Raw genomic sequence first — 57,671 nt, forward strand, 5'->3', positions numbered from 1 at the left:
AGTAACGCCATTTCCGGCTATTTTCTTCCCTTTGAATTCCCCATTATAAATCATACTGCTGCCGCAAGAAGGACTGTTTTCTTTAAGCACTACCATCGTAGCTGATACCTCTTGGGCTTTTGCAAGCGTAATATAAGCACCCTCTAAATACATATCTGTAACATCTGTACCTGATCGATCCACTACTTTAGCCGTCCCTGCCAGCACATCCTCGCCATTCCCACCAATGATTTCGGCTGGTTCTCTAGGCGTTGAGAATCCCCCCAGCAACTCTGGACACACAGCAATCGCTTGATTCTCATTCAAAAGCTTCTGAATTTTCTCATCCAAACAATCCGTACCATTATATCTCACCTTCATGCCAGCTAGACAAGAGCTTACCAAAATCACCAATGAGCACCTCTTTCTTCATTCATTCCGCTTCGTTTATAATAAGAAATATTCCGAGCATAACATGATGAAATTAAGCTGTAAACGGAGTGAACTTCTAATCTACTGACTGGGGAGTGTAAATAATGTGCGGACGCTATACAATAACCGTCACTATGGAAGAGTTGATGGTCAGATATTTTGCGAATGATTCAACCATTATCCACTATGCCCCTAAATATAACGCCGCGCCCATGCAGCAAATTCCGGCAGTCATTCATACAGGTTCCAGCAATAAGCTCGGGGAGCTGCGTTGGGGCCTGGTTCCTTCATGGGCAAAGGATGACAAAATCGGCAATAAAATGATCAATGCCCGGGCAGAATCGCTGCTGGAGAAACCTTCTTTCAAGCGCTTAGTAAGCTCACGCCGCTGCATCATCCCATCTGACGGCTTCTACGAATGGAAGGTGCAGGGCAGCAGCAAACAACCCATGCGGATCATGATGCGCGATGGAGGTATTTTCTCTATGGCCGGATTATATGATATTTGGATGGACCCTGAGGGTAATAAACTAAGTACCTGCACGATTATAACGACTACTCCGAACGAGCTTATGGCTGAAATCCATAATCGCATGCCGGTTATTTTGAAGCCTGAGGATGAGACAGAATGGCTGGATCGGGGCAATCAGGACACCACTTCTCTAATAAAGCTCCTGAAACCGTATGATCAACAACTAATGCGAGCCTATCCAGTTTCCACGGCTGTCGGAAATGTTCGGAATGATGCAAAGGAATTAATTGAAGAGGCACAGAAATAGAAGGATAATTTATAACGTAAGCATATAAAATCTTATATTAAAAAACATCTTAACCCTGCGGCATAACCGCAGAGTTAAGACCATCGACGCTCGATCTTAGACCGGCGTCTCATCAATTGATGAGACATCTGGAGAAATCTATCCGCATACAGCCCGGAGGAAAGATTGTTTCGAATATGCCATTCGCCATTCATCCTAATTCTGTCCCGCAGTGCTGGATCATGCATTAAAGATAAAGCAGCATTCACAGCTTCATCCAGCTGCCCTCTTGTGTATATTTTTCCAGTATGATTATTAATGACAAGTCTCCGAATGCCATCCGAATCCGTAGTAAGAACGGGACAACGACACAACATCGCCTCGGCTACTGCGTACCCAAACCCCTCGAGAATAGAGGTTGAACATAACAGTCCACCCGAGTCACCAATAATGCTCATATAATCTGCCATTTGCCCGTGAGGAACATTGGAATGCGAAATCAAACGTGAGGAAATCCCTGTCTCGGCTACAAATTGTTCGAAGCTCTCTTTTTGCTCCGGCTCAAACAAAGTATCGTCCTGAAAAATCCATAAATAAAGCTCGGGATGGATCGCCAGCAGCCGTTGTCCGATTTGTAGAAATTCTCTCCAGTTCTTATTCGTTTGAATTCGTCCCACCCAGCCGAGGATGGGAAAGCTTTTTGCGGGATAATTGGTATATCCAAACTGATCGCAATCGATCGGATTGTCAAAGCAATATTGACTAACAGATGGAAATCCACCTTTAAAAAGCGTCTGCAAATGAGTGGTTTCTGGATAGAGCAGTGCATCGGTTAGCTTGTGAATCCGCTCATTAAAATTACTAATAACTTGCTCCGCTTCATCTAAGGTCCCCAATCCCTGCACCTCAAAAACAAGCGGCCCCTTGTAACCAAACCCTCTAAACCTCTCCGCTAAGTAAATATCCGTACACACTACAATCAAGTCAAAAGCTTCCCGAGTGAGCAGTCCCCTGATCTCGTCATCATTATTGGTAATATAGGTTTGAATATTAGGGATATTTTGCTGCCCTTTTCCAGGGTGTGTGTACAACAAATGACACTCTACACCGCGATCATGTAATGCTTGGCAGCGCACTCGGTTCAGGGTCTGCATGCCGCCGCTCGGGTTGAAGAAGGTGAACAAAATCTTCATTACGATCACTCATTCACATATTATTTTAGGAAAAATAGATCTTCAACAAATCATACAAGTCTGTGCTTCGAAACAGCTCATTATAGTAGTGATTTTTAGTCGATGGGACATGTCTATGCCGGAATCCAATCAAGCTATGATCATCTGTATAATAATTGGAGATCGTGTCTCCACCGGTAGTAATCAAAGCCTCCAGCATATATTCAATATCGAGTGCTCCAATGAAAATCTTGGGACCTAGAACTATCGTGTAGGGAGTGGCCAAGTGCTCTAGCGCTCCACAAATCGCGTGCGACTCCACAACTCCTGGCATGTAAACAAACTCTGTTGCAGGATGAGGGATTGAACCTATTAGAACAGATGGTTGACCCGTAAGGGATAAATCCAGCACCCGACACTCATAATTGCTATACGTCTGTTCATACAAATTCTCTATCCTCGCTATTTCCTCCGCACCAGCATTTACTACAGGAAATAAAACGGTAATCATAGGACGAATCCCTCTACGGAATCGCGCCTGATGGCGGGTCAAGTGGTACGTATATCTCCATCTCCGATGATTTTCAGTGGAATGTAACTGTGCAGATACACTAAAGGTAGAGTCCACGCGATAATTCACCAGCTCCACGGGGATAAAGCGAATATCACAATGTTCAGCAAGTCTCAGCCAGTAATCATAATCCTCCACCGGCTCCATTCCGTACCCCCCAACAAGCTTCGCAACCTGCGATTTGTACATGAAAGAAACACCAATAAGCGAGTAATCCAGCAATCTCTCTTTGGGCTGTGACTGGTAATTTCGCTGAGTAGCTAGCTGATGCTCGTTATGAAGTAGGTTTCCCTCGTTATCTATACTTTGAAAAGAACTGTACACGATTCCTAGCTCCTGCGGCCCCTTCACTAGTGCACCTCGAAGGATTTCGAGAAAACGGGGTTCATAAACATTATCGCTGGAGACCCAGCTCAAATACTGAATACTGGGTTCGCTAAATAAAAGATCAAAGCCCGTATTCAGCGCATGTGCAATACCCCTGTTCTGTACATAAGAGATAATAGTTACCCTTGGATCCTCGGCAATTATTGATCTCACAAGCGGTTCCATATCTGGCGCACCATCAATTACAATGATCAGTCGAAATTCGGTGAAGGTTTGGCGCAGAACAGACTCCAGAGCTTGCCGGAGGAATTCCGGCTTTTGGGTATACAAAGGCATAACTACTCCTACATCCGCCATGATTTTTACCTCTCTCTACATTGGAGTATAAAATTAGTATATTTAAATTCCACCTTTGTGCCTGTGTGAATGCCTCTAAGAGCTTTTATTGCGCCTAAAAAAAAGAAGCAGCCACCCAATTCTCATCGGTGGCTGCTTCTTGATTTCCCAAAAATACTGTTATACAGGTAAAGAAAGTGCAGTAATCTCCGTTAATTCAGATTGAAGCACTCTTTGTTCTGTAACAAGATTTCCGAACTCGTCCAATCCGTACATGGAGCACACCACATTAGCCAATGGATAAGGACTACTTACCTGAACCTCGTAAGCGACATTCCCTGCAATGAAGAACTCTCTGATATCAGAACTCATTGCTGGAACATAATAACCTGTGACATAAAGCGGTGTTAGTGCAAGCGTTGAATACGGAACGCCGAAAACTTCGACGATCATCATTGCACTCGCGTTACTTGTGTTGCGAACGCTGACCACTACATTACTTGCTGCAGTACCAGTAGCTCTCGTATTAGTAATAAGACCTGTTGTAAAAGCCATTTCCATCACTCCTCCCCTCATTTTCTATCAATTTATTCAGGATTAATTTGTAAGTTGCGAGGCAAGAGGAAGGGGAGATTCATGGAATAATAGCATACCTCTCATATTTCCAATTTCCGCGATTTTTCTGATTCCCTTGTCCAAACACAATGAATCTCAATTCATATATATATAGCAAACTAATAAAGAGGTGAAGCTCATGGCAACAACAACAGGCATCATTACGAACACAGGGACTACCCCAGCATCCAACGTGGTCATTAATATCGATAATGACAACCTTAGTTTTTCATCTAACGTAGTCTATCACGTTTACGTATGGAATACCTTGGTTAGTAAAGGTTTAGTCTACTCCAACTCATTAAATGTTAATGCGAACACCAGCCAGTTTCTCAGTTTTAATATCGCAGGCAATTCAGCTTATGAAGTCCAATTTCTCGTAACTGGAAACGCACCGGCAGACACGATTATCACGGTGTTCGGAACGGATTCGTCAGGAAACGTCATCCCCCATCAAAGAGTGCTGCAATCCGAACTTACTTTCATAGCTCAGCTGAACCCGTAAGTACCGAAAACTCTATGACGAAAGGAGCTTTGCATGGTTAATATTCAACTTTCGCCGAGCACAAGCACTCAATTCGAGCCCACCATCGCGGTAAATTGGCTTAATCCTTCGGTTATGGTCGCCGTAGCTGTAGATCTTCGAACAGGCCCTCCCAATATAGGTTTGTACAAATCTATTGACGCAGGTGCCACTTGGACAACAACGTTATTACCGTTACCGACAGGATTTGCAGGCATCGAAGCACCACATATTGATTATATTTTTCCGACCACGTTCGTAGTATTGGCTCACGCCTTCGATTCAGATGGTCTCAGCGGGTCGATCGTTTCCTATACCTCTGTCGACAACGCCTCTTCATTCGGACCGCCAGTCATCGTGAATCAAGGGTTTGGACAGTTTGTGAATGATGACCAGGTGGTCGTTGTCACCGACAAGGCTGGATCAAGTCCCTTTTTTGGAAATGTATATACTGGTTATACGCATGATTACAACACACAATTCATACCAGGAAATACGATATTCTTCAATCGTTCCCTAGATAGCGGTAATACTTATTTCAGTCCTGCCCTGCTGTCTTCGGTCGAAGAATTTGAAGAATTCCCCGGTATAGCAATTACATTAAACGGGATTGTTGTCGTGGGATGGATCAATCAGCCTCCCGGTAATACTGATCTTAAAATTCGCACATCCCCAGACGGCGGGGTCAGTTTCACCCCTGAAACCATGGTCGCCAGCGTTGTAGTCCCACCAGATCCATTGCCGGGATATACATTTAGATGTCTGACATACCCTTCCCTCGCAGCGGATATTTCTAATGCACCGACGACGCAAGGTAATGTCTATGCTGTATGGCAAGATTTTCGAGAAGGTTATTCCGATATTTTTCTTGCTACTTCCACCAATTTCGGTGTGGATTGGGGTACACCAATCTCCATTACGGGCAGTCCAGCGGGCTCCCAAAACTTTTTCCCAGCCATCACCGTGTCCCCTGCGGATGGCGCAATATTCGTTACCTATTACACTAATCGAGTCAATCCCCTCAACCTTGATGTTTATCTAGCTACATCTAGAGATGGGGGGATGACGTTTACAAACACCCGTATAACGACAACTTCCTTTGACGTCACCGGCATTCCCCTAATTGGGGACTACATCGGCAATGCCATTGTCCCCCAAACAGGCCGTCTAGTGAGCGTATGGACGGACACGCGGACCGGTACTGAGAACATCTGGTTTGGTGATAATCAATAAGCTATTAATAAACTTCTGATGATTAATTAAAAGGATGCCGAACGAATATAGGGCATCCTTTTTTTTGCGTAACGAGAGTAACCTGGACCTTTCTCCCGGTAATCGAGATGACAAGCTTCATTGACTACTCTGAATGTGATTTTCCCATTAAAAAAGCCCCCAAAAAGGGGGCTTAAACATCGATAATGCTATAACTTTAAGTTTTTTATTCCAAATACATTAACTATATATAGAACATATAGTTGTCAGCCAAGCTCTCTTCTTTATAATTAATCAAGTCATGAAGAGTCGTGGAATCTAGTACGTCGGCGATGCTATCGCGAATACGCAGCCATAAATCGCGTTTTGCTGCATCATCTTCTTCAGTAAAATCTACTGGAGAAATTGGGCCCTCTAGCACACGAATGATGTCACCCGCTGTGATAGCACTAGCCTCACGTGATAAAATGTATCCACCGTATGCACCACGAATACTTTTTACCAGTCCTGCGTTACGCAGAGGAGCAATTAGCTGCTCCAGATAGTGTTCAGAAAGTCCATTTTTCTCAGCGATACTCTTAAGTGAGGTCGGTCCTTCACCAAATTTCAGTGCAAGCTCCATCATAATTGTTAGTCCGTAACGTCCTTTGGTTGATATTTTCAAAGGGGCACCTCTTTCGGTTTAGTGTCTAGTTATTGTATACTATTGATTCGGTAAGTCATGCGTTTGTCATATCAAGGTATTCCGATGATTACTCTTAGTTTATGTTATCATATTCGAAGTCACAAATGAAATGGCAAACGAAACATTTTGCAAGAATGTTCACCCCTGGTGGACATTTTTCTATTCTCAGCCTCTTATTTTAGGCTTTACAGTAGACAGGTATGTTATAATACATTTTGAGCCGGGTGTTCCATGAATGACCGGTATTTTGGGTACAGAAATGGTGATTACGATGACAAAAGCAAAACAAGACACCCGTGTCGTCGTCGGCATGTCCGGAGGGGTCGATTCCTCCGTCACGGCGCTTCTGCTCAAGCAGCAGGGCTATGACGTCATCGGCATCTTTATGAAAAATTGGGACGATACCGACGAATTCGGAGTATGTACAGCCGAAAGCGATGCAGAGGATGTTCGCCGCGTATGCGAGCAGATTGATATTCCTTACTATACCGTTAATTTCGAGAAGGAATACTTCGACAAAGTATTTTCGTATTTCCTCGATGAATATAAGGCCGGCCGGACGCCGAATCCAGACGTCATGTGCAACCGAGAGATCAAGTTCGGAGAGTTCCTGAACAAAGCCCTTCAGCTTGGCGCCGATTATGTAGCGACTGGACATTATGCGCGTGTTATAGAAGAAGATGGTGTGTACAAGCTACTCCGCGGTGTAGACAACAATAAAGACCAGACCTATTTCTTGAATGCGCTGGGACAGTATCAACTCTCTAAAGCAATGTTCCCGATTGGTCATCTTCCGAAACCGGAAGTCCGGAGAATTGCCGAAGAAGCCGGACTCTATACTGCCAAGAAAAAAGATAGCACAGGCGTTTGCTTCATCGGTGAGCGTAACTTCCGCGAATTCCTCAGCCAGTATCTTCCAGCACAATCGGGTGATATGGTAGATATAACAACTGGAGAAATCAAAGGCCGCCACGATGGACTTATGTACTATACATTGGGTCAACGCCAAGGCCTTGGCATTGGTGGCTCCGGTAACGGTGAACCTTGGTTTGTAGCCGAAAAAGACCTTAGCCGCAACATTCTTTATGTAGTTCAAGGAGACAAGCACCACAGCCTGTACTCCACTAGTCTGATTGCCTCCGGTGTAAACTGGATTAACGGGCAAGAGCTAGGTCTTGAGCCGCTAAAATGCACCGCCAAATTCCGCTATCGCCAGCCTGATCAGGGCGTGACCCTTACAGCACGGGAAGACGGAACGATAAACGTAGACTTTGATGTTCCACAAAAAGCGATAACACCTGGCCAAGCCGTTGTCTTTTATCTCGGTGAGCAATGTCTCGGTGGCGGAACGATAGAATATGCCGAGAAGGTTGTTCCTTCAGCGCAAGCTTAAGTGTAGTCTATAACTCACAACATTAACTCTAATATACGAAAACACAAGAAATAGCTGTAGTATGTACTGTTATATTACATTCTTAGCTCTAACATTTAGGTTTTAGTTGCATGAAATACAACTAACCGACTTTGAAGCGAATAATAACCAAATGAACGCTTCAAATAGAAATAAACAAACAGCAGTTCAGGAAACTCTCCCTGAACTGCTGTTCTGTGTTGTTTCTATTTACTGAGCTACTGCAGCTTTATCTGCAGATACTGCGATGTCGTTATAGTAGAGCCCTGTGCCATCACCAATCGCATAATTCAGGACACGGTTGTTAACTGGGACTACTACTGCACGATAAAGTGTTGGGAATACTGGAATTTCGTTTACCATGAGCTGTTGCCACTCTTTATAGATCTCTTTACGTTTGTCTACATCAAATGCAGCCTCGGAAACCCCTTCGGCGAGCAAACGATCATTCTCTGCACTTGCATAACGAGGGAAGTTATAGATTGCATCTTTACCGTATAGACCTGTTGGGTCGACGTCAATCCCTACACCCCAAGCGCCTTGATACACATCAACGGTAGGATCATCCTCACCATTTTGACCAATACGATCATAGAAGGTATTAAACTCTACCATTTCCAAAGTTACATTCAAGCCAATTGCTTTCCAAGATTGTACATAATATTGAGCCAGCGGTTCAGCAATGTCTCCACCAGTCATCGAAATGAAATTAATCTTCAGCTCGCTGCCATCTGGATTCGTTCTAAATTCACCATTAAGCTTATAACCTGCATCATCCAAAATTTTCTTGGCGGCTTCTTGATCGTAAGCTACACCCGGATTAGTAGCATCATGGAATTCCGGATGGGAAGGTGGAATTAAAGTTGTCGCATTCCAGCGAAGACCATTATAGAATTTCTTACCCACTGTATCATTGTCTACAGCAGCCCACATGGCTTTACGCAGGTTCACATCCGCCATTTTAGCTTTAGGATCGGTAGCAACGACTTTTTTCTCTGCATCCCATTTCCCCAGCTTAAATCCAATATACGTATAAGCACGGTCTATCGCACCCAGGAATTCAACGTTTGACATCTTTGCATTATCCGGGAATTGATCAACAGGGAAGGAATCCACTAAATCAACTCCACCAGATTTCAACTCCTGTACAATCGTTGTAGGGTTGATAACCTTCAGAATTACCTTATCCAGTTTAGGAGCTCCACGCCAGTAATCGTCATTCTTAACGAATACTACAGATTCACCAGGAACAATACTTTCCACTTTGAAAGCTCCAAAGCCAATCGGCTTTTGACGTAATTCAGGAGAAGAGGAAATTTTCGCAACATCCATGCCACCAAAGATATGTTTGGCTAACGGATAAATCCAAACCCCACCTGTTAACAGAGAAGGTGTAGATTTCAGATAAGTAATTTGCAGTTTCTTATCACCCAGCACCTTAATTCCAGAAATGGTCTTGGCCTTACCGGAGTGGTAATCATCCATACCTTCAATATTTGTAAAGTCAGAACCATAACGTGGTCCATCATATTTCGGATTACCAATAACCTCATGCGCGAACAACCAATCTTCTGCTGTTACTGGCTTGCCGTCCTGCCAGTTCACATTGTCGCGAATCGTAAAGGTAAAGGTACGTCCATCCTCCGAGACTTCATACGTTGCTGCACCATCATTTGTATATACATAATCTTTATCCCATGTTAACAAACCTTCATCAAACCAATTCAACACTTGTGCATCCGGATCTCCGGAATAGAAGTTCCAGTTCAAAGTACCTTCAAATGGACTGTCGGAAACGAGACCAAAAGTAATCGAGCCTCCATCAATAGCTTCACCTTGATTTGTCTTAATGTTACTGAAATCTTTAATGTTATAAAGTCCGTCTTCTGCTTCAGGTGCTGCCGTCGCTTCTGCGGTTTCCGCAGGAGCACTGGCACTTGGTGCTGCTGTTGACTCAGCCGCTCCGTTGTTGTTCTTGGAGCCACAGGCTGCAAGGGCGAACAACATTACAAACATTAATGAAACTAGTAGTGCCTTTGAACGGATGGGTTTTCTCATTTAATCATTTCCTCCCTTATTATCCTTTTCTTTGTCTTGCGTCGGTCGCACGTTTGAGCGCTTGACCCACATTATTTATACTCAACATCAACACCAAGATCAGCAGTGATGCGGGTAACCAGATCCACCATCTGAACTCAAGTGTCTGCGGATTTCTCGCATAGCTCACTAGAGTGCCCAGACTGGGTGTACTTTCCGGAAAACCAAAACCTAGAAAGGATAGGCCTGATTCCAATCCAATATTAGCTGCCAAATTCAAAGTCATCGTGACGATAATGATTGAGCTTAAGTTTGGCAGCACTTGTGAGAACATAATTTTAAGATTGGAGGAACCTAATGTCTTTGATGCCTGAACGTAATCGAGTTCCTTCTCTTGTAGCGTTTTGGAACGTATTAACCTGGCAATCCCCATCCATAGAAAGGCAGTCATGATAAAGGAGAAAGTTAACGTATTGTATTTAGGAACTGCACTTACAAAAGCTATAACAATCATTAGAAAGGGTAGAATCATGAAGAAATCTACAACACGCATCGAAATATTATCTATCGTTCCCCCAAAGTATCCAGAGAACAAACCTACTAGAATCCCAATGATTCCCGTAAAAAAAGTAACCATAAAAGCAATCGACATGGAATTTCGTGTGCCTATAATTAATTGACCGAATACATCCCGCCCTCCATAATCGGTCCCAAGCCAATGTACAGCCGAAGGCTTCTCATACAGTGCGAACAAGTCAACCGTAACAATCTCTTTTTGATCTAAAAATAAGGAAATCCCATAAACGGCGGCAATAATCGTAAATAGGAAAATCAGTGAGACCAAAGCCAGTTTATCCCGCACGATCTCACGCCAAACAATCCTGAAGCCTGATGGACTTTTATCTGTTTCCTGCAGCAGAGCTAACTCTGCGCTTGTCTTTGCCATTTTATTCACCTCAAAGTGTTCATCTTCTTATTTAATCCGGATACGCGGATCTACGATACTTAAGATAATATCTGATAACAACGCACCGACGATGGCAGCAATCCCATATAGAAGAACGAGAGCCGTTACTACGCTGAAATCCCGAATTGTTATCGAACTGAGGAACAACATACCCATACCCGGATAACTAAAGATGCTTTCAACGAACACCGTTCCGCCGATCAGTCCAGTAATCTCATATCCGAAAAATGCAGCAATTGGCAGTAAGGAATTTCTCAATATATGTCGATTGTAGACGCGCGACTCTGAAGCACCTTTTGCTCTTGCGGTGAGGATGAAATCCTTTTGTTTCGTATCAATAATCTCATTCCGCAGGTATTGTACTGTCCCCACCGTTGCAATCAGCGCCATTGATAACGCGGGCAGTAGCAGATGATAGAATTTACTCCAGAAGTGGCTTAGCGTACCCGGAACTTCTCCAGGACTAACACTGCCGCTAGTAGGAAACCAATGAAGATGAAATCCGAAGAGCCATACCATTAAGAGAGCGAAAATAAACAATGGTGCGGCAAAGCCAATATAGGTGTATCCAGTAATGAGGCGATCCAGCCATGAATCGTTATAACGACCACTAGTAATACCAAGTGGAATAGCAATAAGGTATGTAAGGATCAGCGTGACAATCGCCAGCCAAAGTGTATTCATGAGGCGTTGACCGATAAGCTCTGATACAGGCATTTTGAAACGGAAGGATTGACCAAAATCACCTTGAATCGCTTTAGTGATCCAATCCCAGTACTGGATGTACCACGGATCATTTAAGCCTAGTTTTTCTCTCATCGCATCGATGGCCGCAGGATCAATATTTGGATCAAGCATCCCTGATAACGCATCTCCCGGCATCGCCTTCGCCATTAGAAAAACAAGAATACTTAATAGAAATATTTGAGGAATCATAATAAGAATTCTACGAACAATAATCTTCCACATATTCTCAACCTTTCTCAGGCAAGGCTACCAGATGAGTCTCGGAAATGGATTTCAATGGATAAGGCATGCCTTGTTCATCAAAATAATTCCGGTGCGCTTGTTCATATTCCAGACTTACTGATTTTCTAAACTCCGTCTGCTTCTCTCTTTGCTTAGGATCAATATCAGGAATGGCAGCAATTAGACGTTTGGTATAAATATGACGAGGATTGTCAAAAATATCTTTAGCAGTCCCTTGCTCCACATGACGTCCTTTATACATAATCCCAATGTGATCACACATATGCCTAATGATTCCGAGATCATGACTGATGAACAGAAACGTAAGATTCAGTTCTTTTTGAATATCCTGCATAAAATTGAGCACCTGTGCCTGTACGGAAACATCCAGCGCAGAGACAGGTTCATCCGCAATAATCAACTTCGGTTTGAGCGCAATAGCTCTTGCAATACCGATCCGCTGCCGTTGACCGCCTGAGAATTCATGCGGATATTTAAGAATATTTTCAGGGCTTAATCCAACCTGCAAAAGCAATTCCTGCACACGTCTTTTTTCTTCGCCCGGAGACATCTTTTCGAAATTACGTAAGGGTTCAGCAATAATATCCAGCACACGTTTCTTAGGATTCAAGGAAGAGTACGGATCCTGAAAGATCATCTGAATGTCCTTGCGGATATTTTTTTGCTTACGTACACCCTTTGAAGCCAAATCCTGTCCTTCAAAAATCACACTACCTCTAGTAATAGAATTGAGTCCAATGATTCCACGACCAGTAGTCGTCTTACCTGATCCGGATTCACCAACCAAACCGTAAGTTTTGCCTGCTTCAATAGTAAAACTAACATTATCAACTGCCTTGACTACGCCAATTTCTCTTCGAAAAACGCCGCCGTGGATTGGAAAATGAACTGCTAAATTTTTAACCTCAAGAAGTCCCATTGTAGATTGCCTCCTCGTTAGTATCCGGGAAATGAAAGTTATTATGGCAGGTGCAGCGAACAAAATGCCCTGGGGCTACTTCATGCAGCTGCGGATTTTCCTCATGCTCCCATTCCGGAATCCAAGGTGTTCGGGCCGCGAAACGGCATCCTCTACGCGGAAGATTCTGTAATGGTGGGACAATTCCCTGAATCACATGAAGTCTAGACTTCTCTTCTTTAACGGTTGGAATGGAGTTCAACAAGGATCTTGTATACGGATGCTTTGGATTAGACGTTAACGTATAAATATCTGCGATTTCTACGATTTGCCCGGCGTACATTACCGCAACCCGGTCAGCCATTTCACTGACAACCCCTAGATCATGGGTAATTAAAATAATGCCTGCTTGCATATCGTTTTTTAATTTTTTTATAAGTTCAAGAATTTGCAATTGGATGGTTACATCTAGTGCCGTAGTCGGCTCATCGGCGATCAAAAGCTTGGGGCCGTTGGCAATCGCAATAGCAATCACAACCCTCTGCCTCATTCCACCAGATAATTCGTGGGGATACTGCTGATATGTATGTTCGGGACGGGAGATTCCAACCTTGGTCAAAAGATCAATGACCTTCTCTTTTCTTTGCTTCTTCGAAAGCTTGGAATCATGTAGGATGAGTACTTCTTCAATCTGTGAACCGATAATCATGAGTGGATTTAATGCGGATAAAGGATCTTGAAAAATCATAGACATTTCTTGACCGCGCAGCTTGTTGAGTGCAGCAGGAGACATAGTAACGATATCCTGACCTTTGTATTTGATTTGTCCGTCTATTTTGGCCCTTGTGTGCAATCCCATAATTGAAAAGGCGAGCGCACTTTTTCCTGAGCCGGATTCTCCAACAATGGCAAGAATCTCATTTTTGCGAACGGACAGGGTAACATCGTCTACTGCAGCATAATAGTCATCTACGATTCTGAACGATGTGGACAAATTCTTAATTTCTAGTAATTCTTCGCTCAAATTAATCCCCCTAACGGCAAAAGTTTCAAAATTTACCCAATGAAATATTATGTAAATTTTGATATAACAGCATTCTTTTCATGAAACATATCAAACATAGACTGTTATGATTATTAACACCATTAAGAATAGTACAAGTACTTCCATCGGAATTAAAACTTGTTTCTCCGTAACTTTGTAGTTCATTTTAATTAACTTATGGTAAATTATCAATCTTTTCCTATAAAAAAAATTCGTTCATGTGATTAAAAGTAACGCAGACAACAAAAAAACGGCTCTAGGCCGCCTTTTTTTGGAATAAATATTTTTTGTGTTACATTAAATTTATTTGCTTATTAGCATTAAAATGGAAGATACTACAGTCACTGGTGGATTATTGTTCTCGTCGGAGTCGTTGGTTATGACGGATTTTAATTTCATTCCCTTGCTCGGTCGCTTGATAAAAGACACGCTGAGAAATCTCCTTAGGCAGATACTCCTGCTTCACATAATGCCCCGGAAAATTGTGCGGATATTGATACCCTTCATGCCCTAGAGCAGTAGCACCTTTATAGTGTGTATCACGTAAATGTAGCGGTACCTCGGCGGATTTAATCTCATCCATACTCGCCATTGCATTTGAAATAGCAGTATAGACGGCATTAGACTTCGGACTCTCCACCGCGAAAAGAATGGCTTGCGCAATGTTCAGCTTCGCTTCTGGCCAACCGTTATTTCTATAGGCTTCAAGCGCACTCACCGCTTGGACCATAGCCTGGGGATTAGCTAAGCCGATATCCTCACTGCTCGCTGCAATTAGTCGACGAATAAAAGTCATCGGGTCCATCCCCAATTTCTCTACCGCATACAGAAACCAGAACAAGGCAGCATCACTAGAACCTCGAATGCTTTTGTGAAAAGCAGATAGAACATCATACTGCGTCGATTCATCTGCCTTCACAATGGGGCGCCGAATCGACTCTTCCGCCACCTCCAACGTGATATGCACACTCCCGTCTACCTCTGGAGCAGTAGTTAACGCTGCAAGTTCCAGAGCATTTAAAGCCCGCCTGATATCTCCATTAGCCATGGTAGCAATATGCAGTAATGCTTCTTCATCGACCTGAAGCTCCATGAATCCAAGCCCTCTATCCTTGTCTGCTAAAGCTCTGCGCATCGCGACCAGACTGTGTTCACTCGTTAGCGCCTCTAGCTGAAACAAGGTAGAACGGCTCATAAGTGCTCCGTTAACGTAATGGAACGGGTTCTCCGTAGTTGCGCCAATAAATGTAATGGTACCTTTTTCTACTGCTGGCAATAGCGCATCCTGACGTGAACTGTTAAACCGATGTACCTCGTCCAGAAAAAGAATCGTCTTAGAACCGTAAAGTGTTTTATTATTTTGAGCTCGTTCAATGACCTCCCGCACATCCTTCACAGAAGCCTCCACCGCATTCAGGCGTACGAATTCACCTTGTGTGTGATGAGAAATGATATGAGCTAATGTTGTTTTGCCACATCCAGGAGGTCCATAGAGCAAAATCGAAGAGACCTGGTCTGCCTCGATCGCTCTTCGCAACAGCTTTCCCCGGCCTATGATATGTTCTTGACCAATATATTCATCCAGATTCTCCGGTCTCATTCGGTCCGCAAGCAACCTTCCGCTCCCGTTGTCCTCTCCCATAGAAAATAAATCCATAACTCCACTTCCTTGCTATATTCTTATAAAAGCCAATGTACATCTCCCATTATCATACCATAGACTTATTTTTCACAAAAAAAATAAAAAGAGCATGATCTCGTCTTAGAAAGGCGGGAGCCATGCTCTTTTTTCAAAATATACGAAAGTATAGGTTCCACGCTATACTTTATCCTTATTATTTCTCACATAAACGCTTACCGTCCTTATAGGGACGCCAAAGGCGTTTATGCTTGAACTGTACGCTAGCAATTTATTGCCAGCCGCATTTTTGATATGATTTTTCGAATGCTCTCTTCCGACAGATGATACTTCTTCTGAAGCTCTGCTACGGAATCGCCTTTTCGATGACAACTGAAAATTTCCTCATTGCGGTTTGCTATCTCTTTCCTCGAACCGCTGTTCTCGCCCCATCTAACCCGCTCTTCCGTTTTCTTCGGGATGTAGAGCAGTTCACCTTGGATGTATCCCTGAAGCTCTTTGAGCAAGCCAGGGGGGAGCACATCCTTCCCATTTACATAACTCAACTTGCATTTCCTCCTTCAACAGGTGTGTTCCTATGCGTCCGTCAACTACTGATAAAGTAATTTCCACGTCACCTGCCTCCTTTCTTCTCCTCATATTTGGAAAAATCCGTAATTTCATTATATAAAAACCTCTTGGTAGCGTCTACATTCTAATTCACATTTCGTAATCCTAATGAATAATCGGTACATATATCTCATGTTTTGAAATAAGGAGGCCTTACGGCCTCCTCGCTTTAAGCGGGTTTCCGTCTTAGACGGAAACCACCTCGTATACTGAAATCATTTCACTCAGCCTCCTTCCAGAAGTGTTCTTGCCCGGCCGGACACTTATTATTAAGCCATACCCGTAGGGGAGTTACAAGTTCAAAAACAGTTATAACTGTTCTCCACCAGTCTTAGTTCCCCTCAGAATCGCTTTCAACCGCCGTTTGCACATAGGAAGGCATTTCCCCATTATGGAGTAACCACAGCTCGTGAAGCGCTCGTGTACAACCTACATACATCAGCTTCGCATCCCATGCTGTCGCTCCGTAATGGTCTTGATCGGCATCTGCTAAGATGACCGCATCAAATTCCAAACCTTTAGATAAATACACAGGTAGTACCGATAATCCACCCTGATATTGAGTCATACTACCGTCGATCAGATGAATATCTTCAAAATGCTGCTCTAGTTCAGCGTACAGCTCTGTGGCTTCACGTAGACTACGTGTCAGCACAGCCACCGTACGATATTCCCTTCCAGACAGGGACTTCAGTGCCGATTGTATAGTGCTCAAACGAGCATTTCCTTCAGCTTCCCGTTCTCCGACTATTTCTCCGTAGGCGATCATCCGAACAGGGTCACCACTACGAAAGACAGGAACAGCCAACAACGAACTTTCTACTCCCGAGGATAGAATTCCATTAGCGAAGTCTATAATTTCCATGGTTGAACGATAGCTGCGTGTCAACGCATGGTAAGCCGTGTTCTCAGGGGCAAATAAGGTCTGCATCTCTTCCCATGCGTGTACGCCTTTATAAGCGTGTATACCCTGCGACAGATCGCCTAGAATGGTAAAGGAATGTCCACGCACGTATAAATCCAGTACGGCAATTTGGAAGGGGGAGAAATCCTGGGCTTCATCGATCACCACATGATCAAAACGAGCGCCGCCTTCGTTCCCATTCAAAAGATAATAAATATATAACAGAGGTGGTAAATCCTCTTCACGTATAATCCCTTTTTTCAGCTCTTTTGCCGTTTCCTTCAGCACAGCTGCTGGAATATTCTCAGGTGGATCCACCGGCCAATCTTCCGGGACTTTAGCCGCACGAAAGATTTGCTTGTAGATCGTCAGCGGATCATACTTAGGCCATTTTGCACTGTATGCTTTTTCTCGTGCAGCACCTTTTTTCTTGCGATCCTTCATAGCTGCAGCTGACGGACTTTTCTTCAGCTCCATCTCAATCCAGCGATGTATCCGTGCCATTACACGTTCCTTACGCTTCGCTGGCGGATAAGGGGCGTACTCCTCATTATGCCAGCGCAAGATCATGGAGCGGCGCAGTACAGCACCTTCCCATGGGATAAAATCACCCTCAGGTACCGAGCTGCTTTCCAATAGCTTGATGCTGGACTCTATTATTCCCATCAACACCGTAGAACCCTTGAAGCGTCCAGGTGTCTCTTCTGTAATCACAGGCATGCCGCCCGGAGTTTCGAACCAACGGTTCATCGTCTCCGTAGCATCTTGCTCTGGAAGCTCCAGACCTAGTACATTTGCAGCCCAATCCGGGAAGGTGCTCTGGGCAATATTTCCTACACCAAGTTCAGGCAGTACATCCGAAATATAATCCAGAAACATTCGGTTCGGTGCAAAAATAATCATTTTTTCTGCAGAGACCTGATCTTTGTATTGATACAGCAGAAAGGCTAAACGGTGTAGTGCAACTGTAGTTTTACCACTTCCCGCTACGCCCTGTATGATCAATACTGTATTTTTGGCGGCACGGATAATCTTGTCCTGTTCCTCCTGAATGGTCGATACGATATCGCGGAGACGATTATCTTTGTTCTCACCCAGGCGATAGACGAGAAACTCATCTGACACCACAGGTGCGTCACTCTCCCGGTTGTACGTATCTGCGACCCGCTCCAGAATCTGCTTCCGGATCACCACGTTGCGCTTGAGGTATACCAGTCCTTCTATCAGCCCCTCAGGAGCTTCATAGGAGGCAGGCTCCGTACCACCGGTAAACGAATAGAACAGGCTTGCTACCGGTGCGCGCCAGTCGATGACTAGCGGACGGTCGCTTACCTGCTCGCGGTCTACGCCGATTTTGCCTATATAGAGTGCCTTCCGCTGCTTCTCATCATTGCCCTGAAAATCAAGCCGTCCGAAATAAGGCTCCTGCCGAAGCTTGGCAAGATCTTTGCGCTTCTGATCACGGTTCGCTTCTAACACCTGTTCCGTATAATCGTGTCCCGTGTACACCGGAGTCTGGTTAAGTTTCTCCAGTAAGGTGTCAATCTCAGTAAGCGCTTGATTCAGCCTGTCTTCTTCCTCTTGATAGGCACTTTGAAAGTTGTCTTCCAATTTCAGTTACCTCCTAAAAGTTTATCGAGCTTAAATTTTCATTCTCCTCATTCCCTCTTCTCACGCAAAAAGGATACCCATTGTAGCATAATCAGCACTAAAATACCAAATCTTTCAAGCGAACATATGACTACAGCACAGCTTGCAAAATAAAGTTAGCTACAAATAAGCCGGCAATCCCATACAGCGCAGGAGGTACTTCCTTGCCTTTGCCCACCGCAAGCTTCACGATCGGATAAGTAATAAATCCAAAAGCCATACCATCTACGATGCTATAGGTGAATGGAATCATGACCATGATTAGGAAAGAAGGAAAGAGCTCTGTTAAATCTCCCAAGTCCATTTCACGTACATTCTGTACCATAAGCCCACCGATTACAATCAAGATCGGAGCGATAGCACTGTCTGGAATGTAGGAGAGCAGAGGGAGGAACAGGAATGTCGCCCCGAACAGCAGTCCTGCCACGAGTGAGGTCAGTCCCGAACGTCCACCTGCAGCAATACCTGCATTAGATTCCGCAGCGGCTACTACAGGACTGCTTCCGAAGAGACCTGCAGCGATATTGGCAATAGAGAGTGCTCGTAAGCTACTCTTGAAGCGCTCAGGACGCCCTGCCATCATAGTCTGTGAGGCGACTAGCCCAATATTTTCAAATACAACAATTAAGAGCAGTAAGAAAACAGCAATCCAGAACACAAGGCTCACTATGCCGCTCCAGTCCATTCCCAGAAATAAGCTTTCATAACCCGTAAATACATGACCGGATGCCTGCTTCTCAGGCGCGTGAGCCGCTCCCAGCAAGTAGGCTAGACCTGTACCAACCAGCATACTGATAAGCAAACCACCGTTGGTCCCGCGGATAAACAGTACTAAAGCGAGTAACAAGGTTACACAGGAAGTGATAACTGCTGGATCGCTAAAATGTCCTATAGCAACAAACGTGGTCTGATGCGCAATCACAATCCCGCTTTTTTGCAGTCCTATAAAGGTCAGAAAAAGCCCTATCCCGACTGTAATGGCATGCTGTAGGTTTTGAGGAATCGCCTCACTTAGAATACGATAAAGCGATGTGAAGGCCACGATAGCGAATAACACACCGGTTATTACAACTACAGTAAGTGCCTCTCTCCAACCTAAATTCATTGAATGTACAAGTGTGTATGTGAAAAATGCGTTTATCCCCATCCCTGGTACCACGATGATTGGTGTCTTCCCACCGAAGGCCATCAGTAGACAGCCTGTAATGGCAGTCAATAGTGTAGCCACCATTGCTGGTCTAAGCGGCATACCCGCGTCATGAAGTATGGTCGCATTCACCATTACAATGTATACCGAAGCAAAATACGAAAGGATCCCTGCAGCCCACTCCCGTTTCCAGTCATTCTCAGGTGCAAGCCCTACACTATTTCGCCAAAAATTTGATTTCATGTACAAAAACCTCCACTGATATTAAGTTCCGCAGGCGGATATTACCCGGATAATAAGGCTTATAATCAACGGTTCATCCCGGTTCAATTATTATGCCTATTTGTGGTCTGCATCTTGCAGACCCGCCTGTTAACCACAACAAAAGGGCGTACGCAACTGGATTTCAGCTGGTCGCCCTTTTGGTCCATTTTACTACTACTATCGCTATAATTGAAACAGCTTCAGCTCAGCGATTCACTTACACGCTGACGCCTCCAGCCTCAAGCAAATCACGCACGGCAACACTGACCATGATCAGGCCTGCTACCGGCGGAACGAAGGCGTTACTAGCTGGTGGTTGTTTCGCTTTACGTCGATCCGGCGCATTCTCCGGAACGATCTTATCCGTAACATCCTGACGTGGCTTCATTGGCGGCTCCGTAGAGAAAACCACTTTCACGCCTTTCTTAATTCCTTCCTTACGCAGCTTCTGACGAATGACACGCGCAATAGGGTCATAAGTTGTCTTGGAAATGTCCGCTACCTGGAATCTTGTAGGATCCATTTTGTTGGCAGCGCCCATGCTTGAGATCATTGGAATTCCACGGGACAGACATTCTTTGATTATGTGAACCTTATAAATAATCGTATCCGAAGCATCAAGTACATAATCAGGTTTTAATTTGAACAATTCCTCATAGGTTTCTTCCGTATAGAACATGTTGAGCGCAATCGCTTCGCATTCCGGATTGATCAGCTTCACACGGTCTACCATCAGTTCAGCCTTCTTCTGCCCAACCGTAGTTGTGAGTGCATGAATCTGGCGGTTTACATTGGTGATGTCTACAGTGTCCTTATCTATCAGAATCAGTCTGCCGATGCCGGTACGCGCCAAAGCCTCAACTGCTATACCGCCAACACCGCCGATGCCAAGCACCGCTACCGTGCTGTTCTTCATTATTTCCAGACCTTCCGGTCCGATCGCCAGTTCCGTGCGTGAGAACTGATGTAGCATGAGGTTCAGCCTCCTTCAAAAGCTTTGGCGAAGCAGAAATCTGCCTCGCCCGCTTCGATTAGTTAATTATTCTTTTTCTTTCTTCGGTTTAAGTGCCAGCTTAATGTGCAACTGCTCCAATTGTGAACCATCAACTGGCGAAGGTGCATCCATAAGTAGATCTGTTGCACTTGCCGTTTTCGGGAATGCGATGGTTTCACGCAGATTTGTACGACCGGACAGCAGCATAACTAGACGATCTAAACCGAAAGCGATACCACCGTGTGGAGGTGTACCATATTCGAACGCATCCATCAGGTAGCCGAACTTCTCATAAGCAACCTCTTTCGTAAATCCAAGGGCTTCGAACATTTTCTCCTGTACTTCGCGTTTGTAAATCCGCATGGAGCCTCCGCCTACTTCATAACCGTTCAGAACGATGTCATAAGCTTGTGCACGGATCGCACCTGGATCTGTGTCAAATAGATGCAGATCCTCTTCACGTGGACGAGTGAACGGATGGTGTTCTGCTACATAACGTTTCTGATCTTCGTCATATCCAAGGAGTGGGAAGTCTGTAACCCAAGCGAACTTGAACACGTTATCGTCAATCAGACCGAGCTGACGTCCAATTTTAACACGAAGGGCGCCTAGAACGTCTGCTACAACCTTTTTATTATCAGCGGAGAAGAGGAGAAGGTCGCCTTCTTCAGCGCCTGTACGTTCCTTCACAGCCGCAATTTCTTCTTCGGAGAAGAATTTCACAATCGGCCCTTTGAATTCGCCGTCTTTCACTTGAATCCATGCCAAGCCTTTCGCGCCATAGCGAGCAGCATAAGGTCCAAGGTCATCGATTTCTTTACGAGTCCAAGTGCCACAGCCTTTAGCATTTAGACATTTCACTTCGCCGCCTTTTTCGATTACAGAAGCGAATACCTTAACACCGCTAGTAGCAACAATATCGTTCATTTCTACAAGCTCTAATCCAAAACGGAGATCAGGTTTGTCAGAACCGTATTTGCCCATAGCATCAGCATAAGTCAACCGTTGGAACGGAAGCTCAATATCTGCTCCTACAGTTTCCTTGAACAGACGCTGCATCAGCTTCTCCATCATACCAAGCAATTCATCTTGTGACAGGAATGAAGTCTCAATGTCGACTTGAGTGAATTCAGGCTGACGGTCAGCACGCAAATCTTCATCACGGAAACAACGAGCAATTTGGTAATAGCGCTCAACGCCGCCGACCATCAACAATTGCTTGTAGATTTGTGGAGATTGCGGCAATGCGAAGAATTCGCCTTCATGCACACGGCTTGGTACCAGATAATCACGCGCGCCTTCCGGTGAGCTCTTAGTTAGGATCGGTGTTTCTACGTCGATGAACCCTTCACTGTCAAGGAAATCGCGGAAGATCTTAGAAGCTTTCGAGCGAAGCAGCAAGGTTCTTTGCATCTCTGGACGACGAAGATCCAAATAGCGATATTTGAGACGCAGTGACTCGTCTACTTCCACACCATCTTCGATGAAGAACGGAGGTGTCTTAGCTGCGTTCAGCACTTCAATGTCCGTAATTTGCACTTCAATTTCACCTGTTGGCAGGTTGCGGTTAATGGTTTCCTCATCACGTTTAACAACTTTACCTTTAACAGCCAGGACGTATTCACTACGAACCTTATCAGCAATTTGTAAGGCTTCGCCAGAGTAGTCTGGGTTAAATACAACTTGTACAATACCGCTTCTGTCACGCAGATCAATAAATAATACGCCCCCAAGGTCACGGCGAGTCTGCACCCATCCGTTCAAGGTTACCGTCTGTCCAATATGTTCTGGTGTTAATTGTCCACACTGATGACTTCTTTGCATAATTTATCATTCCCCTTCATGGTTAAAAATACATTTTTAATCTTTCTCTATACAGTCACCATAAGACGTTAGTCAGATGGTCTAAACCAGTGCCTGACCCAGCTCATCCAGCTTCACGGTGCGTTGCTCCCCTGTATTCATCGACTTCACGGTAATTACACCATTCTTCAGCTCATCTTCGCCAAGAATCGCAGTATAACGTGCCGACATACGGTCTGCGGATTTCATCTGTGCCTTCATTTTCCGGCCCAGGTAGTCACGTTCTGCTGAGAACCCTTGGCTGCGCAGAATATATAGCTGCTTAGAGATTTCGATATCAGCTTCCTCACCGAGAGCTACGAAGTACACATCCAGTGGCTTCGCCGTCTCCAGCTCTACCTTCTGATCCTCCAAAATGAGGAGAATTCGTTCAAGTCCAATCCCAAAACCAATACCCGGTTGATCCGGTCCACCAATTTCTTCAACCAAACCGTTGTAACGGCCTCCGCCGCCCACGGTATCAATCGAACCAATACCTGCTGCTTTATATTCAAACGCTGTATGCGTGTAATAATCCAGTCCTCTTACAAGTCGAGGGTTAATGGTGAATTCCACACCCATGATATCAAGGTGCATCTTCACCTTTTCAAAATGAGTCGTGCACTCTTCGTCCAGACTATCCAAAATGGAAGGCGCATCTGTAAATTTATCTTGATCTACCTTACAATCCAGCACGCGAAGCGGATTACGCTCAATACGACGCTGACAGTCACTGCAAAGGGTATCCTTCATTGGTCTTAAGAAACCCAATAGCTTCTCCCGATAAGCTGCACGGCTAGGTGCGTTACCGACAGAATTGATTTCCACTCTTACATCCTTAAGGCCAAGATCCTTATAGAATTGATAGCCTAAGGAGACTACTTCCGCATCAATAGCCGGATCCACAGCTCCAAAAGCCTCAATACCAAACTGATGGAATTGACGATATCTACCTGCCTGTGGACGCTCATAACGGAACATAGGTCCGATATAATACAGCTTACTTACATCAGGTTCACCGTAAAGCTTGTTCTGAACATAAGCTCTAACGACACCAGCCGTTCCTTCTGGACGCAGCGCCAGATCACGATCGCCTTTATCCTTGAACGTGTACATCTCGCCTTCTACAATATCCGTTGTTTCGCCTACTCCACGCTCGAATAACCCCGTATACTCGAACATCGGTGTACGGATTTCACGGTAATTGAAACGACGGCATAAATCTCTAGCCTTCCCCTCAATATACTGCCATTTCTCCACAGCTCCCGGAAGCACATCCTGCGTTCCTGTAGGTTTCTCAAATCTTTCTTTAGCCACAGTCTATCCCTCCTAAAAAATACCCCTCTAAATCTGCTCTCTTCATCACTTCATCATGCTAAACAAAACAAAAAATCCCCCGCCCTGTTTATAAAAAACAGGGACGAGGGATTATCATAACCAATAATACACCCGTGGTACCACCCACATTCCGGATCAGAACCATTCTGAATCCGCTCAAAGCGGTTAACGCCCGCCTACGCATAACGGCTACTGATAGCGGCAATATACATTGCCCACTTTCGCCGTACGTTCTCGGGGAGGTCATTCATTCGCTCATCAACAGAATCCTTGCAGCCAAGCAGAAACGATAGATCATCCATTGTACTGAATATCATCTGAATCTACAGGGGATTCCTCTCTGGAGTTGTGGGTCCTCGAATTACTTGTTCCCGTCATCAAAACCATATGATAAAATCGTATATTTTTAAATTCTACTGAACTACTGCGCTAAAGTCAAGGCAGGAAATGCGAAGATGAATAAAAAATTCGACAACTTTCAACTTTTGACCTTTAACTTCAACCGTTACAAAAAAAATGACCTGCAGCCAAATGCTGCAGGTCCATCATCATATATTATTAAAAAGGGGGTCATGCCTTTATTATAAACACGCTATATTAAGGAAACATGTATGTAATATTACGATTATATTACATTCATGAAAGCGGTTTATTTTAATAGATTGTTGTTAATCGAATTGCTCTACAAATGCTCCTTTGCCCCGAAGGGTTTCCACAACCTCATTATAATTCTCTTCTGCAACACTTAGGTCCATCACATAACGAAGTTTACTTAAATCCCCATCTTCGAGCTCTCCATCTGCTACATCCGCACTAACCTGGTCTTCATCCACGCTATAATGGGTCTCAGGCTCATCACGCGTTTCGGAGGCGGCAACACCAGGGGCCAACATAGCTCCAGCTGCCGGAGTGCTACCCGTTCCAAGCGTCCCCACTGTACCTGCGGCTAACGTCGTATTACTAAACGGGGCTATCGGAAACAGAATTCTACGATCTTCCCCAATAGGGTCCGTGAGTGGCCATACCTCCAAGCCATCTACCTTGTAACTAATCAATGCTATTTTAGCACCTTCTGCTTCATTTTCCGTTCTAAAATATGCTTGGATTTTTCTGGTCATTACCATTACCTCCTTTAGATTATAAGACTCAGTGTTATAAATTGCTATTGCAGGACCTTCAATATTTCACGAACGAAGGCAGGCTCATCTTTCGGGGTACGCGAAGTAATGTAATTACGATCAACTACCACTTCTTCATCTTTAAACTCCGCACCAGCGTTCACAACATCATCTTTCAACGGAGGATAACAGGTGATGGTACGTCCTTTAAGCAAGTCTGCACTGATCAGAATTTGGGGTCCGTGGCAAATAGAAGCGATAGGCTTACCAGCTTCGTTTGCTTCTTTCACAAACTTCAAAATATCTGCATTTTGCCGTAAATTTTCTGGGGAAGAACCTCCAGGAATTACTATCGCGTCATAATTACCTGCTTGAACGTCAGCTATGGCTTTATCGGCTGCGTAGGAGACTTCCTTCTTTTTGCCTAGTAAGGTCTCACCCTTCTTTAAACCAATAATGTCAGCTTGATGTCCTGCCTTTATAACTTCATCGTAAGGGACCTTCATCTCAGAATCTTCAAAATCATTAGCTAGTAAAAATGCAACATTACTCATGTGATAAGTTCTCCTCTCTGCTTGTGCAAATGAATAGGTACTTATTTATCTTTCTTGTCGTCTATTACCCTTCTCACAATGATTTCTAACCTCTAATCAGAAAATATCCCCGGTTAACCGCATCAAAAAGCCGCCTCCACCACCCATTTCAGGTACGCGGTAAGAGATTACGGCTTCTTCCTTTGATCACTTGAGATTCAATTTCATCTTCCGTCTTTTTGGCTAATGCATAGGCTTCTACAGGACTCCCTGTCGCTAGTGCCGGGATACTTCTCCATACCCATGCCTTCTGTGAATGTCTCATTACTAAGCTCCTTGCATCGTGCGGGATAACTGTCTACCTTTAGTTTATCCAGCTCCAAGAGGCTCTATCCGCACAAGTATCTTACTCACTGCTCATCCACAATAAAAAAAAGATGTCGAAAGTTAGCTCCGCTAGAAGCAATTTTCGACATCTTTTTTTTCATTAACTGCGGCTATCTAAAATGAGAGTAACCGGGCCCCAATTGGTCAGCGACACATCCATCATCGCTCCAAATACACCCGTCTCCACTTGAAGGCCGCCAGCTCTAAGCTCTTGGTTAAAGTAATCATAAAGTCGCTCAGCCTCCGCGGGAGCTGCTGCTCCCATGAAATTCGGCCGTCTCCCCTTACGACAATCCCCGTATAAAGTAAACTGGGATACTGAAAGAATTGCTCCCTCAGTCTCTGTGACACTGTAGTTCATTTTACCAGCATCATCTTCAAAAATTCGCAGTCCTGCTATTTTATCCGCCAAATATTTGGCATCCTTTTCTGTATCCTCATGCGTAACGCCAACTAGCAGCATTAAGCCTTTGCCAATTTCTCCGGTCACTGCCTTATCCACGGTTACTTTGGCGTCCTTACAACGCTGTACTACAACTCTCATCGTACTACTCCGCTCCTTGCCCTATTGCATGATCCGATTCACTGTATATACATCCTTGACTCGTTTCACTTTATCTACAACGGATTGCAGATGTTCCGTGTTACGAATGAGAATGGTCATATGAATCATTGCCATTTTATTCTTGTCAGAGCGCCCAGTGACTGCAGAAATGTTCGTTTTACTCTCGGAAACTGCCTGCAGCACTTCATTGAGCAGTCCATTACGATCATGACCTGTAATCTCAATATCCACACTGTAGTTTGCTTCCATCGTACCTTCCCATTCCACTTCAATCACCCTTGCTGCTTCTTCTCCGTCACCTTCACTCGGAATGTTAGGACAATCCTGGCGATGTACAGATACACCCCGGCCCCGTGTAACATACCCTACAATGTCGTCACCCGGTACCGGATTACAACATCGTGCAAAACGGACAAGTAAATTTTCAATTCCCTTTACACTAACACCATTGGTCGGTTGATTACGTTTTTCGCCGGAAGACTTGATCTCCTTCATCTCTGAAGTAAGCTCTAAATGATTAGCAGCTTCTTCCTGCTCTTTGCGCAGCTTTTCCGTCAAACGGGAAGCAATCTGCGAAGCGGTAATCCCACCAAATCCAACGGCAGATAGCATATCCTCAACATCGTTAAAAGCAAATTTCTTCGCTGCTTCTAAAAGCTTATCATCAGAAATCCATTCAGAAACCTCGACATTCAGACGCTTCAGCTCACGTTCAATCGCTTCGCGACCTTTTTCGACATTTTCCTCACGTTTTTCTTTTTTGAACCATTGCTTAATTTTGCTTCGCGCATGTGAGGATTGAGCAATCTTGAGCCAGTCGCGGCTTGGTCCGTACGAATGCTTCGATGTCAGTATCTCTACAATATCGCCCGTCTTCAACTTGTGATCCAACGGTACGATCCGCCCGTTCACCTTAGAACCAATCGTACGATTACCCACTTCCGTATGAATACGGAATGCAAAATCAAGTGGTACAGAGCCCGCAGGAAGCTCAATAACCTCACCTTTAGGCGTAAACACGAACACAAGATCCGAGAAAAAGTCCATTTTGAGTGATTTTACGAACTCTTCGGCATCCTTGGCCTCATGCTGAAGCTCCAATATTTCGCGAAAAAAAGGCATCCGATTCTCAGGATTCACATTATTGCTGGTTCCTTCTTTGTATGCCCAGTGTGCTGCTATCCCGAATTCAGCCGTGCGATGCATTTCCCAAGTGCGAATTTGCACTTCGGTTGGCTCTCCGCCAGGACCTACCACTGTAGTATGCAAAGATTGGTACATATTGGCTTTGGGCATAGCTATATAATCTTTAAATCGACCTGGCATTGGCTTCCAAAGGGTATGAATAATTCCGAGGGTTGCATAACAATCCTTGATATTATCCACAATGATACGGATGGCCAGCAGGTCATAGATCTCATTAAACTGTTTGTTTTTCGTACTCATTTTGTTATAGACACTGTAGATATGCTTCGGACGACCTGAAAGATCACCTTCAATGCCCATTTCATCCAGCTTGGCACGAATACGGCCAATTACGCTGTCGATAAATTGCTCACGTTCAGCCCGCTTCTTATGCACTAGATTAGCAATGCGATAATACTGCTGCGGATTCAAGTAACGAAGCGCAATATCCTCCATCTCCCACTTAATCGCGGAAATCCCCAAACGATCAGCTACAGGACAGAAAATCTCCAGCGTTTCATAAGAAATACGTCGCTGGCTCTCTTCAGATTGATACTTTAACGTACGCATATTATGCAGGCGATCCGCTAGTTTGATAACGATGACCCGGATATCCTGCGCCATCGCAATAAACATCTTACGGTAATTCTCGTTCTGCTGCTCTTCCTTTGAGCGAAAACGGATGCGTTCCAGCTTAGTTAAGCCATCGACAAGCATCGCGCAGGTATCGCCAAATTTCGCGCGGATTTGTTCCAATGAGACCGTCGTATCTTCCACAACATCATGCAAAAGCGCCGCAACAATAGATATAACATCCATTTGCATATTGACGACAATATCTGCCACCGCCAGCGGATGCAGAATGTATGGCTCCCCCGACTTGCGGATCTGCCCGTGATGAGCCTGATCGGCAAATTCATAAGCTTCCCGGATGCGGAGAAGATCTTTATCTTTTATATAGGCGCCAGCCTTATCAATTAATCGCTCTATGCCCATTCTCGTCGTATCCGTTTCCTTTCTATAATAAAATGAACCCGCAATCATTCTGAAATCTGCAGGTTCCAATCATTTCGCAAGCAACTTACGCTCTTGTTCAAAGTTGTCTATAATTATGACGCTTACGAGGGATTACGTCAACACTTGCCATCTCATGGTATTCAAGAAGTAAAAGTTATGAAAATCGGACAAATTAATAACACTTGTGAAAATGTTGTTGTAAAAATGTCCAGTTCTATTTAATCTAGTAAAGGCGGATTTTCGCTGGACAACATCATATCCATTAAGAAAGAGGAGTGAACTCCATTGCAACGCGAAATTCAAGTTAATGAAAAACTTCCATGGGGCCCCGGTTTTCTGTTAAGCCTACAGCATCTGTTCGCCATGTTTGGCAGTACAGTGCTAGTACCTAACTTGTTCGGGGTTGACCCTGGCATGATTTTGCTGATGAACGGTATCGGCACACTGCTATACATTTGGATTTGCCGTGGTAAAATACCTGCCTACCTTGGCTCCAGCTTTGCATTTATCGCACCCGTATTATCAGTGCTTGCTGATCATAAAGATGATCATATGAAAGGGTACTCGCTTGCTTTGGGCGCTTTCATCATCACAGGTGTTATCTTTGTGCTCGTTGCTTTGATCATCCGTTATGCAGGAACAAAATGGATCGATGTTGTCTTCCCTCCAGCAGTAATGGGAGCTATCGTAGCAACGATCGGACTTGAACTTGTGCCTGTTGCCGCGCGAATGGCAGGACTTATTGCCCCTGAAGGTGTTGCAGTTGCAGACTGGACTCCAGATGGCAAAGCAATCACACTTTCTATGGTGACACTGGGCGTAACCGTAATTGGAGCTGTACTCTTCCGCGGTTTCCCAAAAATCATTCACATCCTCATCGGTATCGTAACTGGTTATGGTTTAGCTTATATTATGAAAATGGTGGATACGGCTGCAATATCTAATGCGAATTTTTTAGCGCACCCTACCATTGTTACTCCATCCTTCGATTGGAATGTAATCCTGACTATCATCCCAGTATCGCTAGTAGTAATCGTTGAACATATTGGACACTTACTTGTAACCAGCAATATTGTTGGCAGAGATTTAGCTAAAGACCCTGGACTTGATCGATCTCTGATGGGTAACGGGATATCTACAATTATCTCCGGTTTTATCGGTTCTACTCCAAATACAACCTACGGTGAGAATATCGGGGTTATGGCATTAACTAAAGTTTATTCTGTATATGTGATCGGTGGCGCAGCAGTGATTGCAATTCTGCTATCGTTCTCCGGTACTTTCTCCTCCGTTATCGCTAACATCCCAACACCTGTAATGGGTGGTGTATCACTACTGTTGTTCGGTGTAATTGCTGCATCCGGTCTGCGAATCTTCGTAGAGCAAAAAGTTGATTTTTCCAAAGCCACTAACATGATTATGGCTACGTTGGTGCTTGTTGTCGGAATTAGTGGTACAACCCTTACTATAGGTAATGTAAAACTCAGTGGTATGGCTCTAGCTACAATTGTTGGTATCGTTCTAGCCATATTCTTCAAACTCATTGAAGTTCTTGGACTGTCTAATGAAGGTGGAGAAAGCGATAAAGCTGCTCACTAATTTATTTATGAATTAATAATTCAAAAAGACTGCTCCAGATCCATTTTATGGATTGGGCAGTCTTTTTTCGAATCTCTTTTGAGCAAAAAATTGCAAAGCAGCAACCCTCCGCTAGTAGTGACAGAGAATTGCTGTTGTTTGCACTTTTCCACATTATTCGATACATAAATCCCAATTTATTTCCCGGGAAAAGACAAGTTTATCGTATTAATCTTCGTAATCAACTAATGTAATAACTTCGATTCCAGAAAGCTTATTACGTCCAGCAAGCTCAACCAATTCAATCAAAAACGCTGCGCCTACCACTTTACCACCAAGCTGCTCCACAAGGCTAACCGAAGTAGCTATAGTACCTCCTGTTGCTAACAAATCATCAGCAATCAATACATTTTGTCCAGGCTTAATGGCATCCGTGTGAACAGCAAGTGTGTCTTTACCATATTCAAGATCATATCCAACCTCGATAGTCTCATACGGCAGTTTACCACTCTTTCGAATCGGCACAAAGCCTACGCCCAATGCATAAGCAAGAGGTGCACCAACTACAAAACCACGTGCTTCCGGTCCAGCGATCACATCGATTTCTAAGTGGGATACAAGAGCTTTCAAGGCATCAATTGCCTGGCGATATGCATCACCGTCTTTTAACAAGGTGGTGATATCTTTAAAACTAATACCTTCTTTTGGGAAATCAGGAATCACGCGAATACTATCTTTAAAATCCAAATTTTTCATCTCCTAAAAGTTTTGTTAGCATATGCTACTTTGAGTTCGGTTCGGCAAAACTTACTTCGTAAGCGTCTGCTTTGTTTTGTTAGCATATGCTACTTTGAGTCCGTTTCGGCAAAACTTGCTTCGTAAGCGTCTGCTTTGTTTTGTTTAGTCTTTATGATACGCCTAAACGGCGTGATAACATCCAATCCTGCAGTTCAGACAAGCTACCTTCCATGAAGTACTGCTCCATTTCCGCCATCTGCCCCAGTCTGACAAAATGTCTTGATGCTGTAAGGCTTTTAGCTGTAGGCTGCGTAATAAAGGTCACACTTCCGTGACTTCTTTCGATAAAATCCAGCTCCTCGAACACATCTAGCATATTACTAAGCATTCGAATACTTAATGAGGATTGTCGACTTAGCCGCAGCAGCACTTCATGTTCTGGCGTTGCAACAGCAGTGATCGAAGCCAGCAGTTTATAGAGTATTTTAAAATGATCCCGTGTCGGAATGATAAGTCGTTCTCGGCCATCCTTTATAGAATGCAATAACGCAATATTATCAGCATTAGGAAAAGCCTTTAGTAACGCGTCTAGTTGTTCAGGAGTCTCCGGCATATCCAGTAGACATAACAGTGAGACATGCCCTGATTCCTGAATCGAATCATCCTTAATAGCGGCGCTAATGCCAGCTTCTTTATCATATACCCAGAAGGACATTCCTATCAATTCAGTCTGTGAAGACATACGTCCACTCTGAAACACTGCTGCAGCACGATATGGGCCAGCACCGCTATAGGGAAGCAGCAGCTCTCTAATATGTGCAGCCTGCCGTACAGCGTCAGCAGCACCACGAAGATCAAATAATTGAGCATCCTGAACTGATAAATCCTGTAGCATCAGCTGTGGTTTCCTCGAGCCATTCCATTCGTTGATCGACAGTTCAGCCAGCACATTGATCGGGGTGCCCACAGGGAGCAGCTTAGCCAAATCCCCTTTACCAAAAGCTAAGGCTTCGATCGTACTCTTACCCTGTTGCAAGACGATCTTCAAGTGTTTTCCGTCTTGCCCCATGGTGCGTGTCTCTTTCACTGTAGCCCCGCGAATGATGAACTTTGGCAATGGATTCGACATCCCGAAAGGTGCAAGCCTTTCCAATTCAAGCGCGGTCTGTAGGGACACATCGGAAATCGACACTTCTGCATCAGCAGAAGTAACAGGAACGAAATGCTCCGGTGTTAACACAGTAGCAGCGTATTCATTTAATGCCGCAGCGAAGGCTTCTAAGCCGTCCCGATGCAGACTCATTCCCGCAGCTGCTGGATGACCACCGAAATGATCCATTAAGTTAGAACAAGAGGATAAGGCCGCATATATATCAAGTCCAGGAATAGAGCGGGCAGAACCTTTGCACATGCCGGTCTCCGGATGAATATCCAGAATAATTACAGGTCGATAGTAACGCTCCAGCAGTTTGGAAGCCACTATGCCTACCACACCCACATTCCAACCTTGTTCAGCAAGGACTATGATGTCTGGTATTTCTCCACCCTGAGTCACCTGCTCCAGTTTTGCAGTGGCCTCCACTACAATTCTTTCTACGACCAATTGGCGTTCTTTATTAAGCAGATCAAGCTCCCCAGCCAGTTGCTCTGCCTCATCAGTATGCTCGGTTGTAAGCAACGCCACTGCCCGTCCAGCATGATCCAGACGACCACTCGCATTGATACGAGGCGCCATTCCAAAAGCGATATTAACCGCGCTCACAGTACTCATGGTTACGCCGCTAACATCGAGTAAGGCACGAATACCTGGGAATCGAGAATTTCGCATACTCACCAAGCCGTTTCGAACAATCTCACGATTCTCACCCAGCAGCGGCATTAAATCCGCTACAGTACCGATAGCAGCTATCTCTGCCCATTCTTCGGGAGTTTCCTCCCCTAGCATAGCCTGGGCGAGCTTATAAGCTACACCTACACCTGCCAATCCTTTGAACGGGTAGGGGCAGTCGGGCAGCTTCGGATTAATCAACGTATAAGCCTCTGGGAGAAGCTCTGGTGGCTCATGGTGATCCGTAACAATCACATCAATCCCGAGTTCATTAGCGTAAGCAATCTGATGATAGGCGCTAATGCCAGTATCTACAGTAATGATCAAGGATACACCCTGCTGTAAAGCCCAATCCAAAGCATGATTATGCAGCCCATAGCCCTCATTAGAACGGTGCGGGATATAAATATCAAAGGAAGCGCCTAAGTAACGCAGCAAATGAATCATTAATGCTGTACTGGACACACCATCGGCGTCGTAATCACCGTAAATCAGAATATGTTCTTCTTCTTTTAAAGCCTTTCTAATTCTGGGAACCGCTTCGGCCATTCCTTTTAGAAGGAACGGATCATGCGGAGCTTCCACACCGCCATCCATGAACGATAGAGCCTCATGTGGCGTATCAATTCCTCTAGTCACTAATAGTGAGGATAAGAGCGGAGAAATAGAAAGGCTCCGGGCCATATCCCTTACGACGTCGGGATCGGCTGCCGGAGATTGCCATCTTGTTTTTGAATAAAGCAATAGCGCTCACCTTTCTCTCACCTTGCGAACTACTGAAGCAGCGTCGGAATATCATTATCCACCAATTCATAATTACTTTTGTATGGATAGCCAGGATCATAAGGAACTACGTCCATATGTACCTCACCAACATGAACAAACCTGTGCTGCAGCAACTTTCTTGCACATTCCGAAATATCCTGTGCTTCCATCACCGTAATACGCGGATTTACACTGATCTTCACTTGCAGATTCACATAATTCCCTTGCTCAAGTGCCTTCAAATATTCTACACGAATAACACCATGAACACGTTGTACGGTTTCAATAAAATTAGCTGCCTCCTCAGAAGGTAGCTCCTGCGCATTCTTAACACTAACAGTATTAACAATGAGCAAATAACCTTTACGTAGAATTAAGCATCCTGTTAAAAGTGCAGCAATAGGGTCCATATAGAGTAGAGGATGCCAATAGGTACCCCCCATTGATAACGATATCCCAACTAATACTGTGATAGAAGTATACAAACTGAAACGATGACTATTGGCATAAGCAGCGTGACTGCCATCACCTATTTTTTTAAAGTACCGATATTGATATTGAAATACAGCTTCTTTAAGTACAATAGATAGTAAGACAGTTACAAGTGCAAGTTCTCCGCGAGTGGATGACTGTCCCTCGGTTAAGTCACGGATTGCAGAGAAGGCGATTTGCAGCCCCCCCATAAGAATTAATACCGAAAAAAGTATAGCTAAAAGCGGCTCCTTATTCCCTCGTCGCTCTTCTATCCGCTGCTTGCTCTTTCTGCTTTGTTCAGAGCGCCATGGGAGAATATCCGCCAATTTAGCTGCAGCATCTGCTCCAGAATATAATGCATCGCCCATTAAAGCCTTGCTACCTGAAATATAGCCAAAACTCCCCTTAGCTACTGCCAAAGTAACATCGCTGATGATCCCTGTCCAAGCAACCGTCTTGCTTTGCGGTGATCGTTCTTTATTCATACGAGGCCCCCCTTACCACTAGCAAGTAATCTCATGATGATACAATACACATGACATACTACCCCAAAGATTTCGAAAGCCGCGTCGCATTTGACGCGGCTTTCTTAAATTATAAAGTTGATGTTTTTTTCATTCAAGTGTAGCCATGTTATTTCTCTAGAGACATTACCCTTTAGCCGGGTTCTTTACCTTTATCTTTTCACGCTTCTTAAGCAGTAGCCAGACCGGACTTGCAATAAAGATAGAGGAGTACGCTCCGAATAGCAATCCGATAACCATCGCAAGCGAGAACATCTTGATGGACTCGCCTCCAAGAATCAACAGGAAGAACGCCGCAATAAATACGGTAAATGCTGTGTAAAGAGAACGCATAAGCGTTTGAGCCACACTCTTATTCACAAGCTCTTTTAAATCCTCATAGGTTTTTTGTTTACCAAAACGCAAATTCTCACGGATACGGTCAAAGATAACGATCGTATCATTGATGGAATAACCGATAATCGTAAGCACCGCAATAATAAACGTCAAATCCACTTCCAAGCGGAAGATGGAGAAGATTGCAACGACCATAAAGGCATCATGGATCAATGAAACAATAGCTGCCAATGCAAACCGCCATTCAAAACGAATACTTACATAAATGATAATCCCTAGACAAGAAATGAGAACCGCATAGATCGCATTGCGTGCAAGTTCTTTAGACATTTCAGTATCCACGGTGTTAATCTCAAACGATGCTTTTTCGTCCAGCTTCAAGATCTCTGCTTTAAGAGCTTCATCTTGTTGCTCATCGAGCACTTGATCATAACGAACGTTAACCCGTTCACTTCCTATCGTAATGCTTGGCTCACTTGAAATCCCAGTTTTTTCAACTGCTGAATTAACCTCTTCCAATGTCAAATTCTTAGACAGAGAGATATCAACATTAGATCCCGCTTTGAAATCAACGCTGTAATTCAATCCAAAGGTTGCTAGGAAAATCAAACCTGCCACTGTAAGGGCGATAGAAAAAACATAGAAAAATTTACTCAAATGTACGAAATCAAGTTCTTTCTTAAAGCGCACGAATATCACTCTCCTTAACACCGAAACTCTTCGGTTTGTTCAGCTTACCGGCTTTAACAAGCTGGCTAAGCAACCAGTGGGAGAAATAAAGATTCGTAGCGATACTCAGAACGATTTCCACGATCAGTACCAATGCGAAACCTTTGACTGCACCTGTACCGAAGGCGAACATGACACCTGCCACAATAACAGTTGTGACATTGGAGTCCATTACTGTCCGGAAAGAGGATTTATTACCTGCTTTAACAGAGGAAAGTACACTTTTACCACTGCGCATTTCTTCTCTTATCCGTTCATTTGTAATGATATTGGCATCGACGGCCATCCCTATACCCAGAATAAATGCGGCTATACCAGGCAACGTCAATGTGAAGTCAGCTAAGACAAAGACTACAATTAGCAGCCATGTATGCAAGATCAGCGCAAAACTAGCCAAGAGACCTGGCAAGCGATACATACCGATCATGAAGATAAGAATAATCAAAGAACCCAAAAGACCGGCTTTGATCGTTTGATCAAGCGATTGTTTACCAAGTGTTGCACCCACACTTTGGGAGTATTTCTCAGTAAGTTTCAGTGGCAACGCACCAAGATTAATAGTGTCAGCCAGTTCACGTGCTTCTTTAATTGTATACTGACCGGAAATAGACGCACTACCATCGGTAAGTACTGCTTGTACCGTAGGATCAGATAGTTTGTTCTCATCCAAATAAATTGCGAGATTCTTTCCTAAGAGGCGTTTGGTAATCTCTGCGAATTTATCCTTGTCCTTTATTTTGATACTGATGATTGGCTGATTCAGGTTATCCCGTCCAACCTCTGCCGCACCTTCAACAAAATCACTACCTACCAGTTCGATCTTGCTGTAAGTACCTTCAGCGTCACCTTCAGCAGCACTACGGAAAGTCAGAACTGCAGGCTCCTTCATCTTCTTACGAACCTCGGCTTCATCAGTAACGCCTGCAATTTTCAGACGAATACGGTCAGTACCTTCAGTTGTAACCTCTGGTTCACTGGTTCCGAGCGCATTGGCCCGTTTTTCCAAACTTTCTGCTGTTTTCAACAGTGAAGCTCGGGACAACGCTGCTCCCGCTTCCATAGGCTCTGCATGGTACAAAATCTCAAATCCGCCTTTCAGGTCAAGACCAAGTCTAACCTTGTCCAGCAGTCCAGGAGTAGTAAATGCCATGACGCCTGTCAAAACGAGCACGGTAATAATAAAGCCCATTAGTCTCTTCATGCTCTAGCTAGTTCCCCTTTCATTCACTCAATATTCCTATTATAGCTACACGTGAAATGACCGTCAATTCACAGCATAGTCATAGCTATACTCACACAAAGAAACGGCCGCCCCTGCACATATCAGCAAGACATCCGTTTATATAGGAGATGTGAAGTTATTATTATTCTCTTACTTTACTGCTTTATAAAGCTTTTCGCAAAGAAAAGAAGCGAGATGTGTATTGTTCAGTTCAACCCCCGATAAGCTGCAAGAGTCAAATAAGTCATGTAACTATTGGCTTTTAAGGAATAAATATCATTTACCAGCTTATGTAAGGGAGGCATTCCGTCCTTATCATAATTACGACTGATACAATCCCAAATATCCTTGCTGGTTACATACTCATAGCCGAGGAGCCGGAATTCTTCAGCTTTGCTGCGGCACATGGCTTCGATTTCTTCACTATGTTGATCATGATTCCACTGTTCCGATTCCACGTGATGACACCTCCAAAGATCGCTCGTGTTCGTATGCTTACCATAGGTATTCGACCCAAGTTCTCTGCTTTCCTCCTTCCGTCACAAAAAGTTACAACTACTAAAACAAGGCATGCCGGGATAGGGGTATAGCATATCCATAAGAATAGACAAGTTGGCCAGCGTTTCATTTCATTTGGGGAAGAAGGCGTGACCTTTGAGGAAACAGAGCTTTATACAAGGAACTTTAATCTTGCTTGCCGCCGGCATCATTAATCGAATGCTTGGATTTATACCCCGAATTGCTTTGCCACGCATCATTGGAGCAGAAGGTGTGGGTCTATATCAGCTCGCGTACCCTTTCTTTATCGTGCTGGCTACTGTTATTACAGGCGGACTTCCCCTAGCAATTGCAAAGATGGTAGCGGAAGCAGAGGGAGAGAACCGCCCTGAGAAATCGCGGCAAATTTTACGGACTGGCCTTACCCTTAGTGTCGGACTAGGAATCTTCTTTACCATTGTTGCGCTGGTCAGTGCTTCATGGGTCTCCAATGTGATCTTAACAGACCACAGAGTTTATTATACTTTTATTGCCATGATCCCAATGATTGCAATTGTTGCTGTATCTGCAATATACCGCGGTTATTTTCAAGGTAGGCAGAACATGATTCCTTCCGCACTTTCTTCAGTTTTTGAGTCTATCGTGCGAATATTTTTTATGCTGTGGTTCTCTTGGCTGCTGTTACCTAAAGGTATCGCTTTTGCAGCTGCAGGGGCGATGCTAGGCGTAACGGTGGGAGAGATTGGCGGAATGTTAGCCATTCTGTGGCAATATTATGTCATCACGAAAAAGGATAAAAAAATAACCCCCATCTCAGAACAGCAAACGCTTGAGAAGGAAGTTATACCTCCTGATCCAGATGCCGTACAATCAACTTCCCCCATACTACGGCGTTTACTAGGTGTATCAATTCCTGTTACGGCAAGCCGGCTTGTCGGTTCTTTTTCCTATCTATTGGAATCTATAATTACCGTACGTAGTCTTGCACTAGCCGGAATCGCAACAGCCGCCGCGACTGCTCAATATGGGTCTTTACAGGGAATGGTTATCCCCTTACTGTTGCTTCCCGGTGCGTTAACTTCCTCTCTCGCAGTGTCTTTGGTTCCCTCCTTATCCGAGGCTGCCGCGAGAAAGGACTTGCCTACCATTCACAAACGAATGCACCAAGCTCTTCGACTCTCTCTTGTAACAGGGGCTCCCTTTGCTGTTCTTATGTATGTACTGGCAGTCCCACTATGCAACTTGTTATACGGAAATCCGGACACCGCTCCTATGCTAAAACTAATGGCCCCTTTCGCTTTGTTCATCTATGTTCAAGCCCCCTTACAAGCTGCACTTCAAGCTATGGACAGACCAGGAAGGGCACTCATCAATACTCTTATTGGGGCAGTAGTCAAAATCATTCTGATTGTTATATTAGCTTCACAACCAGAATACGGAATCTACGGCGCAATCATCGCCATTATTGTGAACAGCGTTCTTGTTACTCTACTGCACGGGTACAGCGTAGTCAGTCTAATTTCATTATCCTTACGAATAACCGATACCATTAAGACCTTATGTGCAATGATCATTATGGGAGCAGGCGTGCGTTATGTATACATCTCCATTCCCATTGCAGAAGCACAATGGATTCAATTTTTATTTGCCTCTGCGATAGGAATGGCCCTGTATTTCGGTCTCAGTCTATTAGCTGGCCTTATTTCCCTTCGTGATTTGGATCGACTGCCTTTCATTAAGCGTTGGCTTTAGAATGGTTATCGATTGTCCAAACGGTCAACATAAACTCGGCCTTTATGGTCTATGGAGCAAAGAAATACATCCCGAAAATCTGATACTCCCTTTTGGCGGATCTGTGTTCTTAGCCAGAACCTTGTTTTTCCTATCATTTCTAAATTATGATCCTGGACCTTTCCATCCATAATCAATGGAATAGGAAGCCCTTCATATCTGATTTTGTTCTTTGGCAGTTTAACTTTCTGACTGCTTACATCTGCATCCTCATCGGTCTTATTATTCTCAGCAACTGAACTGCTATTGCCTGTTTGATTGGAAGATGAAAGTCCTTTGTCTTTCTCGAAAACGGTAAGCTGTCCACTGGGCTCCAGAATCGCAAATTCCACATCAGCAGGACTAGCGATGTTCTGACCACGCAATTGCTGCAATAGATCATCAATATTGTACCTTTGTTTACGCATCTCTCCCCGGTGCAGCTTGCCTCCAGAAATAAGTATGCTCGGTTTACCGTCCATTAACAGCCGAATCTTTCTACTCTTAAGACTGAGCTGAGCAACCACAACTTGAATGATAACCAGTGTGGCCATCGGAACCAGACCTTCGTAAATCGGGCGATTAATATCCTCAATCACAAAAACAGCAATCTCAGCAATCATAATTGAGATCGTTAGATCAAATACAGATAGCTTACCGATTTCCCTCTTCCCCATGATACGCATGCACAGGAATATGAAGAAATACATCAGCACGGTCAAGAAAATATGGGTAGTGATATGCTGGGACATATAGCTTCGCTCCCCTCCACTCTCACCCGCAGACTTGTTTTCTCGGGCGGATTAATGTAACCCTATTCTGACCGCTCAGCACAGGGAACATTCGGAAGCTCACATATTAATTAATGGTAAAAAGGCTACAATGCCCATTCTTGTACTATTGGGGCAAGCCTTCCCATACAATGAATAATAACTTATGTAGATTATTTTCTAAAAAAACTTTAGGAGGTTGTACCATGTATTTAATCCGGCGCCTGTTCTCATGGAGAATAGCCAATCCTGTATTGTCTGGCCTATGTCGATCATTCCTTTGGATGCTGCTTGGCGCGTTTGTCCTCTCTCTTTTATTATGGGGCAGCGGTCTGAAGGAGCAGGATCTCTCAATGTACACTTATATAGTACACGGCATAGCCGCAGCATTCGGAGGACTAACCGCCGGTCGCAGAGCCACGAACAAAGGCTGGTACCAGGGAAGTCTTACAGGAGTCTTTTACGGGATTATCGTTCTGTTAATTGGATTTCTGGCACTGGATAGCTCACCCTCTGGTGTTGACCTTCTTTGGGTTCTAGCTGCGGCAGCAATTGGTGCACTTGGCGGAATGTTTGGGGTTAATTTACAGAAAAGCTAAAATTATTATTCCATAAAATTCGAAACATTCCTTGGAAATATGTTAAACTGTGATCATCTGACTTCATAAAGAGAATCAAGGAGGCTTCGAATGCTTTGTTTTACCAATCAATGAATCATATTGTTTTGTACACAGTTGCATTAGTAGTGATATTAGTATGGATTGGCGCTCGTCGAAATCCAATCATGGCATTAGTTGAAATCGGAAAAGAGATGCTGCGATCCTACAAGTTTTTGCTACTGATGGTAGGCATGTTTGGTGTACTGGTCTTGAATAAATACGAACTACAAATTGAAGAAAAAATGCATCTTACCTCAGACTATACATCATTTGTATTTGGGCTAGAGGGGCATTTTGTCCAAGCTGTTCAGGATATATTCTATAGTCCATGGCTAACGCCTATCATAGTTTTCTTCTACATTTTCATGCTTCAATCTGTACTAGCAGCTTCTCTAGGTGTCTATCTGTTAGATAAGAACCGTGTGATGCTGTACGCTACCTGCTATGCTATTATCATTAACTATGCTGTAGCAATTCCATTCTACCTATACTTCCCTGTAAATGAGGTATGGTCCTATGTACCTGCAGGCGTTAGATTTACTATGCTGGATGTATTTCCGAAGTTTGAGCAAGAGTACCGCCCTCTATCCGGTCTCAACAACTGCTTCCCGAGTCTACATACGTCCATTTCCGTTACGATGGCATTACTGGCATTCCGTTCAGGAAACCGCCGGTGGATGGTCATTACGAGTATTTCCGCAGTCGTAATCGTCTTTGGTATATTCTATCTGGGCATTCATTGGCTTACAGATATGATAGGCGGCACTCTGCTAGCAGTCCTAGCTTCAACAGTTGGTGTACAGCTTGCCAAATTAACCTTACGGGGACGTGAAGAATCGCTCACCGTTCGCAGCCGAATAACGGATATGCGTTAAACCCATAGATCACGATGAAAGATGAACATCAAAAAAGCGGTGTCATTCTCTTAATGAGAAGACACCGCTTTTTATGTACTTTTAAATAACGAAACTATACTTTCTCCTCCACGTCCGTGGCAACGGAGTGACTAATGGAACCGCGATCAAAGGTCAGTTTAGTTACATCATTGACCCGTAGAACCACGATATCATCGGAAATCTCCATGATCGTACCGTGAAGACCACCAATAGTAACGATTTTATCGCCCTTTTTCAGAGACTTCAACATTGCATTACGTGTTTTGGTCTTCTTCTGTTGCGGACGAATCAGCAAGAAGTAGAATACTACAAACATAAGTACGAATGGACCTACAAGACCCAGTATACTACCTCCGCCTGTTGCTGCTGCATATTGAAACATATTTCTCCCCCCTTTCAAAGCACATTAAAACATGGACCTCAACGAAGCTTTAGAAGCCTTTAAGATTATCATATAATCCGTATTTAGCAAAAAACTCATCGCGAAAATCAAGCAGCCGATCTTCCTTGATGGCTTCGCGCACTTTACGCATCAAATCCAACAGGAAGTGCAAGTTATGGTATGTCGTCAATCTAAGTCCGAAGGTTTCATCGGCTTTGATTAGATGGCGCAAATAAGCGCGGGAATAATTCCGGCATGTATAGCAGTTGCACTCCGGATCAAGCGGCCCAAAATCGCGGGCATACTTTGCGTTGCGTACAACGAGTCTTCCCTGACTGGTCATCGTTGTTCCATTACGAGCAATACGGGTAGGCAGAACACAGTCGAACATGTCCACTCCCCGGATTGAACCTTCCAACAGCGCATCCGGTGAACCAACGCCCATCAAATAGCGAGGTTTGCCTTGTGGCAGCAGGGGAACTGTATAATCCAGCACTTCATACATTAGCTGCTTGGACTCTCCGACGCTGAGCCCTCCAATAGCATACCCCGGGAAATCCATGGAAGTCAAATCTGCCGCGCTCTGACGGCGAAGATCCTCATACATACCTCCTTGAACGATAGCGAACAGCCCTTGATCATTCGGGCGAGCATGACTTTTCAGGCAACGTTCTGCCCAGCGTGTTGTACGCTCCAATGATTTTTTCACGTAGTCATATTCCGCTGGGAATGGAGGACACTCATCGAATGCCATCATGATATCAGAGCCAAGTGCGTTCTGAACTTCCATAGCTACTTCAGGAGACAAGAACTTCTTATCCCCATTTAGATGGGAACGGAAATGAACGCCTTCTTCGGTAATCTTGCGCATGTCACTAAGCGAGAATACTTGAAATCCTCCGCTATCCGTTAGAATGGGACGGTCCCAGTTCATGAACTTGTGCAGTCCGCCTGCTTCACGAACAATATCATGGCCAGGTCTCAGGAACAAATGGTACGTATTGCTCAAAATAATATGAGCATCCATCTCTTTCAGTTCTTCAGGACTCATTGTCTTGACTGTAGCTTGTGTGCCGACTGGCATAAATGCAGGTGTCTCAATCACACCATGTGGAGTATGGACTCTTCCAAGTCTTGCTCCGGATTGTTTGCACGTTTTGATGTGCTCATAAGTAATTGCTGCCATAAGTTAACCCATCCTCTTACCTTAGTAAATAAACATTGCATCTCCAAAGCTAAAAAACCGGTACTTCTGCTCTATCGCTTCTTCATAAGCAGCTAGAATATGTTCCCGACCTGCCAAAGCACTAACCAACATCACCAAAGTAGACTTCGGCAAATGAAAATTAGTAATTAACGCATTAACTACACTAAACTTATAGCCCGGATAGATGAAAATATCCGTCCAGCCACTACATTCCACTAGTGGACCGCCTTCGCATTGTCTTCCGACTGTTTCAAGTGTCCGACAAGAAGTTGTCCCTACCGCTATAATGCGACCACCTTGTTCCTTAGTAGCATTTATAGTATCTGCTGTTTCTTGAGACATTACAAAATACTCTGAATGCATAACATGCTCTTCAACCTTCTCAACAGACATCGGACGGAACGTTCCGAGACCTACATGAAGTGTAATATAAGCAATATTCACACCCTTGGCTTCAATCTGATCCAACAGTTCTTTGGTAAAATGAAGCCCTGCTGTAGGAGCAGCAGCTGATCCCTCATGCTTAGCATAAACGGTCTGATATCGTTCCCGATCATCGAGTGTTTCCTTAATATAAGGAGGCAGTGGCATTGTTCCCAGCCTGTCCAGAATCTCCTGAAAAATACCCTGATAAATGAACCGAAGCGTTCGTCCACCCATATCAGCCTCGTCCTCAATAACAGCACGAAGCTCATCACTAAAGATGATAACCGCTCCTGTCTTGAGTTTTTTACCTGGCTTTACAAGAGCTTCCCAACGATCGTCTCCCAGATTCTTAAGGAGAAGCACTTCAGCTTTAGCCCCCGTATCTTCTTTAGCCCCAAACAATCTGGCAGGAATGACTCTCGTATCATTCAGAACAAGCGTATCTCCCGGTTGAAAATAATTAATAATATCGGTAAAATGCCGGTGAGCCAGCTCCCCATCCTCCTTATTTACTAAGAGCAGTCTAGAAGAGCTACGGTCAGAGAGTGGTGTCTGGGCAATTAATTCTTCCGGTAAATGAAAATCATATGCGTCTACATTCATGGTCTGTCTTCATTCCTTAACTATAGTAACGTTCTGATAATAGTGTTGCAATATCTGCTTGTAATCATACCCGCTGTCAGCCATGCCTTTCACGCCCCATTGCGACATGCCTAGACCATGACCGTATCCTTGGCCAATGAACAGAAAGCCCGAACTGTTAGTAATCGCTCTGGCTGAGGAATCCCCACCCATCACTACAGTTCCACTACCGTTCACATTAACCTTACCTGATGCAGAGAGTACACCTGCGCTCTGTGAACTTCCAATCGTGCTGGTAGCACCGTCAGCGCCTAATACAGTATAACTTCCGGCTGGTACAATATCAAACAATGTACTTGGCAATCCATTGAACGCAGAACGGAACATATCAGGATATTTCACATCCAGTGCCTGACCATTTGCTTTCACCTGAATCGCTCTTCCAGAAGGGCCGCGCTGAGTGACCTGCAGATTAAGGATGCTAGAAGGAAGCGCGCTAGTTGTTTTACCCTGCAAGCTTTTTAGAAGGTCGGCAGAGGTGTATGGCCCTTTGATCCAGCTATAACTACCGGACTCATAGACTTTGTCTAGAACAACAGCATTCTCGCCTGGATTCAGCTTACCTACCGCACTTACACTACTTTCAACAGCAGGAAGCGGGCGTACATTGACATCTTTAGTGGTGGCTGTCGCTATATCCAGTCCCGCTGCAGTTTTATTTCCTGTCAATTTAATGTTATCCTCACGTGCGTATCCAGAGGTGCCATTAGCGAGCAGTAAATAATACCACTTCTTAGCGGTCGCGGTAGCTGCGACATCCTCTTTGCTGGGAACGCTGGCAAATGCATCTCCACCATTGCCCCATACCTCTGATGGATCAGAGGTTACTCCGCCACTGTTCGAGGAGAACACAGCCTCTATAACTTTACCACCGCTCATCAATACTTCACCGGCAGTAGCATCCACTGCCTTAATAATAACTGGAGCCTCTGATCCGATTCCGTTATATACCTGACTCAATGTAGAATCTACTACATTCGCTACTTCGAAACGGTTGCCTTGCGCCATTGCATAGCTTCGGGCCGCGACAGCCTGAGCCTTTAGAGCTTCATCCGGCCAGCTGGAGGAAACCTCTCCTCCAACCACTGCATACAAATATTGTTCCAGTGGCACTTCATTGATAACCGCTAGGGAACCTCTCAAATTACTTAGTTCCATATTTCCACGGTAGGTACGCTTGGATCTTTCTTCGAGCTGAATTCCAGCCTCACTGCCAACGGCCAAAAATTTAGCTTCATTTCCGGAAACCATATAATGATTAGCCTGTGTCTCGCTGCTAAGGTCCAGCCCAGCATCCAGACGCATGATTAACCCAGGTGAAGTTGCAGCAGACATAGCAAGCTGTGGCAATGCTGCAGACACTGCGGTCTGAACAGCACCCAAATCTTTGTCGTTCGCAGCTTCGCCTACCCATACCTCAAACTGAGCACTGCCATCACTTCCTGAGAGAAACACCTTCCAGGCATCAAAACCAGCAGCTGTAATACTACTCAGAGCAGTATCAGCTTCTTGTTCCGAAGAATAGCGACCCGCCGATAAATGCTTGTCCCCTTTCACCGCAGGGGTTTGATCAGCAGTAATGCCGAGTCCTGCCTTTACTACACGGGTAAGCCCATCCTTGGCAGCAGATTCACTGGCATAGACACCTGTATACAACTGATATACATTGGTTCCATTTCTAGAAATCATATAAATTTGAGGCTTATCAGAGGTGGACTGAAGCTTTTTAGCCGCATCGGCAGCTGTTTTCCAGCTTGAAGTCTCCATTACCTTTACTCTATAACCATCCACACTAACACGAATTCTGCTCTGGGCAGGCACCGATAACAAAGGAGTGCTCCCTGGTTGGTTTGACATCAAAGTGAAGCTTTGTGTGGATAACATAGTTACTACTGGCACGGTAGATTTATATTTACTACCAATATCGGCATAAAGGGCAACTCGTATCGTACTATTAGAATCGGCATGACTGGCACCCGCAGGGATCAAGAGACTTCCCACAGCAATCGCAGCTGCTAGCAATCCTTTGCTTAGTGGAGCTATTCCTCTCCATTTCATCTTCGTATGCTTCATCCAGCATCCTCCTTTTAAATGTAGTTACTGACTCAATGCTGCTCCGGAGGGAGCGGAAGGCCTAAGTGATGATAAGCGGCCGGGGTTACAATTCTTCCACGAGGGCTCCGCTGCAAGAATCCTATCTGCAGCAGGTAGGGCTCATAAACATCCTCAATCGTCTGACTCTCCTCACCAATTGTAGCAGCAATCGTATCCAGTCCTACAGGACCGCCACGAAAGCTTGAAATCATCGCTCTTAACATCTTGTGGTCGATGCTGTCCAGCCCACGTGGATCCACTTGTAGCATCTTCAGGGCTTCCCCAGAAATCTCAGGGGTTATAATCCCATCGCCGCGCACTTGAGCAAAATCACGGACTCGCTTCAATAGTCGGTTCGCAATCCGCGGCGTTCCACGGGAACGAAGCGCTATCTCTTCCGCCGCATCTCCGATAATCTCAATCCCTAAAAGATCTGCATTTCGAGCAACAATGAAGCTTAGCTCATCTATGGTATAGAACTCCAAGCGGCTGACCACTCCGAAACGATCACGTAGTGGCGCTGACAGCAGGCCAGCACGGGTGGTAGCACCTATAAGTGTGAAAGGCGGCAAATCCAAGCGTACCGAACGGGCACTTGGCCCTTTGCCGATCATGATGTCCAGCGCGAAGTCCTCCATCGCCGGATACATAACCTCCTCCACCGTCCGGTGTAAGCGGTGAATTTCATCGATGAACAGCACGTCGCCTTCCTGCAGGTTCGTCAGCAGGGCGGCTAAATCTCCCGGCCGCTCTATAGCAGGACCGGACGTTGTTCGTAAATTCACACCCAGCTCATTGGCGATAATGTTTGCGAGTGTTGTTTTACCGAGACCTGGAGGCCCGTAGAGCAGCACATGATCCAGCGCTTCACTTCTCATTTTGGCTGCTTCGATATATATTTTCAGGTTTTCTTTTACCTGATTCTGTCCGATATATTCTCCCAGATAACGAGGGCGTAAGCTTAATTCTACCGCTTGCTCGTCCATCATCAAATTAGCGGATATAATCCGGTCATCCATTCCTATCGCTCCCTTTCTTCAGGATATGTTCGGCTTTACTTAGCAATATATAATAGCCCAAGTGCTTTCTTCATCAACACATCTACAGTCCCTGTCTCTGCGCCATCTTTTTTCATAGCGAGCCACACACGGTCCAATTCACTTTCGGTATAACCCAATCCCTTAAGGGCATCCCTAGCCTCTTGCCAAGCTAACCCATCCGATGCTTCTTCCATTGGAACTGCAAATAATCCCGTTTGCATGGAAGCCATACTGAGTCCGTCCAGCTTGTCCTTCAAATCTAGGATCATCCGCTGCGCCGTCTTCTTGCCAATGCCCGGCAGTTTCGTTAAGAAGGTTATATTCTCTTGGTAAATTGCCGAGATCAACTGATCTGGAGTTCCACCTGTCAGTATTCCGAGTGCAACCTTCGGACCGATCCCAGATACCTCAATCAACTTGCGGAACAATTTTTGCTCCTCCCGAGTCGGGAACCCGAACAGAAGCGTCGCATCCTCACGTGTTTGATAATGAATATAGATCATTACAGGCCCTTCTACTTTAGCAAAAGCATAAGGGTTCGGGCAGAACACCCGATATCCTACGCCCTGCACATCCAGCACCACATATTCCGACTCTAAATGAACGACGGGTCCTCTTAAGAAATCTATCATTTTCGCAATACCTCATTTAATTTAGAATTAAGACTGCTCGAATGGGCATGACATACCGCTACCGCGAGTGCATCCGCTACATCATCCGGTTTAGGGATCGCCGATAATTTCAGTAGCAGCTTCACCATTTCCTGTACCTGCCGTTTCTCTGCCTTACCATAACCAACTACAGCCTGCTTCACCATCATAGGTGTATATTCCGAGACGGGTAAGCCACGCTGTACTGCAGCTAATATCGTCACTCCGCGGGCCTGTGCTACTGGCAATGCTGTTGTAACATTACGTGCAAAGAACAACTTCTCTATCGCTACAGCATCAGGTTTATATTTATCAATGAGCTGACCCATGCCTTCATAGACATGCAGCAGACGTTCTTCCTCAGGCGTGTGAGCCTCAGTCTGGATACAACCATATTGGACCGGGGTCAACTTATGACCTTCCTTATCCACAAAGCCAAAACCGACAATCGCCAGCCCTGGATCAATTCCCAAAATGCGCAAGCACGATCTCTCCTCTATAACAGGCAGTTTATTCCACCGTTTTCATCCATTACTCCGCTACGAAGCGAACATATGTATTCCTTCAAACCATTATAGCAAAAATACCCCTTCCGGGAGAAAAAAAGTTTACCCTCTGATGCGAAATGACAACTTTAGGCCTACAATGAGAGCCTCAAACTTTCTTATATTTGCAAAAAAAGCTGCCCTATAGCCATTAATAATGACTTTAGGACAGCTGATATGCTTAAGGATGCTATTGCTTATTCTGCATGACATGTTCGGCAGCCTCACGCGCATAGTCACTGAAGGTGGACAATACGCTGTTGTACTCTTCAATATCTTGTACACGAATGCCCTCATGAAGCTCTTTCCAAATACTTTCCGGCAGGGAGGATTTCAAGGAACCCATATCCATTTGAAAAAAGGTCTTCAGAACCTTTTCCTGTACCGGAGGGCCTTTAAACAATTTCAAATTTCCAAATGCATCGACCCCGATATAGGCTTCTTTTTTCGTTAGGGTCGATAGATCATTCACTTTTTGTTCCAGCCACAAATCTCCATCACTGCTGATGAAGCCGCTCCATGCAGGGTGTTCGTGAATTATCTTTTTAAGCTGAAGCGGGTTCTTTACACCTGGCAATGTCTGAACTTCTTCCCCAGATACATACGATATTTTTAAATGAACGGTTCTGCTGAGTCCGCTTTGAGCGATCGTCTGCAACAGTTGTTCGTTTTTTATGGTGCCCTTCTCTTTCTCCTCACCGCTGTCCACGCCTACTTTAAATACAGCTGCGGCCAACTCGCTTTCGGCACTATCCGTCCAACTAGAATCCGTCAGCAGTCCACTGATTTCCTCAGGTACCTGCATACTGCGCCATGCCAGTACAGTAAGAGCTAAACAAGCTGCCCCTACCCAAAGCGCCTTTTTCCAACGTCTCCATCGCTGCCAAAGTTGTTTTTTTATGCGCGACACGTTAATCCCTTCATTCTGGTTTTTCCCTATTGTGACCTGAGAAGGGATCATTTATGCGCTTTTCTGTGAATAATCGCTATTTTATCCTAATTGCAAGGTTGACCTTGCAGTATCGTTCAAGCGTTAGGAATAACCGGCAGCTTCACATGGCTTGGATATTTACTATTATGGTAAACAGTCTGCAGCACTGTAATCGCCTCTGAATCTTCATACGGGTTACCACCAGTATTCGTATTCGGGAAAGCAACGAATTTACTGGAAGAGGTAATCGAAAAACGAATTCGGTGTCCTACCGCAAATCTGTGAGCAATATTCGGCATGAAAATATCGTATTCCTCCACTTGCCCTGGCGTGAGCAGTTCTGGTGCATCAAACCCATGACGATATTTAGCTCTGACAATATAGTTAGATAACCGGATAGAGTCTCCATGTTCATTCACATCACTAAGCGTAACTACCCAATCCGTATCCTTACCTGTGCTAGCGGCGTAGATGACAGCAGACAATTCGCCAGCAATAGTCAATTCTTCCGTCAACACCTCACTAGTGTACACAAGAATATCATTTCGGAGCTCATATTTCCGCAAATTTTCAGGCTCCCGCTCACCGCTATCATTCATAGGATCATTTGGGTTATAGACATAAGTATCTTCTGGAGAGTGTTCCTCTGGCGCTGTGAGCAGCTTCCCGTCTCCTTGTCCTGAATTAGCACGGCCAGCACTGGAAAGATAAAACGGCGTAGTTGTAGCTTCAACTGGTGTCCAATCCTCCGACGTTCTCCACTGATTCTCACCAACGACATAATAAGAGGCTCTAGGCTCCTGATCTATTCCGTTCGGAATGCCTTTGAGGAAGCGGTCGAACCAGCGCAGTACAGAAACATCATAATCATAGACGACTGCATCATTGCCGAAGCTTACTCCCTCATAATCTCTGGCTCGGTTTGGCCCATGCTCCCATGCACCCAGACGGATTTTACGATTTGGCACATCATGTTCAGTCAGCATTCTCCAAGTCTCCGATACGCCAGGGCTGTCGCCATCATACCAGCCTGAGATCACATACATAGGGACCTGCACTTGATCCCCACGTTCCGTAAAGGTACAGTTTCTCCAGAAATCATCATACTCCGGATGCTGGCTCCACAAATCCCATGGTCCTGATGCTTTGCCGATCATTTGCTGTGGAATCTCCTTAATCGGTCTCGCATCGACGGCCGCTTCTGGGTTCACCGTAATGCCCCCAAAAATATCAAAATCCGTCCGGGTACCCACAGATTGTGCAAGCGTCCAAGACAAGAGTGGCCAAGAGCAAAGCGTCCCACCCTTACGCGCTGTATCTACAAACGGTGAGCCAACATTCACTTCATCCACAACAGCCTTCAAATTAGGGTGCCCGCTGGTCGCCGCCGAGACAACCACAAAGCCGAGATAGGACGCGCCCCACATTCCAACATTGCCATCTGACCAATCCTGCGCGATAATCCAATCGATCGTATCGTAGCCATCATCCCGTTCATTATAAAAAGGGATCAACTCCCCCTCCGAATCCGCCCGACCTCTTACGTCCTGTGACACCACTGCATAACCTTTGTTAGCCCATCTCATAAAAATTTCTTTTTTCCCGTTACGGTCATAGCAGGTTCTCACAAGAATCGTCGGCAGCTTGGTTCCCGGCTGAATGCCCTCAGGAAGAAACACATCCGTAGCCAGTCTCACGCCATCACGCATCGGAATCAGATCCGTACCCAAATCATTTACACCATACTCTGGCTTGGACAAAAGGGGATCATCATAAACAACCAGAGGCGTCAGCTTCTCATATCCTGCTTTAACAATCAGCTCGATGCCATACCGATTTGGCGTAAGAAAGGCAATAATCTCACCATCCAAGGTCACAATATCCAGTGCCGTCTCTTTTCGTAGCGCCCATACTTGTGAAGTAAGCTCACGGCCATCCAATACAGCCTGATACTGAATATGCTTTTGATAAAGATCACCATTACTTAGAACTATCTCATCATTGACCCATTCTGCTTTAGCGTAAGCGTCCATGTGTTCGTGGATTTTTTGAAATGGAAGAACGGTCTTGAACTGGGTATCCAGCGCATTGTATTGCATTTGTGTTCGTCTGCGTGGATCAACCTTAGCGAGCATAATTTGTTGTTCCGTAAAATGTATTTTCCCTGAATAAATGCCAGAACAGTAGAAGTTAAATGTAGTTGTGTTCAAGTATGTTGTCATCTATTTATCCCCTATCCCCAAATTTCTTCAAACACGCGCATCCAGTTGCCACCCATAATCTTTGCAATATCCTCATCCTTATAACCGCGAGCCACTAGACCTCTAGTAAAGTTGATAAAATAGCTATATTTTTCAAGCCCAGCAACGGTTTCAGTAGAAGGTCCGTCTCCTTTGGCAAATCCTAGCTTAGGTGCAATATGTTCTTTAAAATAAACCAATGACCAGAGCACATCGCTCATCGGCCAATCCGTTCCAATCCCGACATGATCCACGCCTACAAGCCGAATCACATATTCGATATGATCCAGCACATGATCAATGGTCGTATGGTTAGGATCTTCATGAACAAACCACGGCATAGCAAAAATACCGATGACTCCACCCGTCTTCGCTATCGCGATAATCTCTTCATCACTTTTACAGCGCATATGTGGATAGATAGCCTCTACACCCGTGTGTGAAGCAATGACCGGAGTCTTAGAATACTGACAAGCATCGAGCGTGGTCTGTTTTCCACAATGTCCCGTATCTACAATGATCCCGAGCTTGTTCAAACGCTCAATGAATCTTTTTCCATAATTCGTAATCCCAGCGTTCGACTGTTCTGCACAACCTGCACCGACCTGATTCTGATTGTTATAAGTTAATTGTAAAATTCTTAAGCCAAAATTATGTAACACATCTAATAGGTCCAGATTAGTACCTAGGCCATCCGTTTCTTGAGCTGTGATAATACCCGCCTTATGGCCATTACGCTTGGCTGCACGTATATCCTCTGCGGTTAAAGCTTTAACTAACCAATCTGCGGAGTCAAACTGAAGCTGAACTTCAGCCATGCTATTGATCATGCTTTCTAAGGACTCTAAATGAAGTTCCCGGTTACCCGCGGTAATTCCCGATTTATACCATTCACTTTTATACTCGGGGATCTCACCGCTGGCCGACAGCTTTGTGATCATTTTTGCTGGCATGCTGCTATATATCATCGGCTCATCTTTATAGGGCTCACACAGCTCTTTTATTTTTTTAGACACAGACTCTGGAATTGCGTTTGGAGATAAGGGACCTTGAAATAGCAAATCAATATTAATGTTCTGCTCATGCAAATGTACGGCCCGCTCTTCGTCTTGCTCCGTCAACTTGAAATCATACAAACCTTCATATGTGCTCATCATGTGGTCGCTCCTTAGAATGCAATTTCAATGCCTTTTTGTAATTTAACAGCTTCATTATAAATGAAGTTGGCTGCTGCTAAATCCTCTATTGCAAGTCCTAGTCCTTTAAAAAGAGTGATCTCATCAGCTGTAGCTCTGCCCTCAATATTCCCGCTGATCAGTTCACCGATTTCACCGATAATATGGCCTGAAGTAATCACGCCTTCGTTCAGCGCAATTAAATAATCCCCAGATTCATTATGCGCGGATTCCAATCGGTCTACATATAACTTAGCTAACCGTACGGTCTCCGAATCCAGCTCACGATCCGCTGCTCTACAGGCTCCAACCGCATTGATATGTACTCCAGGCTTCAGCCATTCTCCTTTGAGCACAGGCTCTGTAGATGCCGTTACGGTACAAATGATATCTGCTGGATTAACTGCCTCTTGAATAGACTCAGCCACAAGGATTTCCACACCATATTTACGGCTCATTTCTGCTTGGAAATCTCTTGCCTTTGCAAGTGTTCTACTCCAAACTCTGACCTCACGAATCGATCGAACCAGTAGCATCGCTTCCAGATGGCTTTTGGCTTGCTCGCCGGTACCTAGAATGGCAAGCACCTCTGCATCTTCTCTAGCCAGATAACGAGTGGCTACTGCACTAACAGCTGCTGTACGAATTGCGGTAATCTTCTGTCCATCTACTACAGCTTTCAGAACACCGGTAGAAGAATCGAATAACGTAACAAGCCCTTGATGGGAAGGTAAACCTGAGCCATGGTTGCTTGGAAACACACTGATGATTTTGGCGCCTGCTACTTCTTCACTCTGCAAAAAGCCCGGCATTAAGCCAATCAGATTGCCTTGGTGCAGCGGGAGTACTTGTCTTAAGCTCTGTATGGCTTGTCCTGCGGACAAGTCCTTCAAAACGGATTCCATCACTGTGATGCAAGACTCCATTGCTAATAGCTCAGCCACTTCATTTTGATTAATAACTAGCATAAGACAAACCTCCTTTACTTCATTGTGGCAACAAATGTGGGAACGCAAAATTATTCTTTATATCATAACTTATACGCTTTAAATATTCATGTATAAAGCTGAAAATCAGCAATTTGTCTTACCACGGGCTATTAGCTATACTTAATATAGTTCATATTCTATTTTAAGGAGCTGACGATTGATTATGTCTAGTAAAATAACTTTAGGTAGAACAAATTTGCAGGTACTCCCTCTCGGACTGGGTGCCAATGCTGTTGGTGGGCATAATTTATTTCCCGGCTTAAATGATGAGACTGGTAAAGATATCGTTCGCAACGCTCTTGACCATGGGATCAATTTCATTGATACCGCCTTTATCTATGGTCCAGGTAGATCCGAGGAACTTATTGGAGAAGTGCTGAGAGAAAGAGGCGGCCGTGACAATGTGGTTATTGCTACTAAGGGCGCTCACAAGATTACTGGCGATAAGGTTACGATCGACAACTCTCCAGCTTTTCTAAGACAGTCTGTGGAAGACAGCTTGAAACGCCTCCAGACCGATTATATCGATCTTTACTATATTCATTTCCCTGATGAAAGCACTCCTAAGGATGAAGCTGTTGGCGAGCTTAAGAAGCTGAAGGATGAAGGAAAGATCAAAGCGATCGGGGTCTCCAACTTCTCCATTGAACAGCTGAGAGAAGCCAACAAGGACGGTCATGTGGATGTTCTCCAATCCCATTACAACCTGCTGCACCGTGATGCAGAAAAAGAACTGCTCCCTTACACGCAGGAGCTTGGCATTTCTTTCGTTCCTTACTTCCCACTCGCGTCCGGCCTTCTTGGCGGCAAGTATAAGCAAGGCGATACGTTCAGCGACAATAGAAAGAACAACCCAATGTTTCAAGGAGCGACCTTTGCCAAAAACCTGGAGAAGGTGGACAAGGTTCGCCAAATTGCCGATGCCAAAGGTGTTGAAGTCGCACATGTGGTGCTAGCCTGGTATTTGACCGTACCTTCCATCGACGCACTTATTCCCGGAGCTAAACGTCCGGAACAGATCGTATCGAATCTCCAGACTCTGAAAGTTCAGCTGACACCAGATGAGATCAAAGCGATTGATTCAATCTTTAAGGCGTAATAGCGCCTTATAATGTAAAGGGGGTTGTCCTTGAAGTCATGAAATGGCTACTGGGGCAGCCCCTTTTCTAAGGAATAGCGTCACTGGAGTCCGCAAGCCTTAATAAATGATCAAGACTCGATAGCGCAGCTAGCCAACAAACAAAAATACAGGGCAGCGGATTCTTATCGAATATCCTAAATTCTTTGTATTAGTAAATATTGTTTGCTATACTTTCTCTGTGTATCAGTAGACTTAAATTTTTATACAAAGGGGAATTCCTTGATGATTATTCAACCTAAAACACGCGGATTTATATGCACAACAGCCCATCCAGAGGGATGCGCCAAACAAATAGAACAACAAATTGAATATGTAAAAGCGCAAAAGAAAATTGAGGGCCCTGCGAATGTACTTGTCATCGGTGCCTCTACCGGATACGGACTGGCTTCTAGAATTTCAGCTGCTTTTGGTGCTGGCGCCAATACCATTGGTGTGTTCTTCGATAAGGCTGCGGAAGGTCAGCGCACCGCATCTGCAGGCTGGTACAACTCCGCTGCCTTTGAACAACAAGCAGCAGAGCTTGGACTTAAATCACACAGCATAGTTGGCGATGCCTTCTCTGATGCGATTAAAGAGAAGACCATTGCACTGATTAAAGCTGAATATGGCACCATCGATTTAGTTATTTATAGTGTCGCTTCACCTCGTCGTACCCATCCGGTAACAGGAGAAACCTTCTCCTCCGTTATTAAACCGGTGGGAACAGCTTATTCGAATAAAACCTTGAACTTCCATACAGGCGAAGTATCCATGACCACCATTGAGCCTGCTAATGAAGAGGAAGTACGTCAGACCATCGCTGTAATGGGCGGCGAAGACTGGAGAATGTGGATCGATCAGCTTCAAGCAGCTGATGTCCTTGCAGATGGTGCTACTACCGTTGCTTACTCCTACATCGGGCCTGAAATCACTCACCCTATCTATCGGGACGGAACAATTGGCCAAGCCAAGCACGATCTGGAACAGACTGCGATCCAAATGAATGACCTTCTTTCATCAAAAGGCGGACGTGCCTTTGTATCCGTTAATAAGGCGCTCGTAACTCAGTCCAGCTCAGCTATTCCTGTAGTACCCCTTTATATCTCTGCACTTTATGAAGTGATGAAGGAAAAAGGCCTGCACGAGAACTGTATTGAACAAATGTATCGCTTGTTCTCTGAGCACCTATACGGTGAAGGCAAGGCTACTGCTGACGGAAGCTGCTTGATCCGCATTGACGACTGGGAAATGCGTGAGGATGTCCAGACAGAGGTTATGAAACGTTGGGACGAGCTGACAACTGATAATGCAGGTGAGCTGGCTGATCTTGAAGGCTACCGCCAAGATTTCTTCAATCTGTTTGGCTTTAGAACAGATGGCGTAGACTATGAAGCAGATATTGATCCTAATGTCGACATTCCGAATATGTATTAAAATGATTCTGAATACATCCATATGCTAATTCTGGATGTATAAACAAAGAGGTTGTCTGCAAAAGTAGTGAAGTCTACTGATGTGGCGGCCTCTTTTTTTGCACTTTGCTTACAACCTACCTATACGTCGTAGGGCATATTGGCTTAGCCTCCCACTTTGTGATATGGTTTGATAGAATACTGCAAGTTCTAACTTACATTCTAAGGAGTGAATCACTCGTGGTTAAGAAAATTAGTGTAGCGAATGGTGTACTTGACGTATCCCAAATTTCGCTGGGCTGTATGCGGATTGCGGATTTGTCTGCAAAAGAGGCTGATACACATGTACATAGTGCGTTGGAGCTCGGAATAGACTTCTTTGATCATGCCGACATTTATGCGGACGGCAAAGCTGAAGAGGTATTCGCAGGGGTACTTCAGAACAATCCTGGTATGCGTGATAAAATGCTGATCCAAACCAAATGCGGAATCCGCAAGGGCTATTTTGATTTTTCCAAAGAGCATATCCTACAATCCGTAGAGGGTAGCCTAAAACGCTTGAAGACCGATTATATCGATGTGCTCTTGCTTCACCGTCCTGACACGCTGTTCGAGCCGGAAGAAGTGGCTGAGGCTTTTGACATTCTGGAGAACAAGGGATTGGTCAAGCATTTTGGTGTCAGCAACCAGAACCCGTTACAAATCGAGCTACTGAAGAAAAATGTAAAGCAACCGCTGCTGTTCAACCAGCTGCAATTAAGCATTATGTTTACGGGTATGATTGATACCGGCTTTAATGTGAATATGACAAACTCCGGTTCGGTTGTTCATGATGGCGGGATTTTGGAGTACAGCCGTCTTCATGACATGACCATTCAGCC

At 44.7% G+C, this 57,671-nt stretch carries 52 protein-coding genes (2 of these 52 cut by a window edge); 11 read left to right on the top strand and 41 right to left on the bottom strand.

Features of this window, described 5'->3' with window-relative positions; genetic code table 11:
• A protein-coding gene (locus ACQKMP_RS28100) for a DUF523 domain-containing protein (protein WP_341129594.1) crosses the window boundary here: on the bottom strand, positions 1 to 390 show its 5' portion. The gene continues 60 nt to the left of window position 1, outside the view; only the first 390 of its 450 coding nucleotides appear in the window; it begins with the start codon at positions 388 to 390; the stop codon falls past the left edge of the window.
• Positions 391 to 515: 125 nt separating this feature from the next.
• On the opposite strand from ACQKMP_RS28100, the gene ACQKMP_RS28105 reads away from it, so the two are divergent.
• Positions 516 to 1,190, top strand: a complete 675-nt coding sequence (locus tag ACQKMP_RS28105; protein ID WP_427472182.1) for an SOS response-associated peptidase — start codon at positions 516 to 518, stop codon at positions 1,188 to 1,190.
• 74 nt (positions 1,191 to 1,264) lie between these two features.
• On the opposite strand, the gene ACQKMP_RS28110 is transcribed toward ACQKMP_RS28105, so the two are convergent.
• The 3 genes from ACQKMP_RS28110 to ACQKMP_RS28120 all read right to left on the bottom strand — a co-directional run bounded on the left by ACQKMP_RS28110 (position 1,265) and on the right by ACQKMP_RS28120 (position 4,130).
• Positions 1,265 to 2,362, bottom strand: a complete 1,098-nt coding sequence (locus tag ACQKMP_RS28110; RefSeq protein WP_042191056.1) for a glycosyltransferase family 4 protein — start codon at positions 2,360 to 2,362, stop codon at positions 1,265 to 1,267.
• 25 nt (positions 2,363 to 2,387) lie between these two features.
• Positions 2,388 to 3,596 (bottom strand): glycosyltransferase family 2 protein, encoded by a 1,209-nt coding sequence (locus tag ACQKMP_RS28115; protein WP_379424577.1) that lies wholly within the window; start codon positions 3,594 to 3,596, stop codon positions 2,388 to 2,390.
• A 159-nt stretch (positions 3,597 to 3,755) separates the two neighbouring features.
• On the bottom strand, positions 3,756 to 4,130 hold the full coding sequence (locus tag ACQKMP_RS28120; protein WP_379424578.1) for a hypothetical protein: 375 nt from the start codon (positions 4,128 to 4,130) through the stop codon (positions 3,756 to 3,758).
• Positions 4,131 to 4,329: 199 nt separating this feature from the next.
• Here ACQKMP_RS28120 and ACQKMP_RS28125 point away from each other — a divergent pair, with 199 nt between their 5' ends.
• Together ACQKMP_RS28125 and ACQKMP_RS28130 are read left to right on the top strand one after the other, a co-directional pair.
• Positions 4,330 to 4,695, top strand: a complete 366-nt coding sequence (locus tag ACQKMP_RS28125; RefSeq protein WP_042191062.1) for a hypothetical protein — start codon at positions 4,330 to 4,332, stop codon at positions 4,693 to 4,695.
• Between the two features lie 33 nt (positions 4,696 to 4,728).
• Positions 4,729 to 5,946 carry a sialidase family protein gene (locus ACQKMP_RS28130; protein ID WP_379424579.1) on the top strand — a complete coding sequence of 406 codons (1,218 nt, stop codon included), beginning with the start codon at positions 4,729 to 4,731 and terminating at the stop codon, positions 5,944 to 5,946.
• 223 nt (positions 5,947 to 6,169) lie between these two features.
• On the opposite strand, the gene cymR is transcribed toward ACQKMP_RS28130, so the two are convergent.
• The gene (cymR, locus tag ACQKMP_RS28135; protein ID WP_042191066.1) at positions 6,170 to 6,589 is read right to left on the bottom strand and encodes a cysteine metabolism transcriptional regulator CymR; all 420 of its coding nucleotides are present in this window, start codon (positions 6,587 to 6,589) and stop codon (positions 6,170 to 6,172) included.
• 292 nt (positions 6,590 to 6,881) lie between these two features.
• Here cymR and mnmA point away from each other — a divergent pair, with 292 nt between their 5' ends.
• Positions 6,882 to 8,003: a tRNA 2-thiouridine(34) synthase MnmA gene (gene mnmA / locus ACQKMP_RS28140; RefSeq protein ID WP_179281720.1), complete on the top strand. Its 1,122-nt coding sequence runs from the start codon at positions 6,882 to 6,884 to the stop codon at positions 8,001 to 8,003.
• A gap of 228 nt (positions 8,004 to 8,231) precedes the next feature.
• On the opposite strand, the gene ACQKMP_RS28145 is transcribed toward mnmA, so the two are convergent.
• The 18 genes from ACQKMP_RS28145 to ACQKMP_RS28230 all read right to left on the bottom strand — a co-directional run bounded on the left by ACQKMP_RS28145 (position 8,232) and on the right by ACQKMP_RS28230 (position 29,129).
• A complete protein-coding gene (locus ACQKMP_RS28145) occupies positions 8,232 to 10,079 on the bottom strand; it encodes an oligopeptide ABC transporter substrate-binding protein (protein ID WP_042191068.1) in 1,848 nt (615 codons plus the stop codon).
• A gap of 19 nt (positions 10,080 to 10,098) precedes the next feature.
• Positions 10,099 to 11,004 carry an ABC transporter permease gene (locus ACQKMP_RS28150; protein ID WP_042191070.1) on the bottom strand — a complete coding sequence of 302 codons (906 nt, stop codon included), beginning with the start codon at positions 11,002 to 11,004 and terminating at the stop codon, positions 10,099 to 10,101.
• Between the two features lie 27 nt (positions 11,005 to 11,031).
• Positions 11,032 to 11,994: an oligopeptide ABC transporter permease gene (opp4B, locus tag ACQKMP_RS28155; RefSeq protein ID WP_042191072.1), complete on the bottom strand. Its 963-nt coding sequence runs from the start codon at positions 11,992 to 11,994 to the stop codon at positions 11,032 to 11,034.
• Between the two features lie 4 nt (positions 11,995 to 11,998).
• Positions 11,999 to 12,934 (bottom strand): ABC transporter ATP-binding protein, encoded by a 936-nt coding sequence (locus tag ACQKMP_RS28160; RefSeq protein ID WP_379424581.1) that lies wholly within the window; start codon positions 12,932 to 12,934, stop codon positions 11,999 to 12,001.
• Complete coding sequence (locus tag ACQKMP_RS28165) at positions 12,921 to 13,937, bottom strand: ABC transporter ATP-binding protein (RefSeq protein WP_427472187.1); 1,017 nt, start codon at positions 13,935 to 13,937, stop codon at positions 12,921 to 12,923. Before ACQKMP_RS28165 ends, ACQKMP_RS28160 begins: the two co-directional genes overlap by 14 nt.
• Positions 13,938 to 14,310: 373 nt before the next feature.
• Positions 14,311 to 15,615, bottom strand: a complete 1,305-nt coding sequence (locus ACQKMP_RS28170; RefSeq protein WP_076284834.1) for a replication-associated recombination protein A — start codon at positions 15,613 to 15,615, stop codon at positions 14,311 to 14,313.
• A gap of 245 nt (positions 15,616 to 15,860) precedes the next feature.
• Complete coding sequence (locus tag ACQKMP_RS28175; RefSeq protein ID WP_042191081.1) at positions 15,861 to 16,142, bottom strand: CD3324 family protein; 282 nt, start codon at positions 16,140 to 16,142, stop codon at positions 15,861 to 15,863.
• 395 nt (positions 16,143 to 16,537) lie between these two features.
• Positions 16,538 to 18,721: a HelD family protein gene (locus tag ACQKMP_RS28180; protein WP_427472189.1), complete on the bottom strand. Its 2,184-nt coding sequence runs from the start codon at positions 18,719 to 18,721 to the stop codon at positions 16,538 to 16,540.
• 130 nt (positions 18,722 to 18,851) lie between these two features.
• Entirely contained in the window at positions 18,852 to 20,150 is a 1,299-nt protein-coding gene (locus ACQKMP_RS28185) for an NCS2 family permease (RefSeq protein WP_042191085.1), read from the bottom strand.
• Between the two features lie 238 nt (positions 20,151 to 20,388).
• A complete protein-coding gene (locus ACQKMP_RS28190) occupies positions 20,389 to 21,144 on the bottom strand; it encodes a tRNA threonylcarbamoyladenosine dehydratase (protein ID WP_042191088.1) in 756 nt (251 codons plus the stop codon).
• A gap of 66 nt (positions 21,145 to 21,210) precedes the next feature.
• Complete coding sequence (aspS, locus tag ACQKMP_RS28195) at positions 21,211 to 22,989, bottom strand: aspartate--tRNA ligase (RefSeq protein WP_042191089.1); 1,779 nt, start codon at positions 22,987 to 22,989, stop codon at positions 21,211 to 21,213.
• An 81-nt stretch (positions 22,990 to 23,070) separates the two neighbouring features.
• Positions 23,071 to 24,324, bottom strand: coding sequence for a histidine--tRNA ligase (hisS, locus tag ACQKMP_RS28200; RefSeq protein ID WP_042191091.1), 1,254 nt, complete (start codon positions 24,322 to 24,324; stop codon positions 23,071 to 23,073).
• 197 nt (positions 24,325 to 24,521) lie between these two features.
• Complete coding sequence (locus ACQKMP_RS28205) at positions 24,522 to 24,647, bottom strand: hypothetical protein (protein ID WP_256716317.1); 126 nt, start codon at positions 24,645 to 24,647, stop codon at positions 24,522 to 24,524.
• Positions 24,648 to 25,013: 366 nt separating this feature from the next.
• Positions 25,014 to 25,463 carry a hypothetical protein gene (locus ACQKMP_RS28210; protein ID WP_076284836.1) on the bottom strand — a complete coding sequence of 150 codons (450 nt, stop codon included), beginning with the start codon at positions 25,461 to 25,463 and terminating at the stop codon, positions 25,014 to 25,016.
• 44 nt (positions 25,464 to 25,507) lie between these two features.
• A complete protein-coding gene (locus ACQKMP_RS28215; RefSeq protein WP_076284837.1) occupies positions 25,508 to 26,017 on the bottom strand; it encodes a type 1 glutamine amidotransferase domain-containing protein in 510 nt (169 codons plus the stop codon).
• A 148-nt stretch (positions 26,018 to 26,165) separates the two neighbouring features.
• The gene (locus tag ACQKMP_RS28220) at positions 26,166 to 26,321 is read right to left on the bottom strand and encodes a hypothetical protein (RefSeq protein ID WP_179085778.1); all 156 of its coding nucleotides are present in this window, start codon (positions 26,319 to 26,321) and stop codon (positions 26,166 to 26,168) included.
• Positions 26,322 to 26,483: 162 nt separating this feature from the next.
• Positions 26,484 to 26,927, bottom strand: a complete 444-nt coding sequence (gene dtd / locus ACQKMP_RS28225) for a D-aminoacyl-tRNA deacylase (protein WP_076284841.1) — start codon at positions 26,925 to 26,927, stop codon at positions 26,484 to 26,486.
• Between the two features lie 21 nt (positions 26,928 to 26,948).
• Positions 26,949 to 29,129 carry a RelA/SpoT family protein gene (locus tag ACQKMP_RS28230; RefSeq protein ID WP_042194390.1) on the bottom strand — a complete coding sequence of 727 codons (2,181 nt, stop codon included), beginning with the start codon at positions 29,127 to 29,129 and terminating at the stop codon, positions 26,949 to 26,951.
• A 306-nt stretch (positions 29,130 to 29,435) separates the two neighbouring features.
• On the opposite strand from ACQKMP_RS28230, the gene uraA reads away from it, so the two are divergent.
• Positions 29,436 to 30,749, top strand: coding sequence for a uracil permease (uraA, locus tag ACQKMP_RS28235; protein WP_340972374.1), 1,314 nt, complete (start codon positions 29,436 to 29,438; stop codon positions 30,747 to 30,749).
• A gap of 207 nt (positions 30,750 to 30,956) precedes the next feature.
• Here uraA and ACQKMP_RS28240 read toward each other — a convergent pair whose 3' ends face one another.
• The 6 genes from ACQKMP_RS28240 to ACQKMP_RS28265 all read right to left on the bottom strand — a co-directional run bounded on the left by ACQKMP_RS28240 (position 30,957) and on the right by ACQKMP_RS28265 (position 37,802).
• Positions 30,957 to 31,475, bottom strand: coding sequence for an adenine phosphoribosyltransferase (locus ACQKMP_RS28240; RefSeq protein ID WP_283908729.1), 519 nt, complete (start codon positions 31,473 to 31,475; stop codon positions 30,957 to 30,959).
• A 160-nt stretch (positions 31,476 to 31,635) separates the two neighbouring features.
• On the bottom strand, positions 31,636 to 34,038 hold the full coding sequence (gene recJ / locus ACQKMP_RS28245) for a single-stranded-DNA-specific exonuclease RecJ (RefSeq protein ID WP_427472196.1): 2,403 nt from the start codon (positions 34,036 to 34,038) through the stop codon (positions 31,636 to 31,638).
• Between the two features lie 29 nt (positions 34,039 to 34,067).
• Positions 34,068 to 35,018 (bottom strand): cation diffusion facilitator family transporter, encoded by a 951-nt coding sequence (locus ACQKMP_RS28250; RefSeq protein WP_427472198.1) that lies wholly within the window; start codon positions 35,016 to 35,018, stop codon positions 34,068 to 34,070.
• 165 nt (positions 35,019 to 35,183) lie between these two features.
• Positions 35,184 to 36,083 carry a protein translocase subunit SecF gene (gene secF, locus ACQKMP_RS28255; RefSeq protein WP_042191110.1) on the bottom strand — a complete coding sequence of 300 codons (900 nt, stop codon included), beginning with the start codon at positions 36,081 to 36,083 and terminating at the stop codon, positions 35,184 to 35,186.
• A complete protein-coding gene (secD, locus tag ACQKMP_RS28260; RefSeq protein WP_042191112.1) occupies positions 36,073 to 37,323 on the bottom strand; it encodes a protein translocase subunit SecD in 1,251 nt (416 codons plus the stop codon). The genes secF and secD overlap by 11 nt, the downstream gene beginning before the upstream one ends.
• Before the next feature lie 227 nt (positions 37,324 to 37,550).
• Positions 37,551 to 37,802 (bottom strand): post-transcriptional regulator, encoded by a 252-nt coding sequence (locus ACQKMP_RS28265; RefSeq protein ID WP_042191115.1) that lies wholly within the window; start codon positions 37,800 to 37,802, stop codon positions 37,551 to 37,553.
• A gap of 196 nt (positions 37,803 to 37,998) precedes the next feature.
• On the opposite strand from ACQKMP_RS28265, the gene spoVB reads away from it, so the two are divergent.
• Complete coding sequence (gene spoVB, locus ACQKMP_RS28270) at positions 37,999 to 39,594, top strand: stage V sporulation protein B (protein WP_427472201.1); 1,596 nt, start codon at positions 37,999 to 38,001, stop codon at positions 39,592 to 39,594.
• A 5-nt stretch (positions 39,595 to 39,599) separates the two neighbouring features.
• Here the strand turns inward: spoVB and ACQKMP_RS28275 are convergent, their stop codons facing one another.
• Positions 39,600 to 40,364, bottom strand: a complete 765-nt coding sequence (locus ACQKMP_RS28275; protein WP_042191118.1) for a DUF421 domain-containing protein — start codon at positions 40,362 to 40,364, stop codon at positions 39,600 to 39,602.
• Positions 40,365 to 40,588: 224 nt separating this feature from the next.
• On the opposite strand from ACQKMP_RS28275, the gene ACQKMP_RS28280 reads away from it, so the two are divergent.
• Positions 40,589 to 40,981, top strand: a complete 393-nt coding sequence (locus ACQKMP_RS28280; RefSeq protein WP_427472203.1) for a TIGR04086 family membrane protein — start codon at positions 40,589 to 40,591, stop codon at positions 40,979 to 40,981.
• 95 nt (positions 40,982 to 41,076) lie between these two features.
• On the top strand, positions 41,077 to 41,916 hold the full coding sequence (locus ACQKMP_RS28285) for a phosphatase PAP2 family protein (protein WP_256990033.1): 840 nt from the start codon (positions 41,077 to 41,079) through the stop codon (positions 41,914 to 41,916).
• Between the two features lie 94 nt (positions 41,917 to 42,010).
• Here ACQKMP_RS28285 and yajC read toward each other — a convergent pair whose 3' ends face one another.
• The 11 genes from yajC to ACQKMP_RS28340 all read right to left on the bottom strand — a co-directional run bounded on the left by yajC (position 42,011) and on the right by ACQKMP_RS28340 (position 54,237).
• Entirely contained in the window at positions 42,011 to 42,319 is a 309-nt protein-coding gene (gene yajC, locus ACQKMP_RS28290) for a preprotein translocase subunit YajC (protein ID WP_042191123.1), read from the bottom strand.
• 49 nt (positions 42,320 to 42,368) lie between these two features.
• A complete protein-coding gene (gene tgt, locus ACQKMP_RS28295) occupies positions 42,369 to 43,505 on the bottom strand; it encodes a tRNA guanosine(34) transglycosylase Tgt (protein ID WP_042130504.1) in 1,137 nt (378 codons plus the stop codon).
• A 21-nt stretch (positions 43,506 to 43,526) separates the two neighbouring features.
• On the bottom strand, positions 43,527 to 44,555 hold the full coding sequence (gene queA / locus ACQKMP_RS28300) for a tRNA preQ1(34) S-adenosylmethionine ribosyltransferase-isomerase QueA (RefSeq protein ID WP_042191125.1): 1,029 nt from the start codon (positions 44,553 to 44,555) through the stop codon (positions 43,527 to 43,529).
• A 9-nt stretch (positions 44,556 to 44,564) separates the two neighbouring features.
• Complete coding sequence (locus tag ACQKMP_RS28305; RefSeq protein ID WP_427472206.1) at positions 44,565 to 46,667, bottom strand: SpoIID/LytB domain-containing protein; 2,103 nt, start codon at positions 46,665 to 46,667, stop codon at positions 44,565 to 44,567.
• 32 nt (positions 46,668 to 46,699) lie between these two features.
• The gene (ruvB, locus tag ACQKMP_RS28310) at positions 46,700 to 47,707 is read right to left on the bottom strand and encodes a Holliday junction branch migration DNA helicase RuvB (RefSeq protein WP_427472208.1); all 1,008 of its coding nucleotides are present in this window, start codon (positions 47,705 to 47,707) and stop codon (positions 46,700 to 46,702) included.
• A gap of 35 nt (positions 47,708 to 47,742) precedes the next feature.
• A complete protein-coding gene (gene ruvA / locus ACQKMP_RS28315) occupies positions 47,743 to 48,360 on the bottom strand; it encodes a Holliday junction branch migration protein RuvA (RefSeq protein ID WP_427472210.1) in 618 nt (205 codons plus the stop codon).
• Positions 48,357 to 48,860 carry a crossover junction endodeoxyribonuclease RuvC gene (gene ruvC, locus ACQKMP_RS28320; RefSeq protein WP_036677679.1) on the bottom strand — a complete coding sequence of 168 codons (504 nt, stop codon included), beginning with the start codon at positions 48,858 to 48,860 and terminating at the stop codon, positions 48,357 to 48,359. Before ruvC ends, ruvA begins: the two co-directional genes overlap by 4 nt.
• A 253-nt stretch (positions 48,861 to 49,113) precedes the next feature.
• Positions 49,114 to 49,833 carry a BofC C-terminal domain-containing protein gene (locus tag ACQKMP_RS28325; protein WP_197071247.1) on the bottom strand — a complete coding sequence of 240 codons (720 nt, stop codon included), beginning with the start codon at positions 49,831 to 49,833 and terminating at the stop codon, positions 49,114 to 49,116.
• Positions 49,834 to 49,949: 116 nt separating this feature from the next.
• Positions 49,950 to 52,076: a CocE/NonD family hydrolase gene (locus ACQKMP_RS28330; RefSeq protein WP_427472213.1), complete on the bottom strand. Its 2,127-nt coding sequence runs from the start codon at positions 52,074 to 52,076 to the stop codon at positions 49,950 to 49,952.
• 11 nt (positions 52,077 to 52,087) lie between these two features.
• Positions 52,088 to 53,251, bottom strand: coding sequence for a dipeptidase (locus tag ACQKMP_RS28335; RefSeq protein WP_081951185.1), 1,164 nt, complete (start codon positions 53,249 to 53,251; stop codon positions 52,088 to 52,090).
• A gap of 11 nt (positions 53,252 to 53,262) precedes the next feature.
• Complete coding sequence (locus ACQKMP_RS28340; RefSeq protein ID WP_427472215.1) at positions 53,263 to 54,237, bottom strand: ornithine cyclodeaminase family protein; 975 nt, start codon at positions 54,235 to 54,237, stop codon at positions 53,263 to 53,265.
• A gap of 184 nt (positions 54,238 to 54,421) precedes the next feature.
• Between ACQKMP_RS28340 and ACQKMP_RS28345 the strand changes: the two genes are divergently transcribed.
• From ACQKMP_RS28345 to ACQKMP_RS28355, 3 genes are all read left to right on the top strand, one after another.
• Positions 54,422 to 55,357: an aldo/keto reductase gene (locus ACQKMP_RS28345; RefSeq protein WP_076284850.1), complete on the top strand. Its 936-nt coding sequence runs from the start codon at positions 54,422 to 54,424 to the stop codon at positions 55,355 to 55,357.
• Positions 55,358 to 55,621: 264 nt separating this feature from the next.
• Complete coding sequence (fabV, locus tag ACQKMP_RS28350) at positions 55,622 to 56,812, top strand: enoyl-ACP reductase FabV (RefSeq protein ID WP_076284851.1); 1,191 nt, start codon at positions 55,622 to 55,624, stop codon at positions 56,810 to 56,812.
• Between the two features lie 218 nt (positions 56,813 to 57,030).
• Positions 57,031 to 57,671, top strand: partial view of an aldo/keto reductase gene (locus tag ACQKMP_RS28355; protein WP_076284852.1) — the 5' portion only. 280 nt of this gene lie beyond the right edge of the window; only the first 641 of its 921 coding nucleotides appear in the window; its start codon is at positions 57,031 to 57,033; its stop codon lies beyond the right edge, outside the window.

Origin of the sequence: Paenibacillus sp. NPDC101420 (assembly GCF_050277435.1) — a bacterium.
Lineage (GTDB): Bacteria > Bacillota > Bacilli > Paenibacillales > Paenibacillaceae > Paenibacillus_AQ.

Excerpts from the sequence above, each read along its gene's own strand:
- ACQKMP_RS28105 (WP_427472182.1), top strand. The coding sequence starts at position 516 with ATGTGCGGACGCTATACAATAACCGTCACTATGGAAGAGTTGATGGTC.
- ACQKMP_RS28110 (WP_042191056.1), bottom strand. The coding sequence starts at position 2,362 with ATGAAGATTTTGTTCACCTTCTTCAACCCGAGCGGCGGCATGCAGACC.
- ACQKMP_RS28115 (WP_379424577.1), bottom strand. The coding sequence starts at position 3,596 with ATGGCGGATGTAGGAGTAGTTATGCCTTTGTATACCCAAAAGCCGGAA.
- ACQKMP_RS28120 (WP_379424578.1), bottom strand. The coding sequence starts at position 4,130 with ATGGCTTTTACAACAGGTCTTATTACTAATACGAGAGCTACTGGTACT.
- ACQKMP_RS28125 (WP_042191062.1), top strand. The coding sequence starts at position 4,330 with ATGGCAACAACAACAGGCATCATTACGAACACAGGGACTACCCCAGCA.
- ACQKMP_RS28130 (WP_379424579.1), top strand. The coding sequence starts at position 4,729 with ATGGTTAATATTCAACTTTCGCCGAGCACAAGCACTCAATTCGAGCCC.
- mnmA (WP_179281720.1), top strand. The coding sequence starts at position 6,882 with ATGACAAAAGCAAAACAAGACACCCGTGTCGTCGTCGGCATGTCCGGA.
- ACQKMP_RS28145 (WP_042191068.1), bottom strand. The coding sequence starts at position 10,079 with ATGAGAAAACCCATCCGTTCAAAGGCACTACTAGTTTCATTAATGTTT.
- ACQKMP_RS28150 (WP_042191070.1), bottom strand. The coding sequence starts at position 11,004 with ATGGCAAAGACAAGCGCAGAGTTAGCTCTGCTGCAGGAAACAGATAAA.
- opp4B (WP_042191072.1), bottom strand. The coding sequence starts at position 11,994 with ATGTGGAAGATTATTGTTCGTAGAATTCTTATTATGATTCCTCAAATA.
- ACQKMP_RS28160 (WP_379424581.1), bottom strand. The coding sequence starts at position 12,934 with ATGGGACTTCTTGAGGTTAAAAATTTAGCAGTTCATTTTCCAATCCAC.
- ACQKMP_RS28170 (WP_076284834.1), bottom strand. The coding sequence starts at position 15,615 with ATGGATTTATTTTCTATGGGAGAGGACAACGGGAGCGGAAGGTTGCTT.
- ACQKMP_RS28185 (WP_042191085.1), bottom strand. The coding sequence starts at position 20,150 with ATGAAATCAAATTTTTGGCGAAATAGTGTAGGGCTTGCACCTGAGAAT.
- ACQKMP_RS28190 (WP_042191088.1), bottom strand. The coding sequence starts at position 21,144 with ATGCTACATCAGTTCTCACGCACGGAACTGGCGATCGGACCGGAAGGT.
- aspS (WP_042191089.1), bottom strand. The coding sequence starts at position 22,989 with ATGCAAAGAAGTCATCAGTGTGGACAATTAACACCAGAACATATTGGA.
- ACQKMP_RS28205 (WP_256716317.1), bottom strand. The coding sequence starts at position 24,647 with ATGGATGATCTATCGTTTCTGCTTGGCTGCAAGGATTCTGTTGATGAG.
- ACQKMP_RS28210 (WP_076284836.1), bottom strand. The coding sequence starts at position 25,463 with ATGACCAGAAAAATCCAAGCATATTTTAGAACGGAAAATGAAGCAGAA.
- ACQKMP_RS28215 (WP_076284837.1), bottom strand. The coding sequence starts at position 26,017 with ATGAGTAATGTTGCATTTTTACTAGCTAATGATTTTGAAGATTCTGAG.
- ACQKMP_RS28220 (WP_179085778.1), bottom strand. The coding sequence starts at position 26,321 with ATGAGACATTCACAGAAGGCATGGGTATGGAGAAGTATCCCGGCACTA.
- dtd (WP_076284841.1), bottom strand. The coding sequence starts at position 26,927 with ATGAGAGTTGTAGTACAGCGTTGTAAGGACGCCAAAGTAACCGTGGAT.
- ACQKMP_RS28230 (WP_042194390.1), bottom strand. The coding sequence starts at position 29,129 with ATGGGCATAGAGCGATTAATTGATAAGGCTGGCGCCTATATAAAAGAT.
- ACQKMP_RS28250 (WP_427472198.1), bottom strand. The coding sequence starts at position 35,018 with ATGAATAAAGAACGATCACCGCAAAGCAAGACGGTTGCTTGGACAGGG.
- secD (WP_042191112.1), bottom strand. The coding sequence starts at position 37,323 with ATGAAGAGACTAATGGGCTTTATTATTACCGTGCTCGTTTTGACAGGC.
- ACQKMP_RS28275 (WP_042191118.1), bottom strand. The coding sequence starts at position 40,364 with ATGTCCCAGCATATCACTACCCATATTTTCTTGACCGTGCTGATGTAT.
- ACQKMP_RS28280 (WP_427472203.1), top strand. The coding sequence starts at position 40,589 with ATGTATTTAATCCGGCGCCTGTTCTCATGGAGAATAGCCAATCCTGTA.
- yajC (WP_042191123.1), bottom strand. The coding sequence starts at position 42,319 with ATGTTTCAATATGCAGCAGCAACAGGCGGAGGTAGTATACTGGGTCTT.
- tgt (WP_042130504.1), bottom strand. The coding sequence starts at position 43,505 with ATGGCAGCAATTACTTATGAGCACATCAAAACGTGCAAACAATCCGGA.
- queA (WP_042191125.1), bottom strand. The coding sequence starts at position 44,555 with ATGAATGTAGACGCATATGATTTTCATTTACCGGAAGAATTAATTGCC.
- ACQKMP_RS28305 (WP_427472206.1), bottom strand. The coding sequence starts at position 46,667 with ATGAAGCATACGAAGATGAAATGGAGAGGAATAGCTCCACTAAGCAAA.
- ruvB (WP_427472208.1), bottom strand. The coding sequence starts at position 47,707 with ATGGATGACCGGATTATATCCGCTAATTTGATGATGGACGAGCAAGCG.
- ruvA (WP_427472210.1), bottom strand. The coding sequence starts at position 48,360 with ATGATAGATTTCTTAAGAGGACCCGTCGTTCATTTAGAGTCGGAATAT.
- ACQKMP_RS28330 (WP_427472213.1), bottom strand. The coding sequence starts at position 52,076 with ATGACAACATACTTGAACACAACTACATTTAACTTCTACTGTTCTGGC.
- ACQKMP_RS28335 (WP_081951185.1), bottom strand. The coding sequence starts at position 53,251 with ATGATGAGCACATATGAAGGTTTGTATGATTTCAAGTTGACGGAGCAA.
- ACQKMP_RS28340 (WP_427472215.1), bottom strand. The coding sequence starts at position 54,237 with ATGCTAGTTATTAATCAAAATGAAGTGGCTGAGCTATTAGCAATGGAG.
- ACQKMP_RS28345 (WP_076284850.1), top strand. The coding sequence starts at position 54,422 with ATGTCTAGTAAAATAACTTTAGGTAGAACAAATTTGCAGGTACTCCCT.
- fabV (WP_076284851.1), top strand. The coding sequence starts at position 55,622 with ATGATTATTCAACCTAAAACACGCGGATTTATATGCACAACAGCCCAT.